This window comes from Micromonospora antibiotica (genome assembly GCF_017599305.1).
GTDB classification, from domain to species: Bacteria; Actinomycetota; Actinomycetes; order Mycobacteriales; family Micromonosporaceae; genus Micromonospora; species Micromonospora antibiotica.
Map to the genome: position 1 here is coordinate 1 of NZ_JAGFWR010000032.1, position 56,505 is coordinate 56,505.

At 73.5% G+C, this 56,505-nt stretch carries 52 protein-coding genes; 27 read left to right on the forward strand and 25 right to left on the reverse strand.

The annotated features are described in order from the left end of the window. Positions 1–250: 250 nt before the first annotated feature. Positions 251–691: a hypothetical protein gene (locus JQN83_RS29885; RefSeq protein ID WP_208570490.1), complete on the reverse strand. Its 441-nt coding sequence runs from the start codon at positions 689–691 to the stop codon at positions 251–253. Between the two features lie 132 nt (positions 692–823). Here JQN83_RS29885 and JQN83_RS29890 point away from each other — a divergent pair, with 132 nt between their 5' ends. The 6 genes from JQN83_RS29890 (at position 824) to JQN83_RS29915 (ending at position 5,694) form a co-directional block, all read left to right on the forward strand. Further along, complete coding sequence (locus tag JQN83_RS29890; protein WP_208570491.1) at positions 824–1,333, forward strand: O-acetyl-ADP-ribose deacetylase; 510 nt, start codon at positions 824–826, stop codon at positions 1,331–1,333. Between the two features lie 137 nt (positions 1,334–1,470). Then, positions 1,471–2,040 (forward strand): RNA polymerase sigma factor, encoded by a 570-nt coding sequence (locus JQN83_RS29895; RefSeq protein WP_208570492.1) that lies wholly within the window; start codon positions 1,471–1,473, stop codon positions 2,038–2,040. Next, a complete protein-coding gene (locus tag JQN83_RS29900) occupies positions 2,037–2,840 on the forward strand; it encodes a cupin domain-containing protein (RefSeq protein ID WP_208570493.1) in 804 nt (267 codons plus the stop codon). Before JQN83_RS29895 ends, JQN83_RS29900 begins: the two co-directional genes overlap by 4 nt. A 75-nt stretch (positions 2,841–2,915) precedes the next feature. After that, positions 2,916–3,716 (forward strand): ABC transporter ATP-binding protein, encoded by an 801-nt coding sequence (locus tag JQN83_RS29905; RefSeq protein WP_208570494.1) that lies wholly within the window; start codon positions 2,916–2,918, stop codon positions 3,714–3,716. Beyond that, on the forward strand, positions 3,713–5,107 hold the full coding sequence (locus JQN83_RS29910; RefSeq protein WP_244253509.1) for a hypothetical protein: 1,395 nt from the start codon (positions 3,713–3,715) through the stop codon (positions 5,105–5,107). Before JQN83_RS29905 ends, JQN83_RS29910 begins: the two co-directional genes overlap by 4 nt. Then, complete coding sequence (locus JQN83_RS29915; protein WP_208570495.1) at positions 5,104–5,694, forward strand: hypothetical protein; 591 nt, start codon at positions 5,104–5,106, stop codon at positions 5,692–5,694. The genes JQN83_RS29910 and JQN83_RS29915 overlap by 4 nt, the downstream gene beginning before the upstream one ends. 169 nt (positions 5,695–5,863) lie before the next feature. On the opposite strand, the gene JQN83_RS29920 is transcribed toward JQN83_RS29915, so the two are convergent. Then, entirely contained in the window at positions 5,864–6,655 is a 792-nt protein-coding gene (locus tag JQN83_RS29920; protein WP_208570496.1) for an SDR family NAD(P)-dependent oxidoreductase, read from the reverse strand. 135 nt (positions 6,656–6,790) lie between these two features. Here JQN83_RS29920 and JQN83_RS29925 point away from each other — a divergent pair, with 135 nt between their 5' ends. Both JQN83_RS29925 and JQN83_RS29930 read left to right on the forward strand, forming a co-directional pair. Then, on the forward strand, positions 6,791–7,660 hold the full coding sequence (locus tag JQN83_RS29925) for a hypothetical protein (protein ID WP_208570497.1): 870 nt from the start codon (positions 6,791–6,793) through the stop codon (positions 7,658–7,660). A gap of 195 nt (positions 7,661–7,855) precedes the next feature. Continuing rightward, positions 7,856–11,164 carry an ATP-binding protein gene (locus JQN83_RS29930; RefSeq protein WP_208570498.1) on the forward strand — a complete coding sequence of 1,103 codons (3,309 nt, stop codon included), beginning with the start codon at positions 7,856–7,858 and terminating at the stop codon, positions 11,162–11,164. Positions 11,165–11,245: 81 nt separating this feature from the next. Here the strand turns inward: JQN83_RS29930 and JQN83_RS29935 are convergent, their stop codons facing one another. The 3 genes from JQN83_RS29935 to JQN83_RS29945 all read right to left on the reverse strand — a co-directional run bounded on the left by JQN83_RS29935 (position 11,246) and on the right by JQN83_RS29945 (position 14,469). Beyond that, positions 11,246–12,088, reverse strand: a complete 843-nt coding sequence (locus tag JQN83_RS29935; RefSeq protein WP_208570499.1) for an AfsR/SARP family transcriptional regulator — start codon at positions 12,086–12,088, stop codon at positions 11,246–11,248. A 468-nt stretch (positions 12,089–12,556) separates the two neighbouring features. Beyond that, positions 12,557–13,885, reverse strand: coding sequence for an FAD-dependent oxidoreductase (locus tag JQN83_RS29940; protein ID WP_208570500.1), 1,329 nt, complete (start codon positions 13,883–13,885; stop codon positions 12,557–12,559). Then, entirely contained in the window at positions 13,885–14,469 is a 585-nt protein-coding gene (locus tag JQN83_RS29945; protein WP_208570501.1) for a 4'-phosphopantetheinyl transferase family protein, read from the reverse strand. Before JQN83_RS29945 ends, JQN83_RS29940 begins: the two co-directional genes overlap by 1 nt. A gap of 401 nt (positions 14,470–14,870) precedes the next feature. Between JQN83_RS29945 and JQN83_RS29950 the strand changes: the two genes are divergently transcribed. Beyond that, positions 14,871–15,890, forward strand: coding sequence for a methyltransferase (locus JQN83_RS29950; RefSeq protein WP_208570502.1), 1,020 nt, complete (start codon positions 14,871–14,873; stop codon positions 15,888–15,890). Between the two features lie 36 nt (positions 15,891–15,926). On the opposite strand, the gene JQN83_RS29955 is transcribed toward JQN83_RS29950, so the two are convergent. The 4 genes from JQN83_RS29955 to JQN83_RS29970 are packed head-to-tail and all read right to left on the reverse strand — an operon-like array spanning position 15,927 to position 19,984. Further along, positions 15,927–16,856, reverse strand: coding sequence for an acyl-CoA thioesterase domain-containing protein (locus JQN83_RS29955; RefSeq protein WP_208570503.1), 930 nt, complete (start codon positions 16,854–16,856; stop codon positions 15,927–15,929). Continuing rightward, entirely contained in the window at positions 16,853–18,112 is a 1,260-nt protein-coding gene (locus JQN83_RS29960) for a glycosyltransferase (protein ID WP_208570504.1), read from the reverse strand. Before JQN83_RS29960 ends, JQN83_RS29955 begins: the two co-directional genes overlap by 4 nt. Further along, positions 18,075–19,004 carry an SDR family oxidoreductase gene (locus JQN83_RS29965; RefSeq protein ID WP_208570505.1) on the reverse strand — a complete coding sequence of 310 codons (930 nt, stop codon included), beginning with the start codon at positions 19,002–19,004 and terminating at the stop codon, positions 18,075–18,077. Before JQN83_RS29965 ends, JQN83_RS29960 begins: the two co-directional genes overlap by 38 nt. After that, the gene (locus tag JQN83_RS29970) at positions 19,001–19,984 is read right to left on the reverse strand and encodes a ketoacyl-ACP synthase III family protein (protein WP_208570506.1); all 984 of its coding nucleotides are present in this window, start codon (positions 19,982–19,984) and stop codon (positions 19,001–19,003) included. The genes JQN83_RS29965 and JQN83_RS29970 overlap by 4 nt, the downstream gene beginning before the upstream one ends. A gap of 419 nt (positions 19,985–20,403) precedes the next feature. On the opposite strand from JQN83_RS29970, the gene JQN83_RS29975 reads away from it, so the two are divergent. Further along, positions 20,404–20,682, forward strand: coding sequence for an acyl carrier protein (locus tag JQN83_RS29975; RefSeq protein WP_208570507.1), 279 nt, complete (start codon positions 20,404–20,406; stop codon positions 20,680–20,682). A gap of 177 nt (positions 20,683–20,859) precedes the next feature. Here JQN83_RS29975 and JQN83_RS29980 read toward each other — a convergent pair whose 3' ends face one another. Continuing rightward, on the reverse strand, positions 20,860–27,327 hold the full coding sequence (locus tag JQN83_RS29980) for a type I polyketide synthase (protein WP_208570508.1): 6,468 nt from the start codon (positions 27,325–27,327) through the stop codon (positions 20,860–20,862). 523 nt (positions 27,328–27,850) lie between these two features. On the opposite strand from JQN83_RS29980, the gene JQN83_RS29985 reads away from it, so the two are divergent. The 6 genes from JQN83_RS29985 to JQN83_RS30010 all read left to right on the forward strand — a co-directional run bounded on the left by JQN83_RS29985 (position 27,851) and on the right by JQN83_RS30010 (position 32,641). After that, a complete protein-coding gene (locus JQN83_RS29985; RefSeq protein WP_208570509.1) occupies positions 27,851–28,672 on the forward strand; it encodes a glycosyltransferase domain-containing protein in 822 nt (273 codons plus the stop codon). Further along, entirely contained in the window at positions 28,669–29,367 is a 699-nt protein-coding gene (locus JQN83_RS29990; protein ID WP_208570510.1) for a class I SAM-dependent methyltransferase, read from the forward strand. The genes JQN83_RS29985 and JQN83_RS29990 overlap by 4 nt, the downstream gene beginning before the upstream one ends. 163 nt (positions 29,368–29,530) lie before the next feature. Further along, positions 29,531–30,055: an RNA polymerase sigma factor gene (locus JQN83_RS29995; protein WP_208570511.1), complete on the forward strand. Its 525-nt coding sequence runs from the start codon at positions 29,531–29,533 to the stop codon at positions 30,053–30,055. Further along, positions 30,052–30,534 (forward strand): hypothetical protein, encoded by a 483-nt coding sequence (locus tag JQN83_RS30000; RefSeq protein ID WP_208570512.1) that lies wholly within the window; start codon positions 30,052–30,054, stop codon positions 30,532–30,534. Before JQN83_RS29995 ends, JQN83_RS30000 begins: the two co-directional genes overlap by 4 nt. Before the next feature lie 192 nt (positions 30,535–30,726). After that, positions 30,727–31,581 carry a serine hydrolase domain-containing protein gene (locus tag JQN83_RS30005; RefSeq protein ID WP_208570552.1) on the forward strand — a complete coding sequence of 285 codons (855 nt, stop codon included), beginning with the start codon at positions 30,727–30,729 and terminating at the stop codon, positions 31,579–31,581. Between the two features lie 109 nt (positions 31,582–31,690). Further along, positions 31,691–32,641 (forward strand): hypothetical protein, encoded by a 951-nt coding sequence (locus JQN83_RS30010; protein WP_208570513.1) that lies wholly within the window; start codon positions 31,691–31,693, stop codon positions 32,639–32,641. On the opposite strand, the gene JQN83_RS30015 is transcribed toward JQN83_RS30010, so the two are convergent. From JQN83_RS30015 to JQN83_RS30040, 6 genes are all read right to left on the reverse strand, one after another. After that, entirely contained in the window at positions 32,626–33,117 is a 492-nt protein-coding gene (locus JQN83_RS30015; RefSeq protein WP_208570514.1) for a Rossmann-fold NAD(P)-binding domain-containing protein, read from the reverse strand. The two genes, JQN83_RS30010 and JQN83_RS30015, sit on opposite strands and share 16 nt — an antisense overlap. 91 nt (positions 33,118–33,208) lie before the next feature. Beyond that, positions 33,209–33,469 carry a hypothetical protein gene (locus tag JQN83_RS30020; RefSeq protein ID WP_208570515.1) on the reverse strand — a complete coding sequence of 87 codons (261 nt, stop codon included), beginning with the start codon at positions 33,467–33,469 and terminating at the stop codon, positions 33,209–33,211. 136 nt (positions 33,470–33,605) lie between these two features. Then, positions 33,606–34,016 carry a hypothetical protein gene (locus tag JQN83_RS30025; RefSeq protein WP_208570516.1) on the reverse strand — a complete coding sequence of 137 codons (411 nt, stop codon included), beginning with the start codon at positions 34,014–34,016 and terminating at the stop codon, positions 33,606–33,608. A gap of 215 nt (positions 34,017–34,231) precedes the next feature. Beyond that, complete coding sequence (locus JQN83_RS30030; RefSeq protein WP_208570517.1) at positions 34,232–34,906, reverse strand: hypothetical protein; 675 nt, start codon at positions 34,904–34,906, stop codon at positions 34,232–34,234. A 136-nt stretch (positions 34,907–35,042) separates the two neighbouring features. Beyond that, positions 35,043–35,621 carry a TetR/AcrR family transcriptional regulator gene (locus tag JQN83_RS30035; protein WP_208570518.1) on the reverse strand — a complete coding sequence of 193 codons (579 nt, stop codon included), beginning with the start codon at positions 35,619–35,621 and terminating at the stop codon, positions 35,043–35,045. Positions 35,622–35,634: 13 nt separating this feature from the next. After that, positions 35,635–37,143 (reverse strand): MFS transporter, encoded by a 1,509-nt coding sequence (locus tag JQN83_RS30040; protein ID WP_208570519.1) that lies wholly within the window; start codon positions 37,141–37,143, stop codon positions 35,635–35,637. 172 nt (positions 37,144–37,315) lie between these two features. Between JQN83_RS30040 and JQN83_RS30045 the strand changes: the two genes are divergently transcribed. Next, the gene (locus tag JQN83_RS30045) at positions 37,316–37,708 is read left to right on the forward strand and encodes a YybH family protein (protein ID WP_208570520.1); all 393 of its coding nucleotides are present in this window, start codon (positions 37,316–37,318) and stop codon (positions 37,706–37,708) included. A gap of 68 nt (positions 37,709–37,776) precedes the next feature. Here JQN83_RS30045 and JQN83_RS30050 read toward each other — a convergent pair whose 3' ends face one another. The 3 genes from JQN83_RS30050 to JQN83_RS30060 all read right to left on the reverse strand — a co-directional run bounded on the left by JQN83_RS30050 (position 37,777) and on the right by JQN83_RS30060 (position 40,777). Then, positions 37,777–38,658, reverse strand: coding sequence for a fructosamine kinase family protein (locus tag JQN83_RS30050; RefSeq protein WP_208570521.1), 882 nt, complete (start codon positions 38,656–38,658; stop codon positions 37,777–37,779). 155 nt (positions 38,659–38,813) lie between these two features. Beyond that, positions 38,814–39,458: a hypothetical protein gene (locus tag JQN83_RS30055; RefSeq protein WP_208570522.1), complete on the reverse strand. Its 645-nt coding sequence runs from the start codon at positions 39,456–39,458 to the stop codon at positions 38,814–38,816. An 83-nt stretch (positions 39,459–39,541) separates the two neighbouring features. Next, positions 39,542–40,777, reverse strand: a complete 1,236-nt coding sequence (locus JQN83_RS30060) for a hypothetical protein (RefSeq protein ID WP_208570523.1) — start codon at positions 40,775–40,777, stop codon at positions 39,542–39,544. Between the two features lie 118 nt (positions 40,778–40,895). On the opposite strand from JQN83_RS30060, the gene JQN83_RS30065 reads away from it, so the two are divergent. Beyond that, positions 40,896–41,360 (forward strand): DIP1984 family protein, encoded by a 465-nt coding sequence (locus JQN83_RS30065; RefSeq protein ID WP_208570524.1) that lies wholly within the window; start codon positions 40,896–40,898, stop codon positions 41,358–41,360. Between the two features lie 253 nt (positions 41,361–41,613). Here JQN83_RS30065 and JQN83_RS30070 read toward each other — a convergent pair whose 3' ends face one another. The 4 genes from JQN83_RS30070 to JQN83_RS30085 are packed head-to-tail and all read right to left on the reverse strand — an operon-like array spanning position 41,614 to position 45,531. Further along, on the reverse strand, positions 41,614–42,426 hold the full coding sequence (locus JQN83_RS30070) for an ABC transporter ATP-binding protein (protein ID WP_208570525.1): 813 nt from the start codon (positions 42,424–42,426) through the stop codon (positions 41,614–41,616). Further along, positions 42,423–43,457 carry a FecCD family ABC transporter permease gene (locus JQN83_RS30075; RefSeq protein WP_208570526.1) on the reverse strand — a complete coding sequence of 345 codons (1,035 nt, stop codon included), beginning with the start codon at positions 43,455–43,457 and terminating at the stop codon, positions 42,423–42,425. The genes JQN83_RS30070 and JQN83_RS30075 overlap by 4 nt, the downstream gene beginning before the upstream one ends. Continuing rightward, positions 43,454–44,494: a FecCD family ABC transporter permease gene (locus JQN83_RS30080; protein ID WP_208570527.1), complete on the reverse strand. Its 1,041-nt coding sequence runs from the start codon at positions 44,492–44,494 to the stop codon at positions 43,454–43,456. The genes JQN83_RS30075 and JQN83_RS30080 overlap by 4 nt, the downstream gene beginning before the upstream one ends. Further along, positions 44,494–45,531: an iron-siderophore ABC transporter substrate-binding protein gene (locus tag JQN83_RS30085; protein WP_208570528.1), complete on the reverse strand. Its 1,038-nt coding sequence runs from the start codon at positions 45,529–45,531 to the stop codon at positions 44,494–44,496. Before JQN83_RS30085 ends, JQN83_RS30080 begins: the two co-directional genes overlap by 1 nt. 99 nt (positions 45,532–45,630) lie before the next feature. On the opposite strand from JQN83_RS30085, the gene JQN83_RS30090 reads away from it, so the two are divergent. Both JQN83_RS30090 and JQN83_RS30095 read left to right on the forward strand, forming a co-directional pair. Beyond that, complete coding sequence (locus JQN83_RS30090; RefSeq protein WP_307799903.1) at positions 45,631–47,355, forward strand: ABC transporter transmembrane domain-containing protein; 1,725 nt, start codon at positions 45,631–45,633, stop codon at positions 47,353–47,355. Further along, complete coding sequence (locus JQN83_RS30095) at positions 47,352–49,211, forward strand: ABC transporter ATP-binding protein (RefSeq protein ID WP_208570529.1); 1,860 nt, start codon at positions 47,352–47,354, stop codon at positions 49,209–49,211. Before JQN83_RS30090 ends, JQN83_RS30095 begins: the two co-directional genes overlap by 4 nt. On the opposite strand, the gene rpsD is transcribed toward JQN83_RS30095, so the two are convergent. Next, positions 49,199–49,807, reverse strand: coding sequence for a 30S ribosomal protein S4 (rpsD, locus tag JQN83_RS30100; RefSeq protein ID WP_208570530.1), 609 nt, complete (start codon positions 49,805–49,807; stop codon positions 49,199–49,201). The genes JQN83_RS30095 and rpsD overlap by 13 nt on opposite strands. Positions 49,808–49,880: 73 nt before the next feature. Between rpsD and JQN83_RS30105 the strand changes: the two genes are divergently transcribed. The 6 genes from JQN83_RS30105 to JQN83_RS30130 all read left to right on the forward strand — a co-directional run bounded on the left by JQN83_RS30105 (position 49,881) and on the right by JQN83_RS30130 (position 54,376). Further along, positions 49,881–50,615: a DUF2470 domain-containing protein gene (locus tag JQN83_RS30105; RefSeq protein WP_208570531.1), complete on the forward strand. Its 735-nt coding sequence runs from the start codon at positions 49,881–49,883 to the stop codon at positions 50,613–50,615. Positions 50,616–50,767: 152 nt separating this feature from the next. Continuing rightward, the gene (locus tag JQN83_RS30110; protein WP_208570532.1) at positions 50,768–51,316 is read left to right on the forward strand and encodes a hypothetical protein; all 549 of its coding nucleotides are present in this window, start codon (positions 50,768–50,770) and stop codon (positions 51,314–51,316) included. A 23-nt stretch (positions 51,317–51,339) separates the two neighbouring features. Then, positions 51,340–51,735, forward strand: a complete 396-nt coding sequence (locus tag JQN83_RS30115) for an Imm7 family immunity protein (protein WP_208570533.1) — start codon at positions 51,340–51,342, stop codon at positions 51,733–51,735. A gap of 97 nt (positions 51,736–51,832) precedes the next feature. Then, positions 51,833–52,411 carry a P-loop nucleotide/nucleoside kinase family protein gene (locus tag JQN83_RS30120; protein ID WP_307799906.1) on the forward strand — a complete coding sequence of 193 codons (579 nt, stop codon included), beginning with the start codon at positions 51,833–51,835 and terminating at the stop codon, positions 52,409–52,411. 363 nt (positions 52,412–52,774) lie between these two features. Continuing rightward, on the forward strand, positions 52,775–53,350 hold the full coding sequence (locus JQN83_RS30125; protein WP_208570534.1) for a hypothetical protein: 576 nt from the start codon (positions 52,775–52,777) through the stop codon (positions 53,348–53,350). Between the two features lie 342 nt (positions 53,351–53,692). After that, positions 53,693–54,376, forward strand: coding sequence for a lytic polysaccharide monooxygenase auxiliary activity family 9 protein (locus JQN83_RS30130; protein ID WP_208570535.1), 684 nt, complete (start codon positions 53,693–53,695; stop codon positions 54,374–54,376). Positions 54,377–54,553: 177 nt separating this feature from the next. On the opposite strand, the gene JQN83_RS30135 is transcribed toward JQN83_RS30130, so the two are convergent. Then, positions 54,554–55,051 (reverse strand): cellulose binding domain-containing protein, encoded by a 498-nt coding sequence (locus JQN83_RS30135; protein ID WP_208570536.1) that lies wholly within the window; start codon positions 55,049–55,051, stop codon positions 54,554–54,556. A gap of 386 nt (positions 55,052–55,437) precedes the next feature. Here JQN83_RS30135 and JQN83_RS30140 point away from each other — a divergent pair, with 386 nt between their 5' ends. After that, on the forward strand, positions 55,438–56,466 hold the full coding sequence (locus JQN83_RS30140) for a hypothetical protein (protein ID WP_208570537.1): 1,029 nt from the start codon (positions 55,438–55,440) through the stop codon (positions 56,464–56,466). Positions 56,467–56,505 lie beyond the last annotated feature (39 nt).

Sequence of the window (56,505 nt, forward strand, 5' to 3'; positions counted from 1 at the left end):
AACAAGGCCTCAACAAAAAAGAGATCATGCGCTGCCTCAAGCGCTACATCGTCCGCGAGGTCCACACCGCCCTCCTCGCCGACTTCACCACCCTCAACACCCCTTGACTTCCATAGGAGCATCGCCGGCGGACGGCGCACCCACCGGGGCCGCCGCCCCGCCCGGCCGACCGTTGCCACCGTCGTTCGGCCACCTGCCGACGGCCATCGCGGCGCCGGCCAGCCGGGTCGCCGGCCAGCCGGGTCGCCGGTCAGCGGCGGTGGACGGCCAGGGCGACGAGGTACTGTCCGCCGCCCGCCTCGACGCTGGCGGTCACCGGCAGCCCGGGCACCAACCGGGAGAACCGGTCCACCAGCCAGTCGGCCGCCTCCTGGGCGTCCCGGCGGCTGGGGCAGCGGGCCACCAGTTCCCGGCCGCCCTTGCGTTCGAGCCGCTCGGCGACGGTGACCAGCGGTGCGGGCTCCACCACGCGCAGCCGGTCCGGCCAGGCGACGACCACCTTGACCGCGCCCTTGCGGGTGTTGCAGGCACGGTGCGCGAGCCGCTCGACGACCTTGGCCTTGCGGTCGGCGGTGCGGCTGTCGACGCTGGGCCCCCGGGGGTCGTTCACCGATCTGTCGGCGTCGACCGGCTCGTCGCACACCCAGCACCGCCAACCGTCGCGCCGGGCGACGTCATCGAGCAGACTCATCCGAGCAAACTAGCGTGGGTCAGCCCCCGCCGGCCGGCAGCCCCGGGCACGGCCGCCCACGAGGTCGCCGGACGGTGCCGGCGGGGACCGGCGACCCGGCGGGGCTTCGCCCTGATGTGTCAGGATTGCGCGATGGCAGTGATCGAGGTCGTCAAGGGTGACATCACGCGGGAGAACGTGGACGCCATCGTCACCGCCGCGAACGAGTCCCTGCTCGGTGGCGGTGGTGTCGACGGCGCGATCCACCGTGCCGCCGGCCCCCGCCTGGCCCGGGCCGGCGGGGCGATCGCCCCCTGCCCGCCGGGCGAGGCGGTGCCGACCCCGGCATTCGACCTCGACCCGCCCGTACGGCACGTCATCCACACCGTCGGCCCGGTCTGGGAGGGCGGCGGCCACGGCGAGGCCGAGACGCTGGCCTCCTGCTACCGCCGGAGCCTGGAGGTCGCCGACGCCCTCGACGCCCGCACCGTCGCCATCCCCGCCATCGCCACCGGCGTGTACGGCTACCCGCCCGACCGGGCCGCCCGCATCGCCGTCGCGACCGTCCGGGCCACCCCGACGAACCTCGAACGGATCCGGCTCGTCGCCTTCGACGACGACACCCACGCCCACCTGCGGGACGCGCTGGCGGCGGCCGGATGACCCGCCCGGCCGGGACCGGCGACCGCGCCCTCCCCACCCCTGCCGGCCGGACCACGCCGCACGGTCGCGATCTTGGATGTGACGGCGATCACACAGAAGCCGGACCCATTCCCGGTGGACCCGTCGTCTGACCGGGTGTGAGAACAGACCTGGACGCGGCCGACGAGGGTGAACTCGTACGACGCGTCGCCCGCGGAGACAGGCGGGCGTTCGACGAGCTCTACCGGCGTACCGCGCCGTGGTTGGAGGTGCGCCTGCGCCGTCGCTGCGCCGACCCCGACGTCGTCGCCGAGGTGCTCCAGGACACCTACCTGGCGGTCTGGCGGGCGGCGGGCAGCTTCGCCGGCCCCCGGGGCAGGGACAGCGCCGGAGCGCAGGGCAGCGCCGTGGGCTGGCTGTGGACCATCGCCGCCCACCGCCTGGTCGACGCGTTCCGCCACCGGGCGCGCAAGGGCCGGCTGCCGCAGGTGGAGCTGATGCCGAGCGCGGCCCCGGCCGCCGAGGACGAGGTGATGGCCACGCGGATCGGCCAGGAGTTGGAACAGGCCCTGCTCGTCCTGCCACCCGAGGTCCGGGCCGCGCTGCGGGCCACCGTCCTCGACGGGCTCTCCTCGCGGGAGGCGTCGGTGCTGCTGGGCGTACCGGAGAACACCGTGAAATCCCGTGTCCGCCGAGCCCGCATCGCCCTCCGGGAGGCGCTGTCATGACCACCCACCCCAGCCTGTCCCAGATCGAACGCTACGCCGCCGGGGATCCGGAACTCGACGAACCCAGCGTCTGGGCGATCGAGGTGCACCTGGAGGACTGCGCCGACTGCCGCGCCCGGCTGGCCGGCAGCACCACCGGGGCGAGCCGGGCCGTGATCGACCAGGTCGCGCTGGTGCTGGACCGCGAGATCGCGACGGCGGCGGTGCCCGTCGGCCGCAGCCGGCCCTGGTCGGTGCTGCGACACCGCTGGTTCGTCGGCACGCTGCTGCCGTGGCTGGCGATGACCGGCACGGTGCTCGCGTGTGCGGCCGTACTCGGTGCGCTGTGGGTCGGCACCCCCTCGCTGGTGCTGCTCATCGCACCACTGGCACCGCTGCCCGGTGTGGCCGTCGCCTGGCACCGGCGGGCCGACCCGGCCTGGGAGCTGATCGCCGCCACACCCGCCAGCGGTCTGACGATGCTGCTGCGGCGTACGGCTGCGGTGTTGGCGTTCGTCATTCCCGCGCTCGCGGTGGTCGGTGCCGGCACCGGGATGTCGCTTGCCCTGATGCTGCTGCCCTGCCTGGCGTTCACCGCCGCCACGCTCCTGTTGGGCACCCTCGTCGGGGTACGCCACGCCGCGATCGGACTGGTCACGGTCTGGACGCTCGCGGTGGTCGCCCCCAGCCTCGTCGCCGCCCGGCTGCCGGTGCTGCTGTCGGCGCAGAGCGCCCCCAGTTGGGCCCTGGCCACGGTCGTCCTGACCATCATGGCCCTCCTGCGGGCCAACGGATTCCGGCGGCTCTCCCACCACGGGTAACCCGCCACCCGCCACCCGGCCCTCCGGGCCGTATCCCACGCCGCCCCCAGGCGATCACCGAAGGAGATGACGACGATGCGTGCCGTGAGCGCGGTCGAGACGACCGCCACCACCTATCCCTGGACGATCCACGCGGAGGCCCTACAGGTCCGGGCCGGTCGGCACCTGGCCGTCAACGGCCTCGACCTGGCCCTGGGCACCGGCGTGCACGGGCTGCTCGGCCCCAACGGCGCGGGCAAGACCACGCTGATGCGGGCCCTGGCGACCGTCGTGGCCCCGGCCGGTGGTCGGTTGACGCTGCTCGGGCACCCGGTCAACGGCCGCGCCGAGCTGCGACCGGTGCGCCGCGACCTGGGTTACCTGCCCCAGCATTTCGGTTACTACCCCCGGTTCACGGTGCGCGAGTTCGTCGGCTACATGGCCTGGCTCAAGGAGATGCCCAGGTCCGCCATCCCGGCGGCGGTGCAGCGGGCCATCGACCGGGTCGGGCTCACCGCCAGGGCCGACGCCCGGCTCAAGACGCTCTCCGGCGGCATGCTGCGTCGGGCCGGCATCGCCCAGGCCATCGTCAACGACCCGCGGCTGCTGCTGCTCGACGAGCCGACCGTCGGCCTCGACCCGGAACAGCGACTCGACTTCCGTGAGCTGCTGCGCGACCTCGGCACCGACAGTTGCGTGCTGGTCTCCACCCACCTGGTCGAGGACGTGGCGGCGGCCTGCACCGACGTCGTGCTGGTGAACGAGGGCCGCCTGGTGTGGCGGGGCACGCCCGAGGTGCTCGCCGCGCAGGGCGACGCGGGCCACGCCGGCGACAGCCCGGCGGAGCGGGGCTACTCCGCGCTGCTGCGTCAGCACCGCGCGGAGGCCGCCCGATGAGCGGGCGGACCGTCCACGCCGCCCCGCAGCCCGCAGGAGAGCAGGGGGCCCGGATGAGCATCATGGGCATCGAACTGCGCCGCTCCGCCGCGGTCGGCGCCGCGCTGGTCACGGTGGTGGTCGGGGTCGGCGCGCTGTACGTGGCGACCGGCCGCTGGTCGAGCAGCTGGATGGCCCTGGCCCTGGCCATCCGGGAGTACCTGCTCCTGTTGTGGCCACTGGCCCTCGCAGCCGGCGCCTGGCAGGGTCGCCGGGAGCACCGGGCGAAGGTCGGCGAACTGTTCGCCACCACCGCCCGGTCCCGCGCCGGGCGGATGCTGCCGGTGCTCGGCACGATGGCCCTCACCCTCGTGACCGCCTATCTCCTGGTGACCGTGGCGGGCATCGCCTGGATCGTCACCACCGCGTCGTACCTGCCCCTGCTGCACTTCGTCGTCGTCACCACGGTCGGTGCGCTGTCCCTGGTCGCTGCGGGGTGGCTCGGGCTGGGGATCGGGCGGTTGCTGCCCGCCCTGGTGACCGCTCCGGCGCTGGCGGTGGGCGGGGTGCTGCTGGTCTTCTTCGTCACCGTCGGTACGCCGGACCGGGTGGCCGCGGCGATCTCCCCGGCCCACGGCTCGGGCCCGTTCCACGACTACCAGACGATCGACAACCGGGTCAGCGGCGCGCTGGCGATCTCGATGATCACGCTCGCCGTCACCGGCCTGCTGTTGTACGTCGCCGACGGCTGGCGGGTCCGGGCGATGGCGGTGCTGCCGGTACTGCTCGGATTCGTGGTGGCCACGACGGTCCTCCCCCACGACCGGGACACGCTCAACTGGCCGGTCGACCCGGTCGCGCAGGAACTGGTGTGCACCGACGACACCCCGACGGTGTGCGTCAGCCGGGTCCACGCCAAGGTGCTCGACACGGTGGCCCCGCTGGCCCGGGAGGGCCTCACGGCGCTGGCGAAGATGCCTGATGCGCCGGCCGTCGTGCACGAGGACACCCGCACGATCACGTTCGACCAGGTCACGCCGGTCACCAAGCCGGGTGTCGTCACGATCGGGATCCGGATCGACAAGCGGGGCCGGCTCGCCCACCCGGCCGCCGTGGTCCCCGAGATCGTCAGGCACCTGGGCGTCCCGTACGACGGGAAGTGCCAAGAGGGCGACGAGGTGGTCGAACGGGCGGCGGCCTACTGGCTCCTGGGCCGTGAACCGCGGTCCGACGTGGGGGTGGTTCCCGGCATGATCGAGGAGGACCCCGGGATCAACCCCGAAGCGGTCACCCTGTGGCGGGGCCTGCGTGACCTGCCCGAGGCGGAGGCGCTGGCCCGGGTCACTGCGGTCCGCGACGCCCTGCGGGCCTGCCAGGACCCCACCGGGATGCTGTCGCGGAGTGCCCGGTGACCTGGACGCTGCTCTACCTGCGGTCGCGACACGTGCCGCTGGCGCTGGCCGCCGCGGTCGGCGGGGTGGCGGTGCTCTGGGCGCTGTACCTGGCCTTCGCCAAGGAGCGGGACGTCACCTCGATGATGGTCGTCCTGACCGTCCTGCTGATGGTCACGGCGCTCGCGCCCACCCTCGCCGGCCCGGACGAGAACCTGGAGCGGACCGCGTCGGTGCGCTGGGCCTGGCGGCGCGCGGTGCACCTGCTCGCCGGCCTGCTGATCATCCTGGTGGTCCTGCTCGCCACCCGGCACACCGGAGCCCGGTTCGGGCCGGTCGCGCTGGTGGTCCGCGACGCCACCGGGCTGCTCGGTCTGATGGCGCTGTGCGCCACGGTGGTCGGCGCGACCCGGTCCTGGTTCCTGCCGCTGGGGTGGACCACCATCGCCGCCCTCTACCCACAGCCGGGCACCTGGGGAGCGGTCGCGACGTGGCAGGGCCAACCGCCCGACAGCCGGGCCGCCACGGTGGTGGCGGCGGTGCTCGCCATCGGTGGGCTGGTCACCTATGCGGTCGCCGGCCCGGCCCGCCGGGACCCGGCCGAGTAGTCCGCCGCCGACCGGCACGCCACCCGCACCGTGGGGTGGCGTGCCGGTCGGCGGTCGCGCGGGCGGCGCTCCGGCCCGACCGGGCGCGCTGAGCCGCCGACGCGCCGGCAACCGACCGTCGCCGGGGGCTACCCACCGCCGTGGTCCTCGGCGCACCGGCCGACCGGCGTCAGGCCCCTCCCGCCCGGCCCGGTCCGGGCAACTCGACGCCGGTGAGCTGCGCGCACCGCAGGAGCAGTTCGTCCCCCAGCGGGTCGATCCGCGAGCGCTCCGGTCGCCAGTCCCGCGCGCTGACGTACCGTCCACTGGCCAGGGCCCCGGGGTCGACGTCCACGGCGAGGCGCACCAGTTCCCGCGCGGCGTCGTCCGGGCTCGTCGGTGCGGCGTCGCCGCCCATCCTGGTACGCACCCAGCCGGGATCGACCGCGTTGCTCAGCACACCGGGCCACCGGCGGGCCACCGCGAAGGCGAGCGCCAGGTCCAGCAGCTTCGTCCGGGAGTACGCCTCGACGCCGTGCCAGGGGCGGGTGTCGTACCGCAGGTCGGTCAGGTCGGCCAGCCCGTCGGCGGCCATCGCCGACGACACGAACACCAGCCGCCCGGGCGGCGGTGACAGCGCCGTCAGCAGGTACGGCGCGAGCACGTTGACCTGGAACGTCGACTCCAGTCCGTCCCGGGTCAACTCCCGCTCCGGCGCGTCGAGCCGGGCGATCCCCGCGTTGTGCACGACGGCGTCGAAGCGGCCGAACGCGGCCAGCGACCGGGCGAGCGCCGTGGTCTCCTCGATGGAGCGCAGGTCGCCGACCACGATCCCGGCCGCGGCCGGAAGCGCCGCCTTGGCCACCACCGCCCGTTCCTCGTTGCGGGCGTGCAGGACGACCCGGTGCCCACGGGCGACGAGTTGCGCCGCGGTGCGCTGGCCGATGCCGTCCACCGAGCCGGTGACGAGAATGCTGCCCATGGTGTTCCTCTCTGCGTGCCGCCGCGCGCCCCGGCGCGACGACCCAGGAAAGCTCCTGACACTTGGCGGCGACTGAACGCGGCCACCGACCGCCGCGCCAAGTCCGGCGCAAGTGGTGCCTGCGTTGCTGTGGGCATGAAGAGACTCCTCGCCATCGGCCTGGCGCTCACCCTCAGCGCCGGTCTGACCGTGGTCGCGAACGGGACCGCGCTCGCCCGCCCCTACTGCGACGTGCCCGACCCGCCGCCGGCCTGTGACGACAGCCCGGCCGAGCCGACACCGCCACCGGTGGGCAGCGACAAGTATCCGATGGGCTGGCTGGAGTCGTGGGAGTACGTCGGCGGGGCGGTCCGGGTCAGCGGGTGGGCCAGTGATCCCAACGGCGGCCCGGTGCAGGTGACGGTGCAGACCGACGTACCACCTGCGGTGACCCGCCCGGCGAACCTGTGGCACGTCGAGCGGGGCGCGTTCGTCGGTTTCTCCTTCACGGTGCCGAGTTCGGCGCTGGCCGGGGTGCACGGATTCTGTGTCACCGCGAACAACGTGCCCGACGGCAGCCAACCGGTGCCCGAGGTCGCCCCGCTGTCCTGCCCGCAGTACCGCGTCACCCCGGCAGCGCCCAGCGCGTTGACGCTGTCCGCCGGTTACCAGGAGGGCAAGCGGACGCTGGACGTCACCTTCACCGACAACTCGGTGCGGGAGGACAACTACCGGATCGACCTGAGCTGGCTTCAGACCACCCCGGACGACACCCCCACCGATCCGGGGCTGCCGACCACCCCGCCGGGTGGGCCCGCGCTGCCCACCCCGATACCCACCTGGGGTGCGCCGATCCCGACCACCGAGGTCGGCGTCGCCCGGGCGGTCATCTACGGCACCCCGGACACCGGACGACGTACCTGGCACTTCACCCACATGCCCCAGGCGTTCGTCCACGTCGTGGTGGTCTCGAACGAGGCCGGTCTGCCCTCCCCGGCGCTCAGCGGGGGCATCTCCACCCGCTGACCTGCACCGTGCCGCGACGGGGTTGGCGTATCCCCTGATGTGCGGCGGCGGCCCGGCGGTGCCGGGCCGCCGCCGACGTCCCGTTCGGACACCGGACCGACGGGACGCCCGGCCACGGACCGGGGCCCGACCGGAGCGGCCACGGGCGTCGGACGCGGGATCCCCCGGCCCCGCGTGCCCGGCTAGGGTCACCGGGTGACGACGATCGGCGTGTTCGGCCCGGTGCGGGCCAGCCGTGGCGGCGTCACGATCAACCTCGGCGCTCCCCGGCAACGCGCGGTGCTGGCCCGACTGACCGCCGGTGGCGGCCACCCGGTCTCGGTCGACCGGCTGATCGAGGATCTCTGGTCGGGGGACCCGCCCCCACGCGCCCAGGCCGCCCTCCAGGTGTACGTGTCGAACCTGCGCCGGGCGCTGGAGCCGGACCGTCCGTCGCGCACCCCCGCCCGGATCCTGGTCACCGCCGCCCCGGGGTACGCCCTGCGACTGCCGACCCCGGACGTGGACGCCTGGCGGTTCGAGGCGGCACTGCGGGCCACCACGCCCGAGCCGGGGCAGCGACCCGCGGTGGCGATCGCCGGGCTGGACGAGGCCCTGGCCTGCTGGCAGGGCGGCAGCCCGTACGCCGAGTTCGTCGGGGAGCCGTGGGCGGACCGGGAGCACGACCGGCTGACCCAGCTGCGGCTGTCCGCCGTCGAGCAGCGGGCGGAACTCCTGCTCGTCCTGCACCGGCCGGGTGAGGTCGTCCGTGAACTCGACCCGCACGTGCGCGACCACCCCCTGCGGGAGCGGGCCGCCGTGCTGCTCGCGGTCGCGCTGTACCGCCTGGGCCGGCAGGCCGACGCGCTCGACGTGCTCCGTACCGTGCGGGCCACGCTGGCCACGCAGTTGGGCATCGACCCCGGCCGTGAATTGCGGAGCCTGGAGACGGACCTGCTGCGCCAGAGCCCACACCTGGACAGCGCCGCTCCCGGGGCGACCGTCAGGCTCCTGCCCGCCCCCATCGTCGGGGCACCCGAGACGCGCCCGGTGGGCCGGGCGGCGGAACTGGCCCGGCTCCGGGCCGCCGCCGCCCGGGCCGCCGTGACCGGCCTGGGCATCTGCTGGATCGGCGCCGAGGCGGGGGCGGGGAAGTCGACGTTGGCACGACAACTCGCCGACGTCCTCACCGCCGACGGCTGGCAGCCGGTCGTCGGGCACTGCCCGCAGGTGGAGGGCGCACCGCCGGCGTGGGCCTGGCGCGACGTGGTCACCGCCGCCGCACGGCTCCTCCCCCTCGACGACGCGGAGGCATCGGGCCTGCGCCTGCTGATCGACCCCGAACCCGCCGGCCGGGCCCGTGGCGAGTACGACGAGTTCCACCTGCGCGGGGCGCTGGCCGCCTACCTGGCCCGACTGACCGCGCAGGCCCCCGTGCTCCTCACGGTCGAGGATGTTCACCGCGCCGACGGGGAGACCCTGCGCATCCTTCGGCACCTCGTCGCCGCCCTCACCGCCGCGCCGATGCTCATCGTGGCGACGTACCGGCCGGACGAGGTCACCGACGACCTGGTGGGGGCACGGGCGGCGCTGGCCGCGGTGCCGGCGGTCGATCTCGCGCTGCACGGCCTGGACGCGGAAGCCGTCGCCGAGCTGCTGCGCCGGCACGGGGTGGACAGCACCGACCCCGAGCTTGCGCACACGGTCGGACAACGGTCGGCGGGCAATCCCCTGTTCACCATCGAGCTGGCCAAACTGGTCGCGGCCGAGGGACCGGCAGCGGCGCTCGACGGCGTGCCCGCCGGCCTCGGCCACGTGCTGGCCCGCCGACTGGCGCGACTGCCGGCCGACGCGCGGACGGTGCTGCGACACGCTGCGGTGTTCGGTGCCGAAGCCGACGTCGACACCCTGCTCGCACTCGACGGCGGCCCGGAGGAGCCGGTCCTCGACGGCCTGGAGGCCGGAGTGACCGCGGGGCTGCTCGTCGAACCCGCGCCGGGTCGGGTGCGGTTCGCCCACGCCCTGATGCGCGACGCGCTCTACCACAGCGTGCCGCTGCTGCGCCGCACCCGGATCCACGCCCGCATCCTCACCGTGCTGCGGGAACAGGGCAGCGACGACGCGGCGGCCCTGGGGCGGCATGCGCTCGCGGCCCTCACCCGGTCCACCGCCGTCGACGCCATCGGTCATCTCGCCACCGCCGCCCGTCGCGCCGGCGACCTCGGCGCACCGAGGGAGGCCGCCGCGCTCTGGGCCGGTGCGCTGCGCGCCGTCGGCCTGGCCCCGGCCACCGACGCCCGGACCCGGCTCGACCTGCACCGCGAGCTGGCCGCTGCCGGCGCGCTCGCCGGGGACGTGGTCGGTGCCCGCGCCGCCCGCGCCGAGGCGGTACGACTGGCCACCGGCGTCGGCGACCCGGCAGCCGTCCATGCCGCGCTGACCTGCATCGACGCCCCGGTCACCTGGACCATCCGGCCCGACCGCCTGGTCGACGCGCCGCTGGTCGGCCTGCTGGAGCAGGAGTTGACCCGGGTCGGTCGGGACCGTCCGGTGCTGCGCTCGCGCCTGTTGAGCACCCTCGCGTTCGAGATCGAGGGCGCCGACCTGGGCCGCGCCGACGAGGTCACCCGGGAGTCCCTCGCGTTGGCCCGCCGGCAGGACGACCCGGCGGTGCTCTGCCGCGCGCTCAATGCGCGCTACTTCGTCACCGTCGCCCCCGCGTACCGCGCCGAACTGCCCGGGGTCGGCCGGGAACTGCTGGCGACGGCCGAAGCGGCAGGGCTGACCGCGTACCGCTGCCAGGCCCACCACATCCTCTACCAGGCGGCGCTCGCCGACACCGACTTCGACCGGGCCCACCACCACGTCGACCGGGCGGTCGAGGAGGCCACCACCGGGCAGCTCGGCCTGATCCTCGCCGTCATGGGCTGGTTCACCGGCCTGCGCGCCCTGTTCCGGGGCGACCTCGACGAGGCGACACGCCGGTACGCGGAGATCAGTGACCGGATGGGCCGCGTCGGTGGCCCGAACGCGGCGGCGATGGGTCTGATGGGCCGGTTCACCGTGTTGACCGCCGTCGGGCGTGGGCACGAGGTGATCGAGGAGCTCCGGCAGGTGCACGCGCGGGTGCCGGACGACGCCCACGACGTGCTGGCCCACGCCCTGCTGTCGGCCGGTGACCACGACGCGGCCCGGGCGGTGTGGCGGCCGGACGCGCCGATCCGCCCGGACTACCTGTGGCTGTACTGGATGACGGTGCGTGGCCAGGTCGCGGCCCGCCTCGGCGACGCGCCTGCCGCCCGGCGCTGCTACCGGGAGTTGACGCCGTGGGCGGGGCGCTTCGCCGGGCTGGAGTGCGGCTCGATCTCACTCGGACCGGTGGACCAGACCCTCGCCGAACTGGCCGCCGTGCTCGGTGACCCGGCGGCCGCCGCCGCGCACCGGGCCGCCGGGCTCGACCTGGCCCGGGCCGTCGGCGCGGTGCCGTGGTGCGACGAGTCGGCGTACGTGCCGGTGCCGGTCTGAGCGGTCCACCGGGCCCGCTCCTCCTCGGCTCGGCTGGCCGTTGGCTCCCCGCGTCGCACGAGGGCGGTGCCTGCGCGACGGCTACCGCACGCGGGGCCGCTGCAGGACGAGGTGGTCGAGCAGCTGGGTCAGCCCGTCGTCGCGGGGTGCCACCTCCAACGCCGGATCGTCCGCGAGGACCGCCTGCTGGAGCAGGTGCAGCCGCTTGGACGGCTCCAGCCCCAACTCCTCCACCATCGCCGTACGCAGCCGGTGGAAGACCGCCAGGGCCTCCCGCCGCTGGCCGCTGCGGTGCAGCGCGACCATCAGCTGCGCGCACAGGTTCTCGTTCAGCCCGTGTTCGGCGATCAGCAGGGTGAGCTCGGCCAGCACGTCCTGGTGGTGGCCGAGCCGCATCCGCGCCTCGATGCACTGCTCAAGGGTGTTGAGCCGGACCTGTTCCAGCGCCTTGAGCCGGGGCTCGGCCACGGTGCCGGCCCGCACGTCGGCCAGGGCCGGGCCACGCCAGAGCGCACAGGCGCGCACCAGCAGCGCCGCCGCGTCGACGTTCTCGCCGGCTGCCAGGGCCCGCCGGCCGGCCGAGGCGAGCTGTTCGAACAGGCGCAGGTCGAACTCGTCGGCACCGACCCGCAGGACGTAGCCGCCGGGCACGGTGACCAGCACCCGCTTGGCCACCTCGGAGACCGGCACGCCGAGCAGGCCGGCAAAGCACTTGCGGATCTGCAGGACGTACGTCTGGAGCGTCGTCAGCGCGCTTACCGGCGGGGACCCGCCCCACAGCTCCTGGATCAACGCGGAGACCTGCACGGTCTGGTCGGCGTTGAGGAGCAACAGGCCCAGCACGCTGCGGGGCTTCGGGGCGGTCGGTGTGGTGACCGCCCCGGCGTGGGCGAGCACGAGCGGTCCCAGGATCTGGATTTCCATGGCCCCTCCCCCGAGAGCGGTCCGCCCTCTTCTCGACGTGCCGTTGCGGGGATCCGCATGAAAGCGACAGCCTTACCCATCACCATAGATAAGCGTCAGTTCCAAGCAGAATTCACGTCTTTTCGTACCGTGATCGTGCGCGGTTCGACTGAGAGGCTAGCCGGTTTTGGGCCGACCGTCGCAGATTGCTCAAGCCATCTTCGAGGAGCGATGGAAAGCCCGAGGTCAGACCACCGGGAGGGGCCGCGAAGGCCGACCCGGCGGGCCCACCGGCCAGGCCCGGACGGGGTCGCCACCCGGGTTTCCGCCGCGACGGCACATCGGTTCGGCGGCACCCCGCACCGCCGCCCGACAACACCGCACCGAGCGGCAGAAAGCCTTTTTGTCCGCACATCAACACCATTGACAGTCTTCACTCATAAGGGGCTGGTCGTACGGAAGGTCCGACTGCCGTGCCTGCGGCGGGGGTCAGGCCCGGTGCCGGCGCAACGCGGCGGCACCGACCCGCCAGAGGATGTCCGGACGACGCAGCCGCGCGGGCCCGGTCGTCAGGTTGACGACCTCCAGGAAGGCCCGGTGCACCACCTCGTCGGTCACGGTCGCGTGCTGGACCGCCTCGGCCATGCCCCGGCGCAGCCGCCACCCGAACGGCCGGGCGACGGTCACGTGCGGCAGGTAACGGTCCTGCGCGGCGGAGAAGTCCCAGGCGTCGTCCACCACCGCCCGCACCCGCCGGAAGTACGCGTACGCCGGCCCGTCCACCGCGCCGGGCTCGGCCAGCCACTCGTCCAGCGCGACCGCCTGGATCGCCGCCACCGAGATGCCCTGACCGTAGGTCGGGTTGAACGAGGCGACCGCGTCGCCGATCGCCACCAGGCCCGCCGGGAACCGGTCCAGCCGGTCGAACTCACGGCGGACGCTGTCCGGGAAGCGGTGCACGTACACCTCACTGGCCGGCTCGCACGCGTCCGGCAGCAGCCGCAGCGGGGTGGCCGGGTTCGACCGGCAGCGGGCCATGAACTCACCCAGGTCACGGCCCGGTCGCCGGTCGCCGTAACCGCTGACCAGCGTCAGCCAGCGATCGCCCTCGACGGGGGTCATCGAGCTGGGACCGTTGCGCGCCCGGCTCGGCGTGTGGACCGAGTAGACCGCCACGTGGCCGGCCAGCCGTTGGCCCGGCTCCCGGTGGAACAGGCAGGTGGCGTAGCCGAGGTCCAGGGCCATCCGACGCTTGGCCGGGGCGGGGTAACCGAGCCGACCCAGCCAGTCGGCCAGCCGGCTGGACCGGCCGGTGGCGTCCACCACCAACTGTGCCGCGTGCCGCTGGGCGTCGGTGCCGCCGGTCGGGCGGACCAACGCGCCGTCCACCCGGCCGGCGGTCGCGGTCAACCCGACGGCAGTGCCCCCGACCAGGGTCACGTTCGGCAGCGCCAGGACCCGCCGACGGATGTGCCACTCCAGGAACGGACGGGACACGCTGACCACGCTGCCGCCGCGCACCGGGACCTTCGCCCGGCCGTCGAGGAACCACTGTGCGCCGCCGGGACCACTGCCGACCAGTTGGCCACCCTCGCGCACCAACTGCCGGACGAAGCCGGGCAGCAGCCGGTCGATGACGGTCCGGCCCCGGCCGAGCAGGGTGTGCGCCTGGCTGCCGTGCGGCGCACCCCGGCGGATCACCGGGGCGTCCACCAACACGTCGGGTTCCACGATCCACACCTGGTCGGCGTGGTCGGCCAGGACCCGGGCGGCGATCATGCCGGCGACGCTGCCACCGAGGACGAGAGCGGTCCGCATCAGCGGCCGGGGACCGGCCGTGGGTCCCCGGGGCACGCCGGCACGCTGGCGACCGCCAACACATGGCCGGACAACTCCCGGTGGGTCACCAGGACCCCGGGATCGTCGACGGCGGGCCGCCAGGCAGGTGGTGCCGGTGGGGCGGTACGCCGGCGCAGCAGCCGGCCACCGCGCAACCCGGTGCCGTACACCTTGGCCACCGCCTCCTTGCCGGTCCACAGGGCCAGGAAGTCGACGCCGAGGCGGTCCGCCGGTCGGCCGCGCAGCCAGTCGGTGTCCTCGGGGGCGAACCACCGTCGACTCAGACCGAGCGCGGGCAGCGGACGCACCTCCTCGACGTCGACGCCGACCGGTCCGATCCGGGACACCGCCACCGCGACCAGGCCACGGGTGTGACTGACGCTGGCGTGCCAGCCCGTGGCGACGCCGCACAGCACCGGTGCACCCGCCGCCGAACGCTCCACCGCGATCGCGGCCGGCGGGGCACCGGCCATCGCCGCGACCGTCTCGACGAGCAACGCACGGGCGGCCGGCCGCCCGTCGCCCGCCGTGCGGCGCAGCCGTACCACCAGGTCCGGCGTCACCACGGCACGCCGTGCCGGCCGGGGACGGCCCCGGGCACCCGCCGGGCCCTGCGCCGCCCGCGACGACCCCGGGCGGGGCGCGGCCCGGTCCGGGCGGCTCCGACGGCACCCATTCAATCCCCCACCGCCCGCATTTCCGATAATTGTCAGCACACCCTGGTTAATGCGAGGATGACCCGGGTCGAATTGACGATACCGAGGCGTGGGCGGGCCCGGGCCGCACTTCTCTCGACATTCACTAGAGGCTCGGTGGAGAACGATTATGCCGCGGCAGCGACAGGGCACGGAAGGGCATTGCCCCCGGCGACGGGGGCCGGCCGCACCGCCGTGGGGACGGTCGTCGGGGTGGGCCCGGTCAGGTCGCCCGGCCCCGGTGCGGGCCGTGGCGCGGGGAGCCGTCCGTGGCGCGTGACGACGAGTACTTCCGCAAGCGGCTGCTGAACGTCCTCTGTGCCACCTGGACGGCGCAGGCGTGCTCGGTCTTCGCCCTGCTCGGCCTGGCCGACCGGATCGCCACGGGCACCACCGGCGGCGGCGCGTTGGCTGCCGCCGCCGGGCTGGACCCGGTCGCGCTGCGCCGGTTGCTCGCCGCGCTCGCCGACGCCGGCGTCCTGCGCCAGACGGGTCCCGACGACTTCGTCCTGTCCGGCATGGGGGAATACCTGCGCACCGACGTCCCCGGTTCGGTCCGCGACACGGCCGTCCTGTACGGCCAGGAGGTCTTCGCCTCGTTCGGCGGCCTGCTCGACACCGTGCGCACCGGCCGGCCGGCCTTCACCGACCGCTTCGGTGAGCCCTTCTACCAGTACCTGGGCGGGCATCCGGAGCTGGCCGCGACGTTCAACGGGGCGATGGCCACCGCCCCGGAACCGCCGCCGCCCCCCGCCCGGCTGTTCGACGACGCCCGTACGGTGGTGGACCTCGGCGGCGGCGACGGCGGCCTGCTCGCCGACCTCCTGCGGGCCCGCCCCGAGCTGCGCGGAGTCCTCGTCGAGCTGCCCGAGGCCGCGGCCCGGGGACGTGCCCGGCTCGCCGCCGCCGGGGTCCTGGACCGGGTCGAGATCGTCGTCGGCAGCTTCTTCGACCGGGTGCCCACCCACGGCGACCGGTACGTCCTGCGGCGGGTCCTGCACAACTGGAACGACGGCAACGTCGCCCGGGTGCTGGCCCGGGTACGCGCGGCGATGCCGACCGGGGCGCGGCTGCTGGTGCTGGAGGAGCTGCTGCCGGCACAGCCGCAGCAGACCGGAGCCGGCGCGGGCACCTGGGGGGCGCCCCGCAACCGGATCGTGGATCTGCTGATGCTGGTCCTGATGGAGGGCCGGGACCGCACCGCGGCGGAGTACGGCCAGCTCCTCGCCGACGCCGGCTTCGCCGTCACGGGCGTCACCGACGGCGTGATCGAGGCGGTACCCGTCTGAGGGCGGCGGGCCGTCCCGGGTCCGTCGTTCCCCGGGTCAGCGGGCGGGCCGGGTCAGCAGCAGGCCCTCCTGGGCCACCGTGGCCACCAGGTCGCCGTCGCGGGCGTACAGCCGGCCGGTCGCCAGGCCACGACCGGTGGCCGCCCACGGGCTGTCGCAGTCGTACAGCAGCCACTCGTCGGCCCGGCAGGGTCGGTGGAACCACACCGTGTGGTCGATGCTGACGCCGAGGTCACCCGGACCCCACTCGGTCGCGTGCCCGGCCACCATCGCGCTGAGCAGCAGGGGCAGATCCGAGATGAGCACCAGCGCGCCGGCGTGCAGCGGCCCGTCGTCGGGCAGCCTCCCGGCCACCCGCACCCAGGCCCGGCGGTGCGCCTCACCCGCCTGCTCCCCGTCGGTCCGCCCACCGGGCGGCGGGCCGAGGTACCTGACGTCGAACGCGAAGAGCATGTCCCGCACCGCGGCCAACCGACCGGGCGCGTCGGCGAGCAGCCGGGCCAGGGTCGGTACCTCGTCCGGTGGCGGGACCTCGGGCGCCGGCCGTCCGTGCGTCGGCCCGGTGCCGGGATCGTGGAACGAGGCGGTCAGGAAGAAGATCGGGATGTCGCGCTGGAGGGCGACCACCCGCCGGGCGGACATGGACGGGCCGTCGCGCAGGGCCTCGACCAGGTAGGTGACGGGCCTGCGGCTGTCGCCCGGCCGGGTGAAGTAGGCGTGCAGCGAGTGCACCGGTCGACCGGAGCGCACGGTGTGCGCGGCGGCGGTCAGCGCCTGCGCGGCGATGAGCCCCCCGTACCGGCGGGTGGTGCCCCGCGTCGTGCCGCGACCGGAGAACACCCCCGCGACGGGCACCAGCCGGTCCGTGGTGACCGTGGCGGGGTCGACGGTCACCAGGTCGAGCAGCCCGACCACCTCCTCGACGACCGCCCGGGCCCGGTCGGGGGCGGCTGCTCCGCCGCTCATCCGGCGAGGTACTTGTCGACCTCGTCGGCGGCGACGAGCGTGCCGTGGGGTTCCGCGCGCATCTGCTCGCCGAGCTGTACCGCGCGCCGCCGCAGCGCAGCGGTGGTCAGGTGGGACATGCCGGAGCGCAGCACGTCCTCGGACAGGTCGGTGAACCGCACGTGCACACCGGCACCGAGCCGTTCCAGCTGGCGGCCCCAGAACGGCTGGTCGGCGTAGGAGGAGCAGACCATGGTGGGGATGCCGGCGCGTACGCCGGCGGCGGTGATGCTGGCGCTGCCGTGGTGCACCACCATGGCACAGTGCGGCAGCACCAGGTCGTAGTCCACATAGGGCACCACCCGCAGCTGCGGTGACGTGGACGGCGCGACCCCGGCCAGGCCCCAGCCGGTGGCCACCAGGGCACGCACCCCCAGCGACCGGCAGACCCGCTCGATGCCCGCCATCATCGCGGCCGGATCCGCCACGTGCGTGCTGCCGAACGTCAACAGTGCCGGTGGTTCGCCCGCCGACAGCCACCGCGCCAGCTCCGGATCGAGGGTGGACATCCCGGCCCGGTGCAGGTCGTCCGGGGTCAGCCGGAGGTCACCGACGATCGGACGGTAGGCGTCCCAGGTCAGGCCCGGCACCAGGGTGGGGCTGTAGCCCTGCAGTTCCAGCGGCCGCCGCAGCTGCTTCGGGTGCGGCGGCATCGGGGGCAGCCCGAGCTGGCGACGGAAATCGAACATCAGGTCGCGCCGGTACCGCCAGGCCCGCCGGGTGTAGTGCAGGTAGGTCGCCCGGTTCGCCTCGGGGGTCGGCAGCGGGTCGACGGACACCAGCGGATGCGGCACCACGTCGTTCGGCCGCGACGGCGTGAGGTCGTACGCGATCAGCGGAACGTCGTGCGCCTCGGCCAGCGTCGCGGCCCACTGCTCGCTGACCACGGCGCAGACGATGGCCTCACAGCCGGCGGTGAGCTGAATCGCCTCGTCGCCGAACCGCCGACCGTAGTCCCGGTACGCCTCGATCGTGATCTGGAGGAAGGAGTCGAGGGTGCTCTTGGTGACCCACTCCCGGCCCCGCTCGGTCTGCATCATCGACTGCTGGTTCCACCCGACCGGCACCACGTCGAGCCCCAGCTGCCGGGGCAGGTCGACCAGGTTCATCGACGCCCCGACGAGTACCTCGTGGCCGTGGCGGGCCAGCTCCGCGGCGAGTGCCGTCAGCGGATAGACGTCACCGCGACTGCCGAGCGCCAGGACGGTGATGCGCATCGTCGTTCCCCTCCGGTCCTCGGTGCGGCGTCGACGGCGTCGACCCGTCGCCTGCGTTCAGGTCGGTGGAGAACGCGATCTCCCGCTGCTCCTCCAGGTCCGCCAGCCGGGCGGTCAGTCCGCGCCGGATCGCGGCGTACGCGTCGCTGCCGAGCGCGAGCCGCAGCGGGACGGTCGGTCCGGTGGCGACGTCGACCACTGCGGCGGCCATCCTGGCCAGGTCGCCGCGGCACGGCAGGCGACCGTCCTGCGCCCGGCGACGCAGGATCGCCGCCGGGGTGCCCGCGTAGGCGGGCGACTCGGCGGTCAGCTCCTTGCTCCGCCCGAAGAACCCGGTGCTCACGGTGCCGGGCTCGACGATCGTCACGCCGATGCCGAAGCTCTTCACCTCGGCGGCCAGTGACTCGAAGAACCCCTCCACGCCCCACTTGGTGGCGCAGTAGACGGCCGTGCCGGGCGACCCCCGTTGCCCGGCCATGCTCGAGATCTGGATGATCCGCCCACCGCCCTGCGCCCGCAGGTGCGGCAGCACCGCCTGGGCCAGGTGGATGGGGCCGGTCAGGTTGGTCCGGAGCTGCCTGTCGACCTGCTCGCCGCTGGCCTCCTCGGCCGCGCCGACCAGCGCGTATCCGGCGTTGCTGATCACCACGTCGATCCGGCCGAGCGCCCGGGCGGCGTCGTCGACCACCTGCCGGATCTGCTCCGGATCGGTGACGTCCAGTCGGGCCGTCCACAGCGCCTGCGCCGAGGGGGGTCGCAGGTCCGCCAGGGTACGCGGATCACGGGCGGTGGCCGCCACCGTCTCACCCCGGGCGAGCAGCTCGGTCACCAGCGCCCGGCCGAGACCGGCCGAGCTCCCGGTGACGAGCCAGGTACGTGCGGGCCCGGTCATGCCCCGGCCCACGCCGGGACGTCGAGGATCTCCAGGACCGCGCAGGACAGGGTGGCCGGCGCACCGCCGTAGAGCAGCAGGTGGTCACCGGCGGCCAGCTGCCCGGTGACCAGCAGGTGGTTGAGCGACAGCAGCTGGTCGCTCGCGCCGGTGTGCCCGACGCCCCGACCGAACTGCCAGGTGGTGCGCTCCATGGTGATGCCCAGCGGCTCCACCAGGTCGTGCTGCACCATGTAGGCGGCGGAGTTTCCGCAGATGACCCGGGTCATGTCGGTCAGCTTGCGGTCGGCCTCGTCCAGCGTCCGTTCGATCAGGTCGAGCCGGGCGCGGGTCCTGATCTCGGCGGCGTCGGTCAGCGACATCACGTTGTTGCGGAAGTGCTCGGCCCGTTCGCGCATGTCGATCGTGCGGCCCTGCGCCGCCAGCGGCGGATACAGCGGCTCGCCGCCGCGGTACAGCGGCTCCACCTCGGGCACCACGACGCTGCCCACGGCGCGCAGCCGGGCGAAACCGGTGTCGCGGTCCAGCAGCAGCGCGCTGCCGGCGTCGCCCAGGATGAAGCCGGGCGCGGAGTTCCACCGGTCGATCAGCGGTGAGCCGAGGTTCTCCGCCGTGGTCACCAGCACCGTCCGGCCCGCCGCCGCGACGGCCAGGTGCCCGGCGGCGATCTCCAGCGCCGCGAACACGCCGTTGCAGCCCAACCGGACCTCGAACGCGGGGGTCGACGTGCCGACGACCTCCCGCTGAATGTACGGGCCGGGCAGCCACATCTCCGGACCCTGGTGGTGGATGGAGGCGTGCAGCACCATGCCGATCCCGGTCGGGTCGGCGGCGGCCCGGGTCAGCGCCTGCCGGGCCGCGTGCACGGCCATCTCCGGCGGTGAGACGTCCCCGGCGATGCCGACGCCGGTCAGCCGGTTCTCCAGGTAGGAGGCCGGGCTGTAATCCCCGCGCCGGGCGGCCTGTCCGGCATCCGTCACGGGCGGTTGAAAGACACCCAGCCCGGACAGGTGAACGTTGGTGATCTTCAACCGCGTCTCCCGGATCGGCCGGCCATGGCACCACGTCCGCCATTCTTCAAGGACTGTAGTGGCCGTCCACGGGGGCACGGCGCACGTGACCTTGACGCCGGACTGAGAACTGCTTGAATCCGGCCGCCGTTGCGACTTCAGCACGCATGGAGGCGACCGGTGTCGCATTGACCGCTGCGAGTGGCCGTTGCTAACTTCGGGCCACGCATCGGGGAGATATGTCGTCGGCTGGCGTGATGGCGCTGCGGGTCGTCGGTGACCACACACGACGTCGTCGATTGACGGCAGTTCGTCCGGAGAATGTGCGACCGGTCCACCGAGGACGCCGCCCCGCCACTCCCTGCCACCCGAGAGAAGGTAGCTGAACCATGTCAGCCGACGAGGTCCTCGCGTTCACCGTGCAGGCGCTGCGGGAGATGAACTTCTACACCGACGACACCGGCCCCGACTCGATGCTCGGACCGTCCGGCGTCGACCTCGACTCGCTCGCCGTGTCCGAGCTCGCGCTGCGGGTCGAGGACCAGTTCGGCGTGACGTTCGACGACGACGACATCGAGACGCTGGCCATCATGACGCTGGGCGAGTTCGCCGCGGAGGTGGCCAAGCGGGCAGAGCTGATCCCGCAGGCCGACGCGGCGCGCGGCTGACGGGCGGTCCGACACCCGGCCCGACGACAGGCTCCACCGCACGACCACGGTGGCGGTGACCGGCACGCTCGCGGTCACCGCCACCGCCCGTACCGGACGAGTCCGCCCCGGGGGCCACCGCGTCGGGCGGACGGCGTCGGGCCGCACGGGCGGCAGTGGTACGGCGGGCCACGCCGGTCAGTCGCGGCCCGGGTCGCCCAGCTGGCTGAACACCTCGCCGGCCAGGTCGGCGACGCTGTGGCCACCGAGCATCTTCGCGATCGGCAGCATCATGCCCAGGTCACGTTGGACCCGGGTGCGGACCTCCACGGCCATCAGCGAGTCCAGGCCCTGCCGCTTGAGCGGACGCCGGGGGTGCACCTGGGCCGACGGCATGCCCAGCACCTCCGCGAGGACCCCTGCCAGGTAACGCTGCACCGCGTCCTGGTCGGTCAGCGTGTCCGCCACCCCGGGAGCCGCCACCTGACCGACGCCCGGTCCCACCGGTACGGAACCCGTGGCGCTGGCGACGGCGGTGACGGGGGCAGCGGGGACCGGGGCCGTGACGTCGGGGACCGGGGTGCCGGTGTCCGTGGGTCGGGGCGTGGGCGACGGCGACCACGGCACCGCATGTGCCGGGGCCGCAGCGGTGGTGGGCTCGGCGAGCAGGTCACGCAGCAGCGGCGAGGCCGCCGCATCCGGATGCGCCGTCGCCCACCGCCGCCAGTCCGCAGGCAGCACCACGCCATGGGTCGCGTCCCTGGCCAGCAGCAGGCGCAGGGCCTCGATGCCCTCCCGGGGACTGAACGTGTCCATCCCGGCGGGATTGATCGCCCGACCCTGCTGACGCCCGACCCGCGCCGGCATGCCGACCGACCAGAAACCCCAGTTCACGCTGAGCGCGGTCGCCCCGGCGAGGCGGCGTTGGTCGGCCAGTGAGTCCAGGGCGGCGTTCGCGGCCGCGTACGCGCCGAGCATCGGGGAGCTGAGCACCGCCGAGCCGGAGGAGAACAGCACGAAGAAGTCCAGCGGCCGCTCGGCGAACAGCCGGTGCAGCACGGCCGCCCCGGTGACCTTCGGGCGCAGGACCGCCGACAGCACCTGGTCGTCCAGCTCGGACAGTGCGCCGTACTCGATGATTCCGGCCGCGTGCACCACGCCCCCGATCGCCGGGCCGTCCTGCTCGTGGTGGCGCAGGACCGCCCGCATCGCCTCCTCGTCGGCCACGTCGACCGCCTCGTACGCCACCCGCACCCCGTGCCGTCGCAGGTCAGCCAGCCAGCCTTCGCCGCCGGTCCGGTCGAGCGGGGTCCGCCCGGTCAGCACGATGTGCCGGGCACCTTCGCGGACCAGCCAGTCCGTGACCACCCGGCCGAGGTCGCCCAGCCCGCCGGTGACCAGGTAGCCGGCGGCCGGATCGAGCCGGACCGGCCGGTGCGGGGCGGCGACCTCGACCGGTGCGGGCACGGTCAGTTCCGCCGTGGACACCAGCACCTTGCCGATGTGCCGGGCCTGCGCCATGTGCCGGAACGCCCCGACCAGTTCGGCAGCGGGGAACACCCGGTGCGGCAGCGGTTCGAGCAGACCGGCCTGCACCAGGGCCAGGGTCTCCTCCAGGATCGCGCCGATGCGACGCGGGTCACTGAGCCCGAGATCCACCACGTCGACCACGAAGAACGAGGCGCCCCGGGCCAGCAACCGCAGGTCCAACCGGGTGCCCTCGACCAGGTCACGGCGGCTCAGCTCGACGTAGCGCCCCCGGTCGGCCAGCAGCTCCACACTCTTGAGCAGGCCCTCCCCCGCCAGCGTGTTGAGCACCACGTCGACGCCCTCGCCCCGGGTGGCTTCCCGGATCTCGTCGGCGAACCCGGTGCCGCGCGAGTCGGACACGTGCGCGACGCCCATCATCCGCAGCAGCGCCCGCTTCTCCGGGCTGCCCGCGGTGGCGTACACCTCGGCGCCGCGCCAGCGGGCCACCTGCACCGCGGCCAGGCCGACCCCGCCGGTGGCGTGGTGGATCAGCACCCGCTCGCCCGGCCGCACCTGGGCCAGGTGCACCAGCGACTGGTAGGCGGTGACCAGGCCGACCGGCACGGTGGCCGCCTCCTGCGGGGTGAGCCGGGCCGGCCGCCGGCGTACCAGGTGCGCGTTGACGCACAGGTAGCTGGCGGCGGGCGTCTCCAGGGCGATCGCCACCACCTCGTCGCCGGGCCGCAGCCCGGCCACGCCCGGTCCGACCCGGGTGACCGTGCCGGCGCACTCACCGATCACGGTCGCCGGTCGGTCGGACAGGCTCGGATACATGTCCATCGCGACCAGCACGTCGCGGTAGTTCAACGCGAGGTAGTCGGCACGCACCTCCACCTCGCCCGGCCCCGGCGCGCGCCGCGGCACCGGCACCAGGCGCATCCCGTCCAGCATGCCGGGCACGGTGGCCTGCACCTGGTGGGCGACCTCGCCGCCGTCCGGCCGGCGGACGCCGACGGAGCTGGACCGCAGCCGCGCCGCGTACCGCCGGTCGCCCCGCAGCGCCACCTGGTCCTCCGGGCCGGCACCGGCCAACTCCCGGCCCAACGCGGCGGCGAGTTCGGCCGGCGACCCCGCCGGGTCCAGGTCGACCAGGGCACAGCGCAGATCCCGGTGCTCGTGGGCGAGCACCCGGCCCAGCCCCCAGACGGCACCCTGCCACATCGACACGCTGCGGTCCGTGTCCCCCGCCCGGTGCGCGCCCCGGGTCACCAGGGTCAGCCGGGGCGGCTCGGCCAGGCCGGCGTCGGCGAGGGCCCGCAGCAGGCGCAGGACGCTGGCACAGCCGAGACGCTCGGCGTCCTGCGCCTGCCGCTGCACCGGGGCCGAGTCGTCGGGCTGGTCCACGTCCAGCGCCCAGAGGTGCACCACCTCGGTCGGCGTCAGGCCGTCGAAGTCGGCCCGCACGTCGGCGAGCAACCGGCGGTACTGCGCCGGTGCGGTCGGGTCGATCTCGTAGTGGTCGGCTGCCAGCCGCCGGTAGCCGGTGCCCGCGAACACCCGCACCTCGGCGTCGAGCGCGCCGCCGACGCCGGTCCGGTCGGCGAGGACCAGCCGGCGGTCGCCCGGCCGCGGCACGTCGGGCAGCGCCGGCAGCGGCTGCCACCGCAGCTCGTGGAACCAGCCGTCGGGGTCACGTACCGAGTCCGGCGGTTGCAGGTACTGCAGGCGCAGGCCGGTGATCTCCACGATCACCCGGCCGTCCGCGTCGGACACCACCAGGTCGCCGCAGACCGAGTCGGAGCGCCAGGCGGTGACCGCGACGGCGTGCGCCCAGGCGGGTGTGCCGGGATCCGGGTGGATCGACAACTCGTCGATGCTGCCCAGGACGAACGCCGACGACCGGTCCCCGGCCGGGATCAGCGACGCGAGCACCTGCCCGCACGCGTCCAGCAGCGCCGGGTGGCAGGTGTACCCGGTCGGGTCGACCCCGGCGGGCGCCTGGATGCGGCCCAGTGCCTGACCGTCGCCCAGCCAGAGCTCCGCGACGCCCTGGAACGCGCCCCGCCACTCGTTGCCCCGCTCGGCGAAACGCCGGTAGAAGTCCGCGCCGGTGAGGTGGTCGGGGCAGGCCGCCCGGATCGTGTCCAGCGGCAGCGTGCGCCGCCCGGCGGGTGGGGTCCGGGTCACCGTGCCGGTGACGTGGGTCGCCTCCGCACCGGTCACCGCGAAGTCCCAGGTGTCCGGCCCGCGCGGGGTGAACGTCGTGGCCAGGGCGGGTGCCGGCTGGTCCGGGCGCAGGAACAGCGCGTCGACGTACCGGATGTCACGCAGGACGGGCGTCTGCCCGCCGCAGATCCCGTCGGCGGCGGCGTGCACCATCTCCGCGTACGCCGTGCCGGGCACGACCACGGTGCCCTGCACCTGATGGTCGAGCAGGTAACGCTCGTGGGTGAGGTCGACGACCCGCTCCACCCGGTGCGGGGCCGGCCGGCCGGCTACGGGCGGGACGAGCCAGTACCGCTGGCGCTGCCAGGGGTAGGACGGCAGCCGCACGTAGCGGGGCGGCGGCCCGCCGGACACCCGGTGCCAGTCGACCGGGCACCCGGCCCGGTGCAGGGCGCCGACGGTGTCGAGCAGGCTGGCCCGTTCCGGCTCGTCGCGGCGCAGGCAGCCGACGGCGGCACCGCCGGACCCGGCGAGGGCCAGGGCCTCCCGGATGGCCGGCAACAGGATGGGGTGCGGGCTGATCTCCACGAACACCGTCTCGCCCCGCCCGGCCAGGTGTGCCACCGCGCCGCCGAAGCGCACCGGCTCACGCAGGTTGCGTACCCAGTAGGCCGCGTCCCACCCGGAGCCGTCGCACGGCGCGTCGTCCACGGTGGAGTGCAACGGGGTACGCCCCGCGCGGGGCACGATGTCGCCGAGGCTGGCCAGCAGCTCCTCGCGCAGCTGCTCCATCTGCGGGCTGTGCGAGGCGACGTCCACCTTCACCTGGCGGCAGAACACGCCGCGTCCCTCGAGGTCCGCGACGATGGCGGCCAGGGCCTGCGGGTCGCCGGAGAGGACCGTCGAGCCGGGGCTGTTGCTCACCGCCACGCCCACCAGATGCTCGTGGCCGGCCAGCGCGGCCTGCGCGTCGGTGACGGACAGCTCCACCGAGTACATGGCGCCCTGTCCGGCGACCGTCTTCAGCAGCCGACTGCGCCGGCAGATCACCGCTGCGGCGTCGGCGAGGCTGAGCGCGCCCGACGCGCATGCCGCGGCGACCTCACCCATGCTGTGCCCCACCACGTGGTCCGGCTCGATACCCCAGTCGCGCAGCAGCGCGCACAGGGCGGTCTGCATCGCCCACAGGGTCGGCTGGATCGTGTCGATCGACGCCGGGGCGTCCGCCTCGCCGGTCAGCCGGGCCAGCAGGGACCAGCCGGTCTCGGCCCGGACCGCCTCGTCGCAGCGGGTGAGCATGTCGCGGAAGACCGGCGAGCCGGCCAGCAACTCGCGACCCATGCCGTCCCACTGCGAGCCCTGGCCGGGGAAGACGAAGACGACCGCCGGCCGGTCGCCCTCCACCGGCGCCGACGCGGTGACGCCCAGCCGGGGCCGGGACTCACCGGCGGCGTACGCCCGCAGCCGCTCGACCAGCTCGTCCGGCGACGTGCCGACGGCGGTCAACCGGTGCTCATGGTGGTCACGCCGGGTGGCCGCGCTGAAACACACGTCGCGCAGCGGCAGTTCCCGTCCGGCACCGCCCGGTCCGAGAAAGCGGGCGTACCCGGTGGCGAGCGCGGCGAGCGCGTCCGGGTCGGGTGCGGAGAGCACCAGCAGTTGCGCCTCGTCCCCGTCGGCGCGGGCAGGCGCGGGTGCGGGTGCGTATCCGCCGAGCACCACGTGGGCGTTGGTGCCGGAGATGCCGAACGAACTGACCCCGACCAGGCCCGGCCGGTCGGTCTGCGGCCACGGGGTGCGTTCGCGCACCAGCCGCAGCCGCAGGCCCGTCCAGTCGACCGCGCCGGTCAGCTCCTCGGCGTGCAGGCTCGGCGGGATCTCCCGGTGCTGGAGGGCGAGCACCGCCTTGATCACCCCGGCCAGCCCGGCGGCCGCCTCGGTGTGGCCGATGTTCGTCTTGACCGAGCCGACCAGACACGGCGACCGCCCGTCCCGGCCCTCGCCGGTCACCACGCCGAGGGCCCTCAGCTCCACCGGGTCCCCGGCCGCCGTCCCGGTGCCGTGCGCCTCGACGTAGTCCACCAGCCCGGCCGACACGCCCGCGTCGGCGTACGCCGCGCGTAGCGTCTCCTCCTGGCCCGGCTGGGACGGCGTGAGCAGGTACCCGCCGGACTGGCCGTCGTTGCCGACCGCGGACCCGTAGATCACCGCGTGGATGGCGTCGCCGTCGGCCTCGGCCCGCTCCAGCGGCTTGAGCACCAGCACGGCGACCCCCTCGCTGCGGACGAAGCCGTCGCCGTGGGCGCTGCCGAACTTGCACCGGCCGTCGGGCGCGAGCATCCTGGCCGCGGAGAACGGGATGGTCTCCTCGGGAGAGAGGACCAGGTTCACCCCGCCGGCCAACGCCAGCTGGGTCTCCCCGTTGCGGACGCTCTGGTAGGCCAGGTGCAGCGCCGCCAGGCTGGAGGAGCAGGCGCAGTCCACCGCCATGCTGGGGCCGCGCAGGTCGAAGGCGAACGACACCCGTCCGGCCAGGAAGCTGCGGGCACCGCCGGTCGCCGCGTGCAGGTCCAGCACCGACGCGTCACTGAGCAGGTGCCCGTAGGCGGAGGACATGCCGCCGATGTAGACACCGGTGCGGGTCGTGGACAGCCGCTCGCGGGTCAGGCCCGCGTCGGCGAGCGCCTCGGCCGCGGTCTCCAGCAGCAGGCGCTGCTGGGGGTCCATCCGCTCCGCCTCCCGGGGCGCCACCCCGAAGTAGCCGGCGTCGAACTGGTCGATCTGGTCGAGGAAGCCGCCCCGGCGGCTGATGATCCGGTTCGGCGTGCCCGGTCGCGGGTCGTGGTAGGCGTCGATGTCGTACCGGCTGGCCGGCACCTCGGTGATCGCGTCACCGCCACCGCTGAGCAGTTGCCAGAGCTGCGCCGGTCCGTCGGCCCCCGGGAAGCGGCAGCCGATGCCCACCACGGCGACCGGAGTCCCGGTCGGTTTCCCGACCTGCGACCGTGCCGACTCGCCCCGTCCGGTCATCCGGCCCGCCTCTCTCGGCATTGTGTGATGGCTGCGACCCGAGTCTCCCGGCCACGCCTTGGAAATGGCTTGAGAAACTACGGACATCAATGGTCAGACCCGCTAGCCTCTCGGTCGGGACCATCGGCGTGAGGCCCCAATTCCCCTCTTTTGCGGGTGCAGATGATCGACGAGTGGGGTCTGGAACCGTCCACCCGGCCGCGCCTGCTGCAGCGGGCGGGTCATGGCCGACGACCCGGTGCTGGCGGCGACGCCGAGGGCCGACGGACCGAACCGGCTCCCCGACCACATCGTGCGTCGCCGGGCCCGGGCGGCGGTGCGGGAACGCCGTCGACCACTGCGCTTGAGAACGGCTCGACAACAGCTCTTGCGGGAGGCGGGGGCGGGTGGCGCTGCTCGACAGCGACCATGGTGGATAGATAGTTTGGCAGCCGGTCGACCCCCGCCCAGCTCGGGCAGCCGTCCCAGCGCGCGTCCGGTGCGGTCCCACGCCACGATCCGCCAGCACGATTGGACGCCGAAGATGAGGGTCATCACCATCGCCACCGACCTCGAACACCCCTTCCTGCGCAGACTGCTGGAACCGTCCTGCGCGGCGGCGGGACTCAGGCTGGTCGTCCTGGAGGGCACGCAGAAGGGTTTCCGGCCGAGGGACAAACGCGCGTTACTGACCGAATACCTCGACCGGCACGTGGCACCCGACGAGTTGGTGATGTTCACCGACGCGTACGACACGCTCCTCCTGCGGGGGGCGGATCACATCCTCGACACGTACGCGGGCTTCCCGCAACGTGTCGTGTTCAGTGCCGAGTCGAACTGCTGGCCGCTGGGCAACGTCGGCCTCGCCCTACACGACAGCCCGCCCGTGCGCCCGTACCCCTATCTCAACAGCGGTGGTTTCATCGGGCCGGCCGGCGACATCGTGGCCCTCTCCGCGAAGTACCCGAAGCCCCCCAGCGAGCACTTTCCCCTCCTGGGTCGCCTGAGGGCGCACGGCGTCGACCCGGACCGGCTGCACGCCACCAGCGACCAGTACCACTGGATGCTCGTCCAGCTCCTCGAACCGGACACCGTCGGGCTCGACCACGGCGCGGTCCTGTTCGAGAACTTCGCCCCGGCGGTCGCGAACTTCTGTGAGCTGTCCCGCTGGACGAGCGACTTCCGCGCCAACGGCCGGCAGGCGGCCAGCTACCGACGGGAGCGTACGAGGCTCGAGTCGCGGTTGCAGTCACCCAGCGGGGCCGCCCAGGTGCACTTCGCCTCCGCCCTGGCCAAGACGGTGGTCCTCGACCTCCTCGACGAGGGGCAGCTGCCCTCCTGGCTGGCGGGGGTGTTGCCGCGGTGAACGCCCGGCCGGAATACGAGGAGCGCCACCGCCCCTCCCTGCAACGCAACGAACTCCAACGCAACGACCTGCTGGCCATGCAGGCACTGGCCCCGCTGTCGCTGACGTACCTGCCGTGGAGCGCGAGCGCCATGCGGCCGAGCGGGGTCGTCGCGGTGCTCAACGAGATCCTGGTCAACCAGCGTCGGTCCGTCGTCGAGCTGGGCAGTGGCGTCTCCACCTTCTACATCGGCCGGCTCCTGCGGCAGCGGGGCGGGCACCTGTGGACCGTGGAGCACGACGAACGCTGGGCGGCACTGCTCGGTCAGGAGTTGGCGCGCGAGGGCCTCGGCGACGTGGTGACCGTGGTGCACGCCCCCCTGGTGCCGGTGGAGTCCCGCTGGCCGGACGAGGAGTCGACCTGGTACGAGCAGCGCCGTCTCGCGGAGATGACCGCGGGCCGGGCCGTCGACCTGCTCGTCGTCGACGGACCGCCCGCCTACCAGGCGGCGAACGCGCACGCCCGGCATCCCGCCGGGCCCTTCTTCGCCGCGCGGTTCGCCGAGGACTTCGCCGTCGTGCTCGACGACATCGACCGGCGTGGTGAACAGGACATCATGCGGTGCTGGGAAGACGAGATCGGGGTGACGTTCGAGCACCGCCCGACCAACGGCCGGATCGGTATCGGCCGGCCCGGACCGGCGTTCACCGTGTAGAAACCCCGTACGGGTCCTCCTGCCGACGCCCGGGAAACGCCCGGACGCTGCCGGTGCCGCCCTGCGCCCGACCGTCGCTGGTCGCGACGTCGTCGGTCGGGCCGGCCGGTGCGTGAACCTGATCGTCCGCGCGTCCGACTGTTGAGGGTGACGGGAGGACGAGATGACCGATGAGCTGCTGGTGGTACGCGCTCAACTCGGCGACCGGACGGCGCTGGCCGAGATGGTGGCCCGGTGGCGCGTGCCGGTGTGGCGGTACGTCCAGCGCATGCTGGACGCCGACCGGGCCGACGACGTCAGTCAGGAGATCTGGCTGGCCGTGGTGCGTGGCCTGCCCCGACTGCGGGAACCCACCCGGTTCGCGCCGTGGCTGTTCGCCATCGCCCGGCGTTCGGTGGTCGACCGTCTCCGCACCGAGTACGCCGCAGCACCCGAGACGCCGGTGCGCGACGACAGGTGCGTCGAGGACCTGAGTGAGACGGTGGTGGCGCGTGCGGAACTCGTCGGCGCGCTCACCAGCCTGCCGGTCCTGGAGCGGGAGATCCTCGTCCTGCACTACCTGGAGGACCTGTCGGTGCAGGACTGCGCACACATCTGCCGCGTTCCGGTCGGCACGGTCAAGTCGCGGCTGAACCGGGCCCGGCGTCTGCTGCGGGAACATCTGAGCGAGAAGGGGTACCAATCATGACCGACGAGCCAGGCCTGTCGGCCCGGGAGATGCTCGACCGGCTCGATACGACGTTGTCCCGTGGGACCCGCATCCGGGCGGTGGCGGCCCTGCTGGCCGGGCTGGCCGGCGCGGTGTTCGTGACCTCGCTGTGGTGGAGCGAGCCGGGTCCACTGCCGGACCGCACCCACCTGTCGTTCACGCTGCTCACCGTGTTCTGCCTGGCCTGGGCGGGCTACGGGGGCTGGCTGCTGACCCGCCGGGTGCCGCTGTTCGCCACCGAGCAGGTGGTCGCCGCCGGGATCGCCCTGGCCGCTTCCGTCGGCACCACCGGGATCACGGTCGTCGCGGCGGCACGCAGCGGCACCGGACCGGGCCCGGCGCTCGCGGTCGGGGGGCTGTTCATCGCGGCAGCGGCGACGTTGGCCGTCCGCGCCAGGGCCCGTCGTGCCGCGCTGCTGCGCCGGATGCGGCAGTTGACGCGACAGGAGGGCCCATGATCGCCCGCAGGCCGGCCGGGTGGCGGGCACCCCGCGCTCCACGGCGTACCTTCTGCGGCGGGCATGCGTCCCTGATCCTGGCCCACGGGCGCGGGTGACGACCGGCGTGCCCACGCCTCACGGGCGTCCGGACACTAGGGTCGGCCCATGGTGCGGACGGAGATTCTGGTGCGGCAGGGCGAGGACCTCATCGTGCACGACGCCACCCGGACGCGATACCAGCTGGCCTCGGTGAGCAAGCAGTTCACCGCGGCCGCCGTGCTCCTGCTCATCCGGGACGGCAGGCTGCTCCTCGACGATGTCGTGGGCCGGTGGATCGACGGCTGCCCGGACGATTGGCGGGACATCACGCTGCACCACCTGCTCACCCACACCTCGGGCCTCGGCCACTGGGACGACTATCCGATGATCGACCTGGCCCGGTGGGTCGAGCCCGACGACCTGCTGACGACCTTCCACCGCGTACCACTGCGGTATCCGCCGGGCGGGGGCTGGAGCTACAGCAGTCCGGGATACGTGCTGTTGGCGCGCGTCGTCGAACGGGCCGCCGACACGCCCTACCGGGTCTTCCTTGCCGATCGCCTCTGCGGTCCCCTCGGCCTGACCAGGACGTTCGCGGGCGCGGGCGCGGGGCGGCCGGACCTGGCGTCCGGCCATGACGCCGAGGGCCGGCCGTTGCCGACCTGGGAACTTGACGTGGTGGGCATGGGTGCCGGAGACGTGTGGTCGACGGCAGAGGAGGTGTTGACCTGGACAGATGCCCTGCAGGACGGCCGGCTGCTGGGCGAACCGTACCGGACGCTGATGCTCACCGAACGGGCACGGACCGGCAGGGGGCCCGGGGAGAGTGGTTACGGCTACGGCGTCTTCGTCGGCGAGCACGACGGCCGACGGTGGTGGCACCACAGCGGCGACAACGCGGGTTTCCGGGCGTTCACCGCCAACATTCCCGACCTGGGCCGTCGCGTCGTGGTCCTCAGCAACACCGAAGCGACGGGTGCCGGCACCGTGACGCCGCTGCTCACGGACAGCAGGCAACGCGGGTGACCGGTCGTCGCAGTCCGCCGAAGGCAGCGGGCCGGGCACTCCACCACTGGATGCCCAACGCCGACCCGCGCCGGGACACACTGTCGGTCGGGGTGGTTAGCATCGCCCCATGATCGAGGAGCTGGTCCGCCAGGCGTCCGTCGGCGACGACGACGCGGTCGAGGAGTTGTCCCAGGTCGCGGACACCGAGCCGGGCAGGCTGACGCCGCACCTGGGCTCGCTGCTCGACCACGACGTGCTGTGGCCGGGAAAGCTGTACCGGGCGGCGGACGCCGACGTGGTGCGTCGGGTCGTCGCGCGCGTCGACGGGGGGCGGACACCGGAGCAGCTCAACCACCTGCTGGTCGCCCTGGCGCACACCGCCCACCCGCTGGCCGAGGACGCCCTGCGTCGCTGGTCGGCCCAGCCGCCGCCCGGCGCGGACACGCTGCACGTCGACGTCCTGGACTACGCGCCCGAGGGCGGCTGGACGGTCGACCCGCAGGGCCACCGGCGCGACCTGTGCGGGGACACCGCGTACCGGTGGCTCATGCGCGAGGCACCACGGCGGCCGGACGGGGCGATCTGCCCGTGGTGCGCGTCGCCGCTGTGGACGGCTGCGGACCTCGACCCGGCGGACCCCGCCGTCGGTGTCGCGTTGGCGCACACCGGCTGGTCCGGTCGCCTGGTGATCGAGACGTGCCACTTCTGCGCCTGTTACACGACGCTGTACAGCCGGGTCACGCCGGACGGCGGCACCGGCTGGTGGGCCGGTAACACCCGCCCCGACCATCTCGGCCCCGCCGGGGCGGAGGATCCGCCCGCGCTGCTGCCGGTCCCCGGGGCGGCCCGGGAGAGCCCCTATCAGGCCAGCGCGTGGGACCGGGGCGGTTCGACGCTTGGTGGCCGGCCCGACTGGATCCAGGACGCCGACCACCCCGACTGCCCCGGGTGCCGGCAGCCGATGGACTACGTCGGTCTGGTCGGCGGCGCGGACCTGGACGAGTACGGCGAGGGCGCCTACTACCTGCACCTGCACCGGCCGTGCGGGTTCGCCGCCGTCAACTACCAGCAGAGCTGACCTGCGTCACCCCTGCCGTCGCGCGACGGTGGGGCGAGCGTCGACGCGCACCACTGCCGGAACGTGGTTCCGCCGCCCCCGTCGGGTGCGGGCGGATAGACGCCGGCGGCCTGCGCCCGGGCCATCTCGACCATGGCGTCGACGACCGCCGGGCTCGCTCCGGTCGCCGTGTACCGGGCGCGGTACTCGTCGAACGTGGCCCGGTGGTAGGTGACCGGCCGGCCGAGCGTCTCGGAGATGATCTGTGCCAGTTCGCGGGGAGTGTGGTCGACGGGTTGCCGGACGGGGACGCCGGCCTGGTCGGTCCAGGTGCGGTCGGTGAGCAGTGCCGTCGCCGCCGACCGCCCGGCCGACGCCTGTGCGCCGCGGGCCGCCGGGGTGCCCGGCCCCGGACGGGTGAGGGTCGCCCCCTGACCGGCCGGAGCGGTCGCGCCGGGCAACAGGGAATCGAGGCGCTCACCGCCCGGGGCGGCCACCCGCGCCGGTGTCGCGCGGATGGCGGCCTGTCGTACGGACGGGTGCGGTGAACCCGGCGGCCCGTGGGCCGGGGCCGCTCGTCGTCGGGGCTCAGCCCGCGATCGCGGCCCGGAAGTACCAGCCGTTGTACTGGCTGTCGGGCAGGGTGCGGTAGACGCAGCTGTTGGCCACCTCACCCCAGTAGCTGGCGTCGATGCGGTACTGCTCGCACTCCTCGTACGTGGCGAAGGCCCCGTTCCAGTCGAACGGCACGGCGGCGGCCGGGGCCGGCTGGACGGTGAAACTGACGGCGGCCGCCGCGGTGGCGACCACCGCGAGTCGGGTGAACCGGCGGCGCATCGGCTGGGGCATGGGGGGTCCTTCCGCAGGGGTGACGGGACTGTGACCGATCGTAGATCCACAGTGGCCGATCACCGATCCACCGTTCGGGCAGGCCCCGGGAGGCGGGCGCGGGGCGGCCGGGCGCCCCGCGCCGGCACGGGAGGTGTCAGTCGTGGACGCCCACGTGGAAGTTGAAGACCGCACCGTTGCGGGTGAGGATGAGGTTCCACTTCCCGCCGTTCTTCAACACCACCGGGTTGGCGGTCGGATACCGCTGGAGGAACCAGTCCTCCAGCCGCTGCGCCTGCGCGACGGCGAGCACCCCGACCTCCCCGATCGCCGCCGCCTGGTGCGGTTCCTGGTTGCAGCCGGCGTTGAACCGGTAGCTGGTGTCGCGGTTCCACCGGCCGCTGCCGAGCATCGTGACCGTCACCGGGCCGGAGTGCTGGAACGCCAACTGCGGGACCGCGGGGTCGGCGACGACCACGTCGGGTGGTGTCTCCAGGGACGGGAACGGCACGGCCACCGTCTCGATGACGGCCTGCGATGCCCAGTTGAAGTCGACCTCGAACGGCATGCCCATCCTCCTGACCGGGGTGTCCCGTCCGCCGGCCTGTCGCGACGGCACGTCGACGTGACCCATCATGGGTGGGACCCCAAGTCACATGGCGGCTACTGTCCGTGCCCGGACACTGCCGACCAACCGACAGCGTCCGGCACGGACCCGGCCCCGGCGGGCGGTGGCGACGCCGACCGTCGGTCACGGCTCGGTCGTCGCGCCACCGGCCGTCGTCAGCAGGCGGCGCGCTGGCCGGAGTAGTGGACGCCGATCCGGCCGACCACGGTCAGGTCGGTCAGGGCGGTGTCGGCGGCGCGGTTGACGTAGCAGGAGTACCGGTGCTGGTTGATCACCTCAAGGTGGATGTGCGCGCCGCTGTCCCCGTTGACCTGGTAGCAGCTGGAGTACCGGAACCGGCCGGTCTCGCCGAGCTTGGTCCACGGGCCGACCGAGGCCCCGACGACGACACCGCCGGGCTTGTTGTTCACGTGCATCACGTCCGCCCGGCCGATGATCCCACCGGTCGTGGTGTCCCGGGCTTCGAGTCCGATCCGGTAGCCGCCGTCGGCGAGGTTGCCGGTCGCGCAGCCCGGACGGACGGTGACCACGGTGACCGCGACCGGGTGCCCGGCCGCCGTCTTGGTGCCGAACGGGGAGACGACGGTGGCCCCCGGGTTGCGGTAGATGTCGACCGCCCAGTCGTTGGTGTAGCCCCAGTTGCCGAACACGATGTGGTGGTTGGCCGGCCCGGACCCGCCGAACCTGTTCCAGGTGGACGAGCCCTGGATCGGCGGGTACACCGCGATCGCGTCGGCGGTGTCGTGCGCGACGGCCGGGGTCGCCGGTACGGCGACGGCTCCCAGCACGAGCGCGAGCGCGCCGAGCGTACGGGCGATGCGGAACCTCATCGTGCCTCCGAAAGGGTGTGCGGAGCGGAACGAAACCACCTCGCCGATCGACGAGAGTGGATGAGGATACCGCCTGTGGCGGGACGTCGGCAGCCGCCGACGTCGCGGCCGTGCCGGGCCGTGCGGGTCGCCCGGCTCAGGGCGTGAGCGTCTCCCACAGGTGCGGGTTCCGGGTCAGGTGCAGCAGCCGCTCCGCCAGCCGTCGGTGGGCCGGGGTGTGCGTCGGGGCGCCCCACAACGGCGCGGTGCTCATGCCGTCCGCCGCCGCCACCACGAGCGCCAGCACCTCGGCGGGCAGCCCGTCGGCGGCGAGGGCCGCCGCCAGCCGTTCCGCGTCGGCCCGGGCGAGTTCGGCGACCGCGGGCACCGTCATGAGCTGGGTGATCAGCGACAGCGATGCGCGTACCGTGGCGTCGTCGGCGGGCGCCACCGCCGCGCGCAGGTAGGCCCGGGTCAGTCGTCCCGGTGCGGTGTCGCTGGGGTCCAGCGCGGCGTCGATGCTCGCCTGGAAGGCGGCGAGCTGATCGCGGGCCAGTTCGGCGATCAACTCGTCCTTGCTGGCGAAGTGGTAGATCAGCCCACCCTTGGACACCCCGGCGAAGCGGGCGATGTCGTCCAGCGAGGCGTGGATCCCCCGGGCGCGCACGGCGTCCGCGGCGGCGTCCAGCAGGGCACGTCGGGTGGCCTGCGGCGACCGGCCGGCGGTACGTCCCACGGCGACACCGTACCTACGGCCGGGGCGGGCGCGGCGACGGGATCAGCGCCCAGGCCAGCACGGCCGCGCCGAGGGTCAGCACCGCCGCGACCGACGAGCTGACCTGCACTCCGGTGATGAAGGCGTCCCGCGCACCGGCGGTGGACTGCGGCGGGAGCACCTGCAGCGCCGAGCCCAGCGAGTCACGGACCCGGGCCGCGTCCCCGGCCGGCAGTCCGTCCGGCACGCTCACCGCGTGGCGGTAGACCAGCGACAGCAGGGAGCCCAGCACCGCGATGCCCAGCACCACACCGAGTTCGTTGGCGGTCTCGGTGATCGCCGAGACGGAACCGGCCTTGCGTGGTGGCGCGGCCGAGAGGATGGCGTCGCCGGTCAGCGTCATCGCCAGTCCGATGCCGAGGCCGATCGGCACCAGCGCCAACCCGAGCCAGAGGTACGGCGCGTGCGCGGCCGCCGCCACCGCGCCCAGCCCCGCGGCGGCGAGGCCCAGGCCGAGCGCGATGGCCCGGCCCCGGCCGAACCGGGCCACGACCAACGCGATGATCACGACGACGACGATCGAGGCCAGGGTGGCGGGCAACTCGGCCAGACCCGCCTGCAACGGGCTGAACCCCCGGGCGAACTGGAGGTACTGCGAGAAGAAGAAGAGCATGCCGACCAGTGCGAAGATGGCGATGACATTGGCGACGACCGCCCCGACGAACGCCGGGTTGCCGAACAGTTCGACGTCGAGCATGGGCTGTTCCAGCCGCCGCTGCCGCCTGACGAACAGCACGCCGGCGACCAGCCCGGCCAGCAGGCAGGCCACGGTCACGCCGTCGAGGCCGGCCCCGACCACGTGCTTGACGGCGTACACCAGGGGCACGACCGCCGTCATGGACAGCACGGCGGAGAGCACGTCGAAGCGGCCCGGTCGCGGGTCCCGGGACTCCGGGAGCAGCAGCAGACCGGAGACCACCACCAGGACCATCACGGGCACGTTGATGAGGAACACCGATCCCCACCAGAAGTGTTCCAGCAGGAACCCGCCCACCAGCGGCCCGATCGCCGACCCGGCCCCGAAGGCGGTGGACCAGATGGCGATGGCCCGGGTCCGTTCGCCGCTGTCGGGGAAGATGTTGCGGATCAGCGACAGGGTGGACGGCATCAGCGTCGCGCCGGCCACACCGAGCAGCAGACGTGCCCCGATCAGCGCGGGCGCGCTGGGGGCGAACGCGGCCAGCAGCGATGCCGCACCGAAGGCCACCGAACCGGTCAGCAGGACCCGTTTGCGTCCGAACCGGTCGGCCAGGTTGCCCATCAGCACCAGCAGCCCCGCCAGGGTCAGCGAGTAGATGTCACCGATCCAGAGGACCTGTTCCGCGGTCGGTGCCAGGCTCGCGGTCAGCGCCGGCACCGCCAGGGAGAGCACCGTCCCGTCGACGGCGAGCAGCAGCACCGCCGCGGCCAGCACGGCCAGCGCCGCCCACCGTCGGCGGGTCGACAGCGCCGCTGCGGCGACCGGGGTCGGGGGCGTGATCACGCCGGAACTGTACCGACCAGCCGGTACAGTTTGTCAGGGTGACGTACCGCACCCCCGGCTGCCGGCCCGGCCGCTCCCGGCGCGATCACCGCAGCAGCGCCACCGGGCCCGCCGCCCGCGGTGTGGGCGGTGTGCGGCACTCCATCGTCTACCGGATGGCAGGGTGGAACGCATGGACAGGAAGCATGTCGACGACTGGCTCGTCGCCTACGAGCGGGCCTGGCGGACGGCGGGTACGGACACCCTCGGCGCGCTCTTCACCGAGGACGCGAGCTACCAGCAGGGGCCCTACCTGACCCCCGTGGTGGGTCTGCCGGCCATCGCCAGGATGTGGGAGGCGCAGCGCAAGGGCCCCGACGAGGTGTTCCGGATGACCAGCGCGATCGTCGCGGTCGACGGCGACACCGCCGTGTCCCGCCACGAGGTGCACTACGGCGACCCGGTCACGCAGGAGTACCGCGACCTGTGGGTGATGCGCTTCGCCGACGACGGGCGGTGCCGGTCGTTCGAGGAATGGCCGTTCTGGCCGGGTCGGCAGCCGCCCGGGGTGCCGTCGGGATCGTGACGGCGCCCGGCCGCCCGGGTCTGCCGCCGGCTCCCGGGACGTTCCCGGTGGTCGACGGTCGCGGCCGGTCAGGCCCGCGACCGGAACGGGGCGAGCGTGGCGCGGATCGTCTCGGCGGCACCCCAGTCGTCGTCGAACTGGGCCAGCACCGCCAGGTGTTGCCGCAGTTGGATGATCGGCATGCGGTCCCGCCAGCCGGCGTCGAGGCCGGTCAGCTCGGCGTAGACGGCGAAGAACCGACGCGACTGCGGTGGCGCAGCCGTGGTCCACAGGTGGGCCAGGTCCACCTCTGCCCACAGGTACGACACCGCCGGGTCGATCAACGCCGCCTGTCCGTCCCCGGTGGACAGCACGTTCTGCGACCAGAGGTCGCCGTGCGTCAGGCACGGCGGCCGGTCCGGCAGCAGCTCGGGCAGCCGGGCGCACAGCCGTTGCATCGCGGCCCGGTCGGCGGCACCGAGCGCCGCCTCGACCCGGGGCTCGGAGAGCCAGCGCAGCAGACGGCGTTCGGCGAAGAAGGCGAAGCCGTCGTCGGCCCAGGTGTTGACCTGCCGGCGACGCCCCAACCAGTTGTCGCGGTGCCAGCCGAAGCGGGGGTGGACGGTGCTGGTGTGCAGGTGGGCGAGCGCGTGAGCGAACCGCTCCCAGAAGGCCCCGTCCTGCGGCCTCGGCGACAACAGCGACAGCACCAGCAGTTCGTGGTTCGCCACGAGCACGTCGGGGGTCGCCAGGCCGCCCAGTTCCCGCAGGGCCGTCAGCCCGTCGGCCTCCGCGACGAACGCGTCGCCGTCGGGTGGATCGGCGAAGGTCTTGACGAAGACCGGTGGCGCGTCCCTGCGGTGGGCGATCCCGGCGAGCGCGGCGAGGCCACCGCTCACCGGCTCGACGGTGACGACGTCACCGATCCCGGCCCGCACCAACCGTTCGGCGAGCAGTTCCGTCGCGGGCATCGGTGCGCTCCGTCCGGGTCGGGGTGCGGCGGGTCCACCATGGCAGGCCCCGTCGCGCACCGCAGCCCCGCCGGCCGGTCGACGCCGCACGGGCACGACCCGGGTGGCGCGGGTACGCCGGACCGAACCGGGTGGCAGGCCCGGCCCGGCCCCGGTCACCCGCCGGTGCCCTCCTGCGCGCCGTCGTGCTGGTCGCCGTCCAGGTAGACGTGCTGGTGGCCGTGGCCGGCGTCGACGTTGACCTGATCGAGTTGGGTGGCGGCGACGGACCAGGCGGCGGCGGCCTGCTCCGCCTGCCGTTTCGCCAGTGCCGTCAGCGCCGCCCGCTGCGCGGGTGGCCCGGTGACCGCGAGGAGGTACGACTCGACGGCCAGGGACGTCTGCTCCACGGCGCCACGCAGACCACCGCGTGCCACGTTGGTCGCCGTGCTGCCCGACGGTGGGTCGGCGAACGGCTCCGCCGCCCGCAGCACGGTCTGCTGCCACTGGCGTGCCTGCTGCGGGTCGGCGGTCGGCCCGGCCCGCAGGGCGTCGAGCACGGGGGTGATCTCGTCGCGGAGGCGTCGGGCGGTGGCCGTCAGCTCGGTGATCTGCTGGGCGTCCCGCTTCGCCTCGGCCCGGCGCAGGTCGGCGATGGTCGACTCGGTGGCGTCCGGTCGACCGACCGTGTATCCGATGCCGCCGCCGACCAGGGCAACGATGAGCCCGATCGCGGCGACGACGGCGAGCCGGGACGGCCGGCGGCGGGGTGGTGGCGACGCGGCCAGCAGATACGAGGGCCTACCGGTACGACGCGACACGTCATCTCCCTGCTCGACGGGACTTGTCGCAGCATAGTGCCGTCCGGCCGGCGGCGGGTCGGCCGTTTGCCGACCCGCCGGGGTCACCGCAGCGCCACCACGGCGTCGGTGCCCCCCTGGTGACGCAGCACGGTCTCCGGTGCCGGATCGTGGCGCAGCAGCGTGTGCCGGACGAGGTCGGTGCCGGCGGCGAGATCGTCGAAGACCGCGATGTCCACGCTGACGGCGTGGGTGACGTAGCCACCGGAGGCGTCCCGGCGCATGCTGCTGCCGGTCTGCTCGGCGTGGCCCAGGCCCCGGTCGCGCAGCGCCCGGTCGAGGTCGCGGGTCACCGTGCTGGCGTACCCGCGTGGATCGGGCCGTCCGCCGACCTCCAGGTGCAGGTCCAGCCGGTAGCGGCGGGCCACCCGCAGCGCACTCGGGCCGAACCACCGGGCCACGAGGGAACCCTGCGCCGCGCCGGTGACCGTTTCGAGGATCCAGCAGACCTCGGCAGGGTCCGTGGGTCCGTCGAGCCCGCGCAGGATCACCGGATGACCGACGCCGGCTGCGGCGAGCGACCGGCCGGTCTGCCCGGCCAGGCTCAGGTCACGGTCGGCGACGGCACGCGCCGGCAGGTCACCGAGAGCGTCCCGCGCCGGCCCGGGCACGGCATCGGAGACGGTACGCCCGGCGGCGGCGAGCAGCTCCCGCCAGGCGTCGAACGGGAACTCCGACTCCGGGCCGCGCAGGCTGTAGAGCGTGAAGTCGCCGCTCTGGTCCTCGTCCTGGTCGACGGTCCAGTTCCCGGCGTCGTCGCGCTGCCACGTGACGCCCCTGCCGCGCCCGTCGCACCGGTACAGCCAGGAGCGGGCCGTCGGCCAGTAGGCGGCGTCGGCGGGGCCGGTCCCGAAGGCGGCAGCCAACAGCGGGGTGACCGCGTCGAGGTCGTCGTGCTCGCCGAGCAGCACGAACCGGCTGACCAACGCCAGCAGTGGGCCGGGGTGCGGCAGGTCCGGGTCCCGCAACGCGACGGCCCGGGCGATCAGGTCCAGTTCGTCCCAGCGCAGGGCGTGCGGGAAGGGGTGCGCGTCGTCGTCCCAGCCGAGTTGCAGCGGCTCGGTCACGCCGGGCGGGCACACCCCGAGGTTGACCATGCCGAGCTCGATGTCGATCTCCAGGACGAGGGTGTGACCGCCGCCGACGTCGGCCGTCAGCGTCCACCCGGGATGGTCCTCCCAGCGCTCGTCGTCAGCACCGTCGTCGCCGTCGGAGCGCTCGTAGGCCGACCAGAACGACGGGTCTTTCAGCAGGTCACGTAGGTCTGCGGCGAGAGGCACGCCGGGCATCGTACCCAGGCACCCCGACCTGTCCCGGGCCCCGTCGGTGTCGCCCGTCTCCCCCGGGCGTCGGTGAATTGGGCGGCAGGGGTGATCTTCGCCGGCCATACTGGCGGGCATGAAGCTTGCCGAGGCCCTGGCGTTGCGCGCGGATGCGGCACGCCGCGCCGAACAACTCCGGGCCCGCATCGTGGCCAGCGCCCGGTTCCAGGAGGGTGAGACGCCGGCGGAGGACGCGACGGCGCTGCTGACCGAGGCCGGCGTGGTGCTTGGAGAGCTGGAGACGCTGATCCGGCGGATCAACCGCACCAACGCCGCCACCGTGCTCGACGGCGGCACGCTCACCGACGCCCTGGCCCGCCGCGACGTGCTCCGGTTGCGGCACAGCGTGGTCACCGCCGCCGCGGACGCCGCTGCCGGCGAGGGCCAGCGGGGGTTCCGGCAGTTGCGGTCGGAGCTGAGGATGATCCCGGCGCTGCCGGTGGCGCAGCTGCGCGGCCAGGCCGACTACCTCGCCCGGCAGCTCCGCGAGGTCGACACGCTGATCCAGCGGAGCAACTGGGAGGTCGACCTGCTGGACTGACGGGTTGCGGAGCAGGTAGCCGACGTGGAGGCGTGCACGAACCCGAGAGCCGGCGGGTATTCCGGCTCACGCTGGTGCGCCGAGGGCAGGCGCGGGGGTTCGATTCCCCGGCACACACCGCACGCCCAGCACAGCACACAGGTGACGGCGCACAGGGTACGGCACACCACCGGGTGCAGATCCACGACGGCGAGGGTGGGACGGGGGACCTCCGCAACCCGTACCGGCCGCCCCGGCGGGGCTCGTCGGGGGGCTAGGTGCGGGCGGCCGAGACGTGGTGGCGACCGATCGGCAGCATCAACGGCCGGCCGGAGACCGGATCGACGATGACCCGACTGTCCAGGCCGAAGACGGCCCGGACGCACTCCTCGGTCAGCACCTCGGTCGGCGGCCCCGCCGCGTACAGGCCACCGTCGGCCAGCGCGATGAGGTGGCCGGCGTAGCGGGCGGCCATGTTCAGGTCGTGCAGCACCATCACGATCGTGGTGCCGCGTGTGGCGTTGAGGTCGGTGAGCAGGTCGAGCACCTCGACCTGGTGGCTGACGTCGAGGAAGGTGGTCGGCTCGTCGAGCAGCAGCAGTTCGGTCTGTTGGGCCAGCGCCATCGCGATCCACACCCGTTGCCGCTGCCCGCCGGAGAGTTCGTCGACCGACCGGTCGGCCAGGTCGGCGGTGTGGGTGGCGTCGAGGGCGGCGGCCACCGCACGGTCGTCGTCCCCGCTCCAGCGCGACAGCAGTCGCTGGTGCGGGTTGCGGCCCCGACCGACCAGGTCGGCCACGGTGATGCCCTCCGGGGCGATCGGTGACTGGGGCAGCAGGCCGAGGGTGCGGGCCAGCTCCTTGGCCGGCGTCCGGTGCACCTGCCGGCCGTCGAGCAGGACGTGACCGGCGCGCGGGGCGAGCAGCCGCGACATCGACCGCAGCAGCGTCGACTTCCCGCAGGCGTTGGCGCCGACGATCGCGGTGATCCGGCCGGGCGGGACGAGCAGGTCGAGCGATTCGATGACGACGCGGTCGCCGTAGCCGACGGTCAGTTTCTCCGTCGTCAGGGCGTGGTCGGTGGTCACAGCGAGCCTCCGGCGCGGTTCGTGCGGACGAGCAGGTAGATGAGGTACGGGGCACCGAGCACGCCGGTGATCACCCCCACCGGGAAGCGGATGTCGAAGGCGAACTGGCCGAGGAAGTCGGCGACCAGTACCAGCAGCGCGCCGACGAGGGCGGACGGCACCAGCGGTGAGCCGCCGGCGCCGACCAGCCGGGCGGCGATCGGCCCGGCCAGGAAGGCCGCGAACGCGATCGGTCCGGTGGCCGAGGTGGCGAACGCGATCAGGCCGACGGCCGCGACGATCGAGACCAGCCGGGTACGTTCCAGCCGGGTGCCGAGCGCCGCGGCGGTGTCGTCGCCGAGTTGCAGCATGGTCAGGTTCCGGGCCTGGCTCAGCAGCACCGGGCCGAACACGGCCAGCGCGGCCAGCACCGGAACCGTCTCGTCCCAGGTGGAGCCGTTGAGGCTGCCGTTGAGCCAGCGGGTCGCCGCCTGCAGGTCCCACTGGCCGGCCTGGTTGAGGACGTACGAGGTGGCGCTGTTGAGCATGGCGGCGATGCCGATGCCGATCAGCACCAGCCGGGTGCCGGCCACCCCGTCGGTGAACGACAGCAGGTAGATGAGCACGGCGACGCCGAGCGCGGCGACGATGGCGAAGATCGAGACGCCGGTCTCGCCGAGGCCGAGCACGATGATGCCGAAGGCCGCCGCGGCGCTCGCCGCCGAGCTGATGCCGATGATGTCGGGGCTGGCCAGCGGGTTGCGCAACATGGTCTGAAAGGTGACGCCGCCCATGCCGAAGCAGAGCCCGGTCGCCAGGGCCAGGACGGTGCGGGGCAGCCGAAGTTCACCGACGGTGAACGACGCGCCGGGCACGGTCTCGCCGAGGATCACCCGCAGCACGTCGCCGGGCGGGTAGAACGTCTGCCCGACCATCAGCGAGACGACGACCAGCGCGGCCACCGCCGCCGAGAGTGCGGTCAGCACGGCACGGCGTCGTCGGCTGCGCCGGACCCGACCGCGGGTGACGGCCCTCAGGGTCGTGGTGCTCACAGTTCGCGTACCTTCTGCCGGCGGACGATGTAGATGAAGAAGGGGGCGCCGATCAGGGCGGTGATGATCCCGGCCTCGATCTCGTCGGGGCGGTTCACCACCCGTCCGGCGACGTCCGCGACGGTCAGCAGCACCGCGCCGACCAGGGTCGCGAACGGCAGCAGCCAACGGTGGTCGAGTCCGACGAGCAGCCGGCACAGGTGCGGGACGATCAGGCCGACGAAGGCGATCGGTCCGGCGACCGCGGTGGCCGCGCCGCAGAGCACCACCGCACCGGCGGCGGCGATCCCGCGGACCAGGGCGACGCGTTCGCCCAGGCCGGCGGCGAGGTCGTCGCCGAGCGCGAGGGAGTTGAGTGCCCGGGCGCACAGCAGGCAGACGGCCAGCCCGGCGGCCAGGAACGGCAGGACCTGGCCGATGCTGTCCCAGCTGGCCCCGCCGACGCCGCCGACCTGCCAGGACTGGAAGTTCTCGGCGATGTCGCCACGCGGCAGCACGACCGCGACCACCAGCGAGGCGAGGGCGGCGGAGGTGGCCGCCCCGGCCAGGGCGATCTTGAGAGGGGTGGCGCCGCCGCGACCGAGCGAGCCGACCGCGTAGACGAACAGCGCGGACACCGCCGCTCCGGCGATGGCGACCCAGATGTACATGGTGGCGGTGTACAGGCCGACGGTGGTCATGGCGACGGCGATGGCGAGCATCGCGCCCATGTTCACCCCGAGGATGCCCGGGTCGGCGAGCGGGTTGCGGGTGACGCCCTGCATCACGGCCCCGGACAGGGCCAGTGCGGCGCCGACCAGGGCCGCGAGCACCGTCCGGGGCAGGCGTTTGACCACGGCCGCCTGGTCGAGGGTGTCCTGGGTGCCGCCGAGTGCGGCGGTGATGTCGGCCCAGCCGACGATCCGGGAACCGAAGGCGACCGACGCGATCAGGGCCAGGGCCAGCGCGGCGAGGACGATCAGGAGCCAGGTCAGGCGGGTCCGGGCCGGACGTCGCAGCAGGGCGACGTCCGGCCCGGAGGTGGTTGCACCGGTCATCAGAGCTTGTCGGCGGCTTTGCCGAGCAGGTCGACGTAGTCCTTGAGGACGAACGAGACGCCCAGGGGTGTCGGGTTGGCGGCGGTGGCGACGGGGGTGCTGCCGGGCAGCGAGACGAAGGAGCCGCGCTTGATCGCGGGGATCTTGGACAGCAGCGGGTCCTTCTGGAGGGTGGCCAGGGTGGTGCCGTCGGCGTCGCCGTAGGTCACGATGATGTCGACGTCGCTGAGGTTCTGCACCTGCTCGGCGCTCTGGGTGAGGCTGAATTCCTTGGTCGCGGCGGAGGCCTTCGCGATGCTCTGCGGGTGCGTCATGCCGAGGTCGGTGAAGAACTGGGCCCGGGTGTCGTTCGTGGTGTAGAAGCTGATCTTGCTGAGGTCGGTCGGGTCGAGGTGGGTCAGGAACATCACCGACCGGCCCGCCAGCTTCGGGTAGCGGGCGGCCTCGTCCTTCATCTGCTTCTCGATCTTCGCGATCAGCGCGTCACCCTCGGTGGCCAGGCCGAGGGCCTTGCTCTCCAGCTTGATGCTGTCGCGCCACGAGGTGGCCCAGGGCGCCTGCGGGTACGCGACGACCGGCGCGATCTTCGTCAGGGTGTCGTAGTCCTGTTTGGTCAGGCCGGAGTACGCGGCCAGGATGACGTCCGGCCTGGTGTTCGCCACCGCCTCGAAGTCGATGCCGTCGGTCTCGTCGAACAGCACCGGGGTCGACGCGCCGAGTTCCTTGAGTCGCGCGGCGTCCCAGGGCAGCAGCCCGTCGCCGTCCTCGTCGCCGAAGTTGGCCTTGGCGTAGCCGACCGGGACGACGCCCAGGGCGAGGGGGACCTCGTGGTTGGCCCAGTTGACGGTGGCGACCCGCTCCGGCTTCTTGTCGATCGTGGTGGTGCCCAGCGCGTGGGTGACGGTGAGCGGGAAGGTCGCCGTCGCGGGCCCGGACGCGGCGGGCTTCCCGTCGGGGTCGGACGACCCGCCGCAGGCGGCGAGGGCGAGCGTGGTGGCGACCGCGACGATTCCGGTGAGCAACCGGGAGGGGCGCATACGGAGTACTCCAACTCACATAGTAAGGACAGGCTTACCTAATACTTGATCGGTAAAGTACTCCACGTTCCTGAGCCGTTGACCAGGGGGTATGAGGCAGTGAGCAAGATCAGTGCTGGCACCGTCATCCTGCGTAGGGCGGTCGCCCGCAACGGGCGACGCCTCTGGAGCGGAACGGCACTGGCCGGCGTCTACCAGCTCTGCGCGGCCCTGGTGCCGATCCTCATCGGCGTCATCGTCGACCGGGGCGTCGCCACCGGCGACCTGACCGCGCTGCTCGTCTGGATCGCCGTCCTGGCGGCGGTCTACCTGGTGCTGGCGGTGACCTACCGCTTCGGCGCGCGACGCCTGCAACGGGCCATCGCCGAGGAGGGTCACCAACTGCGGGTCGAGTTGGCGGCGCGGATCCTGCACCCACGCGTGCTCCGGGCCGAACGGCACACCGGCGACCTGCTCGCGGTCACCACCACCGACGCCGAGTACACCTCCTACCTGCTCGACCACATCCCCCGGATCACCAGCGCCCTGGTGGCGGTCACGGTCAGCGCGGTCGCGCTGCTGCTGATCTCGCCACCGCTCGGACTGACCGTGCTGGTCGCCATCCCGGTCGTGCTGGCGGTCCTCAACCGCACCGCGCCGCTGATCGCCCGACGTGTCAAGGAGCAACAGGATCAGGCCGGCCGGGCCACCGCGCTCGCCACCGACCTGGTGACCGGGCTGCGGGCGTTGCGCGGCATCGGCGCGCAGGACGCCGCCGTCGAGCGGTACCACCGGGTGAGCCGCCACGCCCTGGCGGCCACGCTGCGCGCCTCCCGGACCCAGAACGCCTACCTGGGCGCGTCCACGATGCTGAGCGCCCTGCTGTCCGGAGGCATCGCGCTCATGGCGGGCTGGTTCGCGCTCACCGGCCGCATCACGGTCGGCCAGTTCATCACGGTGATCGGCTCCGCGCAGTTCCTCGTCGAACCGTTCGGCGTGCTCGCGGTCGTACCCGGTTGGACCGCTGCCGCCCGCGCGGCGGCGGAGCGGGTCGCCGCCGTCGTCGGGGCCGACGTGGTCCTGCCGCCGGGTGCCGCCGCGCCCCGCAGCGGCGGCCACGAGCTGCGCCTGACCGACGTGACGTACGGCCCGCTCGCCGGGCTGCGCCTGCACGTGCGCGGCGGGGAGTTCGTCGGTGTGGTGGCCCGCCGACCGGCGGACGCCGAGGCGCTGGCGCGGCTGCTGGCGGTGCCCGACGGTCACACGGGTGACGTCCTGCTCGGCGGCGAACGGCTCGAGGCCGTGGACCGGGGCCGGGCGCGGCAGGTGCTGCACAGCGAACCGCACCGCACCGACCTGTTCACCGGCACCCTCGCCTCGAACATCGCCCTGCGCGACGACGGAGGGCGGCACGACGACGACGGACGGCACGACGACGGACGGCTCGACGAGGCCCTGCGCGCCGCTGCCGTCGCCGAGGTGGCGCACCTGCACCCGGAGGGCCTACGCATGCCGGTCACCGAACGCGGCGCGAACCTCTCCGGCGGCCAGCGGCAACGTGTCGCGCTCGCCCGCGCGTTGCTCGCCGCGCCGCCGCTGCTGGTCCTGCACGACCCGACCACCGCCGTCGACGCGGTCACCGAACGGGCCGTCGCCGACGGCATCCGCGCCCTGCGGCACGGTTCGGATGCCGGCTACGGCACCGTCGTCATCACCACCAGCCCGACGCTGCTGGCCGCCACCGACCGGGTGGTGTTCATCGGGGACGGCGCCGTCGCCGCCGAGGGTACGCACGCCGAACTCGTCGGCCACGACGACAGCTACCGCCGGACGGTGCTGCGGTGACCCACCCGATCCTGCCCGTGGCCGGCCCGCGCGAGAGCAGGGCGTGGCTCGGTGCGCAACTACGGGCCCGCCCGGGCGGCACCGGCGGCACCCTGGTCGTCGGGCTGTTCGCCGCCGCCACGGCGATCGTCCCCGCCTACGCCCTGGGCCTGCTGGTCGACCGGGTCCGGGCCGGTGGCGGCACCGACGCGCTCGTGCCGGTCGCCGTGGTCATCGTGGCCGCGGCGGTCGTCGGCGGCGTGGCCACCGGCGTCAGCGCCCACCTGATCCGCCGGTTGGGTGCGGGGATCCTCGCCGACCTGCGTGAACGTGCCCTGGACACCGCGCTGCGCCTGCCGGCGGCGGTGCTCGACCGGGCGGGCCGGGGCGACCTGGTCTCGCGGGTCGGTGCGGACGTCAGCGCCATCGACCGGGCCGTCACCGAGGTTCTGCCCACCCTGATCTCGGCCCTGCTGCTGGCGGCGATCAGCCTCGGCACGATGATCGGCATCGACTGGCGGCTGGGGCTGGCCGGCGCGGTCGCCGTCCCGCTCCATGTGCTCGGCCTGCGGTGGTACCTCCCCCGGGCCGCGCCGGCCTACGCGGCGGAGCGGGTCGCCATCGCGCAGCGGTCGCAGCAGTTCGTCGAGAGTGTGCAGGGCATCCGTACGGTGCACGCCTACCGGCTGGAGGACCGGCACCTCGCCGGCATCACGGCGGTCTCGGCCCGCGCGCGGGACATCTCGACGAGCGTGTTCGCCCTCTACACCCGTTTCGTGGGCCGCATCCACGGGGCGGAGCTGGCCGGGCTCGGCGCGGTGCTGGCGGTGGGATTCCTGCTCGTCCGCCGGGACGCCGTCACCCTCGGCGAGGTCTCCGCGGCCGCGCTGCTGCTGCACCGCCTGTTCGGCCCGGTGCTGCACCTGATGGTCACCTTCGACAAGGCCCAGGATGCGGGGGCGAGCCTGGCCCGTCTCGTCGGTGTGCTCGGCACGGACCCCGAAGGCCGTGGCGGCGGCACCGCGCCGACGGCGCACGACCTCGTCCTGACCGGCGTCGGCTTCAGCTACGACGGGACCACGCCGGTGCTGCGCGACGTCTCCCTGCGGGTCGGGTCGGGCCAGGTCGTCGCGCTGGTCGGGTCCACCGGCGCCGGGAAGACCACGGTCGCGTCGATCGCCGCCGGGGCCCTGCGCCCCGGGCACGGCACGGCCACCCTGGGCGGCGTACCCGTCAATGAGCTGCCCGCCCGGACGGTCGCCCTGGTCAGTCAGGAGACCCACGTGTTCGCCGGGCCCCTCGATGAGGACCTGCGGTTGGCCCGCCCGCACGCCACGCCGGAGGAACTCACCGCGGCCCTGGCCCGCGTCGGTGCCCTGACCTGGGTGCTCGCCCTCCCCGAGGGCCTGGGCACCGTGGTCGGTGAGGGCGGCCACCCGCTGACTCCGGCGCAGGCGCAGCAGTTGGCGCTGGCCCGGGTGGTGCTGCTCGACCCCGCGGTGGTGGTGCTGGACGAGGCGACCGCCGAGGCGGGCAGCGCAGGTGCGCGCGACCTCGAACAGGCCGCCGCCGCGGCGTTGGCGGGACGCACCGCCCTGGTCGTCGCCCACCGCCTCACCCAGGCCGTGGCCGCGGACCACATCATCGTCATGGACCATGGCGAGATCGTCGAGAGTGGTCCGCACGCCGACCTGGTCGGTGCGGGGGCAAGCTACGCCCGGCTGTGGGCGGCGTGGACCGCCCGGGCCGCCGACGGTCCCGGGCCGCCCCGCACCGACGCCGCTGCGGGGCCCGTGGTGGGCAGCGGCGACCCGCCGGTGCCGCAGCGGCGGCAGGTGCGGAGGGACGGGCCGCCGCTGACCGCTCAGCGGGAGTAGAACTCCACCACGAGCTGCTCGTCGCAGACCACCGGCACCTCGTGCCGGGCGGGCTCGCGCAGCAGCGTGGCGCGCAGCCCGGTGAGCTCCACCGACAGGTACGGGCGGGGTAGGTCGTCGGCGTGCGCGCCGGTGGCGGCGAGCTGGAACGGTGGCAGGGCGCGGCTGCGCTCGCGTACCGCGACCACCTGGCCGGGCCGCAGCCGGTACGAGGGCCGGTCGACCTTGTGCCCGTCGACGGTGAAGTGACCGTGTCCGACGAGTTGGCGTGCCTGGTAGATGCTGCGGGCCAGCCCGGCCCGGAGCACCACCGCGTCGAGTCGCCGTTCCAGGAGGGCGACCAGCGACTCACCGGTCTTCCCGGCGCCCCGGGCGGCCTCGTCGAACGTCCGGCGCAGTTGGGCCTCGCTGACGTTGTACTGGTGGCGCAGCCGCTGCTTCTCCAGCAGCCGGACCTGGTAGTCGGAGGTCTTGCGCCGGTTGCGGCCGTGCACACCCGGCGGGTAGGGACGTCGCTCGAAGTACCGCACGCACTTGCGGGTGAGCGGGATGCCGAGCGCGCGGGAGAGCCGGGCCTTGGGGCGGGGGTGGTTCACGTTCGACGTCTCCGATCGAATGGTCTAGCCTGCAACTTAGGTAAGGCTAACCTACATTGAGGAGTCAGGGATCATGCGACCCAGCCCGGCGGAGATCGTGCGTACCCTCGTCGCGGGCGAGCTGCCGGCCCTCGCCCAGCTGGCCGGCAGCACCGGCCCGCACCAGGTCAGGCACGCCACCGACCCGGCCGGCCGGGTGCTGCTGCTGGTGCCGGCGCCCGGCGACCTCGCCACGGCGCTCACGCCGCCCGCCGGGGACACCGCCGTCGCCACCGTCCTCGACGTGCTCGACCTGCCGCCCACCGCCGGTGCCCCCTCGCTCGGCCGGGCCTGGGTCTCCGGCTGGGCCGAGCGCCTCGACGGCGACGCGGCCCGGCAGGCCGCGATGGACTTCGCCGCCATCCGGCCCACCGGCGACCTGCTCGACGTGGGCAGCAGGTTCCAGCTGCACCGGTTCGAGGTGACCGAGGCCCGCTGGGAACGCGCCGGCGCAACGCGCCCGATCGACCCGCAGGCGTACGCACAGGCCGAGCCCGACCCGTTGCACGCGGCCGAGGCGGGGTTGCTGGCCGACCTCGCCGACCACCACGCCGAGCAGGTCGCGGCCCACCTGCGCCGGCAGTTGAAGCTCACCGGTGCCGAGTCGCCACGGGTGGTCCGGATCGACCGGTACGGCCTGCTGGTCGCGTACGGCCAGCCCGGCGCGGCCCGACGGGCGAGGGTGAGCTTCGCGCGACCCGTCGCCGACGTCGCCGAGCTGTCCCGGCTGCTGCACCCGATGCTCTGCCCCCGGCAGGCAGCCGCCTGATCCGGGCGACCGGGCATCCCTGATGCAGACCCCGTCGCGGTAGGACGTCCTGGTCGACGACGGTACAACCGCATCCGGCGGGCGGCGGCCGTCGCGATGGATCGGCGGATCCCGGGTTTCACCGGCCGCCGGTTGCGGGTAGCGGTTTGACCGTGAACCGCGATCTCGTGACGGCGTTGCAGGCCGCCTGGGGCCTGCCGGAGTTCCGCGACGGGGTACGCCACGTCATCGACCTCGACGAGGTGGCGCTGCTGCTGGCCACGCTCTCCGTCGCGGACCATGACCGCGAGGTGGAGCGCAGCCTGCTGCGGCTGCTGCGGTCCAGTCTGGACACGACCGAGATCCGGGAAGCGGTGTTGCTGCTGCTGGAACGCGACGAGGTACGCCGACCGCTCCTCGCGGCGGTGGTCCGACCGAATGCCGACCGACCGGGTCAGGCTGCCGCCATCACCTCGGCGGCCGAGGACCCCAGGGTGCGGCGTGAGGTACGGGCGGTGCTGGACGACGCCAGGGTGCGCGAGCTGGTCTGGCAGGCGGTCGAGAACCAGGTGGACGCCGACCGGGTCGGCCTGGCCCGCCGCGTCGCCGTGCTGTTCATCCGGCACCCGAGCGTTCCACGCCTCGCCTGGGCCCTGCGCCGCCACGGCGTACTACGCGAACTACGCCGCACCGGCACGCCGGGCGACGGCACCGCGACCTGAGGAGGTGCCCCTACACTGCGGCCATGTTCGAGTATCACGGGTGGATCACCCTCCGCTCGACAGCCGAGGCGGTCGACGACGACCCACCCCTGCGCCTCGACGAGATCCAGGACCTGCTCGACGGCCTCACCGGCCACGGGCTGGTCGACCTACGCCCGGTCAACGGCGCGTACCACGTCCATCTCGGCGGGTTCCCCAACCACCGGGGCACGTTCGGTGCCGACATCCTCGACCTGTTCACCAGGATCGGTCAGCTCGCCCCCGGGTCCTACGGGCTGCTGTACGTCCACGACGACGAGGACCCCGGGCACGAACTGGCCTTCCGGGTCTTCCGGCTGGCGCGCGCAACGGTCACCGAACACGCCGACCGTCTGCTGTCCCCGGTGATCCCCACCCTCGAAGACGAGGACCTCGGCTGACCATGGTGAGGCCCGCCCGCACCATGTGACACCGCCCGTCCACCCGTAGCCGTACGTCAGCACGGCGGGGAACACCGGGCAACGGGGAGCGGCCCGGGTGGCGGTGCGCGATGATGGGGCGTCCGGCCGGAGGATGTTGATGGAGAAACCGACACTGTTCCTGACCGTGGGCCTGCCCTGCACCGGGAAGACCACGGCCGCCCGGCGCATCGAGATCGAACGCAAAGCACTTCGGCTGACCAAGGACGAGTGGGTGAAGGCTCTCTACGGACCCGGGAATCCACCCCTGGCGGGAGCCGTGATCGAGGGAAGGCTCATCCAGATCGCGCTGCGCGCCCTCGAACTCAGCACCAACGTCGTGCTCGACTACGGCCTGTGGGACCGCAACGAGCGCTCCGCCCTGCGCCATGCGGCGCTTGACGTCGGCGCGACGGTGGAACTGCACTACTTCGCTCTCAGCCCGTCCGAGCAGCGGAAACGACGTGACCAACGCCAGGCCGACGCACCGCACACGACGTGGCCCATGTCCGACGGGGAACTCGTCGAGTGGGCCGCCCGCTTCGACGTCCCCACGCCGGGCGAGCTCGACGGCGGCGAACCCATCGACGACCCCCCGGCGGGCTTCCCGACCTGGTACGAGTGGCGCACCCACCGCTGGCCGCCCTCGGTTCACTGACCCCCGCCGACCGGCCGTGCCGCAAGTACCCGAGCGGGTCGAAAGCCCACTGAGATCCGTCAATGTTGCCAGAGTGCATCCAGACGTGTTGGAATAGCTCATATCGCCGCAGCGCGGGGGCAACCGCACTGAGAACGGCCAGCACGGGAGCAGCACGGCATCGACAGCGCGCCGCCTCGACGGACGCTCGCACACCGCCTCGACGGGCCATCGCCGTGCTGACGGGCACCCTGCCGGGTGGGCACTCCCGCCCGCCACACGTATCCGCCGCCACGCGCCCCGACGGTCGACACGCTCGACGCCTGCCCGGGGTCGCCTGACGGGCCTGCCAGCGCACCACAACCGGCGACGAGGTGAGAAGCGATGAGTTCCCCAGAGAGTTCCGCGTGGTACCGGCACCGCCTGGTGTGGGTGGCGGTGATCCTGCTGGTGGTGTCGGTCGGCACTGTCGTGTTGGCCAACCGGAGCAGCACGGGGGCGCAGCCGGCGGATCTGCAGGCGCAGATCGTGGCCCGGATGCGTACCACGCTCGAAAAGGCGGATCCGGGGCAGCACCAGCATGCCGGGCACGACGCCCAGCAGGGTGCCACCACGGAGAAGCCGCCGGTGATCTGCGGGGTCCGCGTCTACGGCTTCGAACCGGCCGGGGCCACCACGTTCACCGACGTCCAGAAGATCTACGGCTTCCATCTGTGCGGCATCGCCGAGCAGAAGCGCCCCTGGGACGTGGCGGTCAAGCTGGCCGGCCCACTGATCATGGACATGTCCACCGATCCGCCGGGAATCCAGGTCGTCGAGGCGACCGCGGAGGTCAGGTTCGTCGACCGGCTCCGGGAGATGTTCCCGCCCGCGTACGCGACGATCGCGCAGCAGGAGGCGCTGGGTGCCTCGGAGATGGCCGACCTGCGCCGGAGGTACGACGCCGCAGCGAAGCTGTGACCCGTCCGGCCGACAGGCCGGCACGCCCCGCCACGTGGTGACCGCGCCCGACGGCCGACCCGGGGTCACCGTGCCGGGTGGCCGACGCACGGTTGCCGCCCCCGGTGGCCGGCCCGACACCACGCCGTCCGGCCGCCCGACCCGGACCTGCGGTGACCTCGGGTCCACGGTCCGGCCGCCCGCCGGCGATCCGGCGATCTCGGACAGCTCGCTCCACATCCGACAGCTCGATCCAATCCGACTAAATATCGATCAACATTGATATTTTGCGGCATGGGTGCAACAGTGGATTCGGGAGCATTCACCACTCGATGTCCCGTACCGACGAATGGAGGATGAACAGTGCGTTCACACCAGTCCGACCGATCCGGCGGACGCCCCCGGTCAACCGTCCGCCGGTCCCTCCAGGCGCTCGCCCTGATGTTCGCCATGGTGGTCGGCACCCTGCCCCTGACCAGCCCCGCCCAGGCGCACGGGACGATCATCAACCCGGCGACCCGGGCGTACCAGTGCTGGCAGACCTGGGGCAGCCAGCACACCAACCCGGCCATGCAGCAGCAGGACCCGATGTGCTGGCAGGCGTGGCAGGCCAACCCGGACACCATGTGGAACTGGATGAGCGCGTTGCGCGACGGCCTGGCCGGCCAGTACCAGCCCAGCACCCCGGACGGGCAGCTGTGCAGCAACGCCCTGTCCCGGAACAACTCGCTGAACACGCCCGGGGCATGGAAGGCGACCACCGTCAGCCGCAACCTCACCGTCCAGATGTACGACCAGGCCAGCCACGGTGCTGACTTCTTCCGGGTCTACGTCACCAAGCAGGGGTTCAACCCGGCCACCCAGCGGGTCGGGTGGGGCAACCTGGACCTGATCACCACGACCGGGCGGTACGCGCCGGCACAGAACATCTCGTTCAACGTCTCGATCCCGTCGTCGCGCTCCGGAAGCCACGTCCTGTTCTTCATCTGGAAGGCGTCGCACGCGGACCAGACCTACATGTGGTGCAGCGACGTCAAGATCGCCTGATCGGCGACGCGGTACTCCCGGCCCAGGACGTCACCGTCCTGGGCCGGAGCCCGTCTCGGGGTCGTCCGGCGGCACCGCGTGACGCTGGTGGTGGCGGCGGGCCGCCGTCAACCGACGCTTCCCGACACGCGGCCGACCGCCACGGCGGGGAACCGGCCCGGCCGGCGGGACTCCGCCTCAGGTGAGCGAACAGGGCGTCCCGTTGAGGGTGAACGAGGACGGGCTGCCGGTGCCACCGGTGTGCTCGGCCACGAACCCGATGGCGATCGAGCCCCCCGGCCCGAGGATGACGTGGTCGTCGAGCCCACGGGCCGTGACGGTGCCGCTGGACGGCGAGTACACCGCGTTCCAGTCGGTGGTGATGCGTTGCCCGGCCGGCAGCGGGAACGTCAGCCTCCAGGAGGTGATCGCGCTGGCACCGGTGTTGGTGATGGTGATGCTGCTCGTCAGGAAGGTGTCCCAGGTGTAGACCGAGTACCGCACGGTGCACGCCGCCCCGCTGGGCGGCGGACTGCCCGGCACCGCCGTACTGGGCGGCGGACTGCCCGGCACCGCCGTGCCGGGTGGTGGGGTCATGCTGGCGGGCACGGCGGTCGGGACGCTGACGCCACCCAGGGCGGTGGCCAGCGTCAGGGTCGCCGCAGCGGCACCGAGATGACTGCTCCTCAGTCTCATGGCGGCTGTTCCTCCCGGGGGTCGGCGCAGGGCGGCGCGGCTGCACACGGGGCGTGAGCCGCCCCGATGACCGCCCGGCGCGCACCTCGCGAGCCCAACATTAATTCACCACTGTCGATTGTCAAAGGCGTCGCGCCGACCCCGCCGTCGACGGGCCGGACACCCTCAGGGGGCGGGCCACGGGATCGATCGCGGCATTGAGACGGGCGGTCGACCCTCCGAACGCATCGATGACTGTCTCTTTTGCCGGTCCTCGCGCCATCTGACGGCAGGCCCCGGGACGGTATTTCCCGGCGCATGGCCGACTCCTCAACTACGTCATCGCGCCGACACGACATCGAAACATGTCGTGATCGACGTCCCCCGCCGATGGGAGAAAACCTGTCATGGGCAAGGTAGGAAAGCGCGTCCGCCGCTCCACGCTGGCCGTACTCACGGGTGCGGCGCTGGCCGGGCTGCTGGCGGTCACCGCAGCCGCCGCGGCACCCGGCGAGGCACCGCAGGGCAAGGCCGCCGCGGCGGCCCGCACCGACGTCTACATGAAGGACGTCGCCGCCGACACCGGCGTCCAGCCGCACTCGTACGGCCCGTTGTGGGCCAGCCCCGACATCAAGGTCTGCCCGACCGCCGTGGAGTGTGCCGTCAGCCAGAACCCGATCGTCGGGGTCACCAACTATCTCTTCCTGAAGGTGCGCAACAACGGACCGTACGGCTCGGGCATCGACAACGGGGTGCTGCGGGTCTACCGGACGACCCCGGGCGGCGGCGCCACCTGGCCGACGCACTGGACCCAGATCGGCGCGGTCAGCGTGCCCGTCTACCCCGGCGTCACCACGGTCACGATCCCGTGGACCGGGGTGCCCGGCCCGGGTCACTTCTGCCTGTTGGCGCGCTGGGTGTCACCCACCGACCCGATGACCTTCGAGGGTCCGAGCACGAGCGTCAACACCCAGCACAACAACAACATCGTCTGGCGCAACGTCGACTCGGTCCGGCTCGTCGCTGGCGGACCGCGGGTCGTGCGGCCGTTCGCCATCGGCAACGTGACCACCGCGGAGACCAAGAACGACCTGGTCTTCACCCAGCCGGCGGAGCAGGCCCGGGGCGCCCGGGTCTTCGTCGACCTCGGCCCGACCCTGTTCGAGCGGTGGCAGTCCACCGGAAAGGTCGGCACGGGCATCCGCCAGGTCGGCAAGACCGAATTGGAGATCGTCGAACCGACGAAGGCCAGCATCAGCGGGCTGGTGTTGAAGCCCGGTGAGCGCCTCGAGTTCTCGTTGGCCTTCTCGGCCGAGACCGCCCTGGCCAAGGAGACCGCGCTCAACGTGACCCAGTTCGGGCCGGACGCCGACGGCACCGCCCGCGCCGACCTCGGCGGGGTGCAGTACCTGCTGGCGGACGGGCAGCGGGGATAACCCGGATCGTCGCCACCTGCGACGGTGGGGCGTGGGCCA

Excerpts from the sequence above, each read along its gene's own strand:
- JQN83_RS29955 (WP_208570503.1), bottom strand. The coding sequence starts at position 16,856 with ATGAGCGGCGGAGCAGCCGCCCCCGACCGGGCCCGGGCGGTCGTCGAG.
- JQN83_RS30010 (WP_208570513.1), top strand. The coding sequence starts at position 31,691 with ATGATCGAGGAGCTGGTCCGCCAGGCGTCCGTCGGCGACGACGACGCG.
- JQN83_RS29905 (WP_208570494.1), top strand. The coding sequence starts at position 2,916 with ATGCGTGCCGTGAGCGCGGTCGAGACGACCGCCACCACCTATCCCTGG.
- JQN83_RS30045 (WP_208570520.1), top strand. The coding sequence starts at position 37,316 with ATGGACAGGAAGCATGTCGACGACTGGCTCGTCGCCTACGAGCGGGCC.
- JQN83_RS29940 (WP_208570500.1), bottom strand. The coding sequence starts at position 13,885 with ATGCGGACCGCTCTCGTCCTCGGTGGCAGCGTCGCCGGCATGATCGCC.
- JQN83_RS30030 (WP_208570517.1), bottom strand. The coding sequence starts at position 34,906 with ATGAGGTTCCGCATCGCCCGTACGCTCGGCGCGCTCGCGCTCGTGCTG.
- JQN83_RS29960 (WP_208570504.1), bottom strand. The coding sequence starts at position 18,112 with ATGCGCATCACCGTCCTGGCGCTCGGCAGTCGCGGTGACGTCTATCCG.
- JQN83_RS30050 (WP_208570521.1), bottom strand. The coding sequence starts at position 38,658 with ATGCCCGCGACGGAACTGCTCGCCGAACGGTTGGTGCGGGCCGGGATC.
- JQN83_RS29890 (WP_208570491.1), top strand. The coding sequence starts at position 824 with ATGGCAGTGATCGAGGTCGTCAAGGGTGACATCACGCGGGAGAACGTG.
- JQN83_RS29925 (WP_208570497.1), top strand. The coding sequence starts at position 6,791 with ATGAAGAGACTCCTCGCCATCGGCCTGGCGCTCACCCTCAGCGCCGGT.
- JQN83_RS30140 (WP_208570537.1), top strand. The coding sequence starts at position 55,438 with ATGGGCAAGGTAGGAAAGCGCGTCCGCCGCTCCACGCTGGCCGTACTC.
- JQN83_RS30115 (WP_208570533.1), top strand. The coding sequence starts at position 51,340 with ATGTTCGAGTATCACGGGTGGATCACCCTCCGCTCGACAGCCGAGGCG.
- JQN83_RS29980 (WP_208570508.1), bottom strand. The coding sequence starts at position 27,327 with ATGACCGGACGGGGCGAGTCGGCACGGTCGCAGGTCGGGAAACCGACC.
- JQN83_RS29910 (WP_244253509.1), top strand. The coding sequence starts at position 3,713 with ATGAGCGGGCGGACCGTCCACGCCGCCCCGCAGCCCGCAGGAGAGCAG.
- JQN83_RS29975 (WP_208570507.1), top strand. The coding sequence starts at position 20,404 with ATGTCAGCCGACGAGGTCCTCGCGTTCACCGTGCAGGCGCTGCGGGAG.
- JQN83_RS30135 (WP_208570536.1), bottom strand. The coding sequence starts at position 55,051 with ATGAGACTGAGGAGCAGTCATCTCGGTGCCGCTGCGGCGACCCTGACG.
- JQN83_RS30020 (WP_208570515.1), bottom strand. The coding sequence starts at position 33,469 with ATGCCCCAGCCGATGCGCCGCCGGTTCACCCGACTCGCGGTGGTCGCC.
- JQN83_RS29885 (WP_208570490.1), bottom strand. The coding sequence starts at position 691 with ATGAGTCTGCTCGATGACGTCGCCCGGCGCGACGGTTGGCGGTGCTGG.
- JQN83_RS30000 (WP_208570512.1), top strand. The coding sequence starts at position 30,052 with ATGACCGACGAGCCAGGCCTGTCGGCCCGGGAGATGCTCGACCGGCTC.
- JQN83_RS29935 (WP_208570499.1), bottom strand. The coding sequence starts at position 12,088 with ATGGAAATCCAGATCCTGGGACCGCTCGTGCTCGCCCACGCCGGGGCG.
- JQN83_RS29965 (WP_208570505.1), bottom strand. The coding sequence starts at position 19,004 with ATGACCGGGCCCGCACGTACCTGGCTCGTCACCGGGAGCTCGGCCGGT.
- JQN83_RS29900 (WP_208570493.1), top strand. The coding sequence starts at position 2,037 with ATGACCACCCACCCCAGCCTGTCCCAGATCGAACGCTACGCCGCCGGG.
- JQN83_RS29995 (WP_208570511.1), top strand. The coding sequence starts at position 29,531 with ATGACCGATGAGCTGCTGGTGGTACGCGCTCAACTCGGCGACCGGACG.
- JQN83_RS29920 (WP_208570496.1), bottom strand. The coding sequence starts at position 6,655 with ATGGGCAGCATTCTCGTCACCGGCTCGGTGGACGGCATCGGCCAGCGC.
- JQN83_RS29985 (WP_208570509.1), top strand. The coding sequence starts at position 27,851 with ATGAGGGTCATCACCATCGCCACCGACCTCGAACACCCCTTCCTGCGC.
- JQN83_RS30085 (WP_208570528.1), bottom strand. The coding sequence starts at position 45,531 with ATGCGCCCCTCCCGGTTGCTCACCGGAATCGTCGCGGTCGCCACCACG.
- JQN83_RS30125 (WP_208570534.1), top strand. The coding sequence starts at position 52,775 with ATGAGTTCCCCAGAGAGTTCCGCGTGGTACCGGCACCGCCTGGTGTGG.
- JQN83_RS30025 (WP_208570516.1), bottom strand. The coding sequence starts at position 34,016 with ATGCCGTTCGAGGTCGACTTCAACTGGGCATCGCAGGCCGTCATCGAG.
- JQN83_RS30065 (WP_208570524.1), top strand. The coding sequence starts at position 40,896 with ATGAAGCTTGCCGAGGCCCTGGCGTTGCGCGCGGATGCGGCACGCCGC.
- JQN83_RS30105 (WP_208570531.1), top strand. The coding sequence starts at position 49,881 with ATGCGACCCAGCCCGGCGGAGATCGTGCGTACCCTCGTCGCGGGCGAG.
- JQN83_RS30080 (WP_208570527.1), bottom strand. The coding sequence starts at position 44,494 with ATGACCGGTGCAACCACCTCCGGGCCGGACGTCGCCCTGCTGCGACGT.